Here is a 56,190-nt window from a genome sequence, read left to right on the forward strand (position 1 = left end):
GTCACGGGCACGCCGGCCGCGTCGGTCAGGCGCACCTTCACGACGACGGGCGTGCGCAGGTCGGCCTGCGCCGAGGCCGGCACGTCGATGTGGATGGCGCCGAGCTTGTCGGGCGCGGTGACGCTGATCTGCTGCGCGGCGCCGCGCACGTTGCCGAACGGATCGACGGCTTCGAGCACGAGGCGGTTGACGCCGGGCCGCAGCACGATGCCGATGTATTCCCAGGCGCCGATCCGGCGGCTGTCGGGGCGCCCGGCGTTGCGGTTGTCGAGCGCTTCGAGCCGCGCGCCGGCGGGCAGCGTGGTGGCGTCGAGCCTCAGCACGTGGGTCACGGGCTTGAGGCCGTACAGGCTCCACTTGCCTTCGACGTCGGTGATGACGTGCGTGCCGTCTTCCATGTACAGGCGCACGCCGGGCACGCCGATTTCGTCGACGCCCTGCTGGCGGCCGTCGCGCCGGCAGTCCATGTAGACCTTGCCGAAGAGGAAGGCGTCGTCGGAGAACACGCCGCCGGTCACGCGCACAGTCCATTGGGCGAGGTTCGACTGCATGGGGCCGGAGTTGGCACGCGCGCGGTTGATGGCGTCGCCGTTGGTGGGCGCGCCGACACCCACGCGCACGCGGTAGCGCACCGTGGCGGACTGGTCGATGCCGAGCGCGAGGCCGGGCTGGTTGAAGACCAGCCGGGGACCGGCCCCGCCCACGGGATCGGCCGTGGCCGCGCCATTGAGCCGCGCGCTGCCGGCCACGTAGGCGAAGCCGGGCGGCAACTGGTCGGAGAGGCTGAGGCCGGTGACGGGAAAGCCGGTCTTGTTGGTGACGACGAGCGCGTAGTCGAGGAAGTCGCCGAACTCGACCTGGCGCTTGCTGCCTTCCTTGCGCAGCACGAGGCCGAGCACGTTCCCCGGGTCGAGCGGGATGTGGTTGTGCACCACGTCGCAGGCCGCGCCCGAGGGCTCGAAACCGGCCTTGAGCGAGAAGTGGTGCGTGGTGGGCTCCGCGCCCTGCGGCGACGCAGCGTTCGGGACGATGGCGCCGCAGCGGTCGAGGGAACCGGGCGTTGCGGGGATGAGCCGCGAAGGCGCCGCGTAGGCACTGCCCGCGGGCGGCGCCACGCCCAGCGCATAGGTGCAGCTGCCGGTGACCGGCGGCGACAGGAAATAGAACTGGTAGCCGCCGTCGGCGCCGGTGGTCATGGACAGGCTGCCGTCGGCGTTGGCGCGGTAGACGCCGCTGTCGCCGCCGAACACTTCGGCCAGGGCCATCGGCCGGGCGGCGCCGTCGCTGCACGACTGGCGGGTGAAGGTGACGACGGCACCAGCCACTGGTTGCCGGGTGACGGCGTTGTAGACCACGCCCTGCGGGTCGGCCAGCATCGAGGACGCGCTGCTGGCGCTCGCGGTGACGAGCGCGGCCGACGACGCAGGGGCGGTGTTCTGCTCGAAGGCGGCCGCCCAGGCCTTGTTGGTGAACGGCACGCGGGCGCCGTTGCTCGAAGGCTTGCGGGTGACGCGCACGGTGAATTCGATGTCTTCGCTCTGGCCGGGTGCCAGCGCGCGGCTGCCGTCGGTGAGGCCGAGCGCGGCCTGCATCGGTAGCCGGAAGGGATCGGCGCTGGCGACAGCCTCGCGGTCGCAGGTGGCGCGGCCGGTGAAGCCGGATGCGATCTGCAGCACGCCGTGACGCACCTTGGGCGCGCCGACGAGCTCCCAGGCGGCGACGAGGCCTTCGGGCTTGTCCATGTCGAAGGTGCAATCGAGGTTGTCGATCACCCGCACGTTCGGGGCCGGGGCTGCGCCGGTGTTACCGACCTTGAAGCGGTAGTCGAGCTCGTAAACGCCCTCTCCCACGCGGCGCGGCTGCGAGACGCTCTTCACGAGCAAGAGCACGGGCTGCTGCAGCAGCACCGGCGTGGGCGAGGTGTCATTGCCGGGGTTGCCGTCGCCGTCGGCATCGGGGTTGCTGCCGTTGACGGAATCGTCGAAGACGGTGGGCGGGCCACCGACGGCGAGCGCGGCATGCGCGCGCACGGTGTTGAGCAGCGTGCCGGCACGGCCCGACACGTGAAAGCGCACATCGAAACGCACCGTGAACTGGCCGCCCACGGGCAGCACCGCACCGGGCGCGAGCAGGTCCTGCGCGGAGGCCGTGCCGTTGAAGGCGGCGTTGACCGCCGCCACCGTTCCCACCACGCCGTTGCCCGGACCGCCGACGATGGCCAGGGTTCCAGGCACCACGGCGTACTGGCGCGCGCCCGGCACCGTGGCGCCCGTGCGGGTGCCGAACTGCGCGGCGCCCTGCCCTTCGAGCACGTCGGTCAGTTGCACGCGGTGCAGCGCGGTCGTGCCGTAGTTGCGCACATGGACGTCGAAGGTGACGGTGGCCGTGCCGTCGGGTTGGCCGTCCGCGCCGCGGTGCATGCGCGGCGTGGAGGCCGCCTTGGCGACGCCGATGCGGCCCTGGCCTTGCGGCGGCGCCATGGCGATCACCACCGTGTTCGACGGCGACGCGGCGGGTGCGACGCCGTCGTTGTACTGGCTGTGCGCGGTGTTGCGGATGTCGTCGGTGTGATCGGCCTTGACCTGCACCGCGAACTGCATGGCGATGGAGGCGTTGCGCGCGAGCGCGGTGGGCACGCCGATGGCCACTTCGATCGCCGCGCCGTCTTCGGCGGTGCGGTAGCTGAAGTCGGCATCGCCGGGCATGCGGAACAGGCGCACCGCGCCGGCTGCCGTGCTCTGCAGGCTGCCAGCGAGGTAGCGGGTGCCCGTGGGCACGAGGTCGCGCAGCAGCAGCAGGCTGCGCGGACTGCCGTTGACCAGCACCTGCGTGCCGGTGGGCGCGGCCGCGCCGCCGGGCTGCGCGTCGCGCGCGCCGGTGTTGGTGCCCGAGATGCTGAAGTCGATGCGCGTGCTGCCGGGCACGACGGCCCCCGCATGGCTGGCCGACTTGACCAGCGCGAGCACAGCGACGCTGCCTACGTCGATCGTGTCGCGATTGGTCGCGCTCGCACCCTGCAGGGCGGTGGTCGCGCTCAGCACCACGCAGGCGCTGCCGCTGGCCGCGGCGGGAATGGCGCCCTGCACCAGCAGTTCGGCCGTCTGGCCCGGGTCCAGCGCGAGCGTGCTGGCGGCACCGGGCAGCAGCACCAGATCGGAGGCGTCGACGACGCCGTTGTGGTTGGCGTCGCGCGCCACGCGCAATGCCGACAGGTCGAGTCCGTTGGCCGGGCACCCCGCGCCGTCGTTGACGAGCCCCAGGGTGTAGCGCGAAGCCACGTTGCCGGTGTTGGTGAGCAGGTGGCTCAGCGTGACGACGGTCCCCGGCGGGCGGTTCACGCGCTGGTCCTGTGTGAGCGACAGCACCTCCACCGGCAGCACGCTGGCGGTCACGGCATTGGAGATGGCCGTCTCGCTGCGGTCGACGCCGGCAGGGACGTAGGTGCCCGTCGCGATGCTGCGGATCACGACGCCGCCGGGCGCGGGCGTCGCCTGCGCGACCGGTGCGAACAGCATGGCGAGTGCCACTGCGGTGGCAAGGGCAAGGGCAAGGCCGAGGCCGAAGGCCGCCATCGCGCTGCGCGCGAGCGCCACGCAGCCCCACCACCGAGGCATGCCGGCACGCGAAGAAGAAAGAAGAAATGGCACGCGGTGAACCTTCCCTCGCACCTCCCACTGCGGGAGACACGTCAAACAGTCGAAGAACTCTTTCCTCTGCCGCCTCGAAGGCCGGCAAGGCACGGCTTGCATGCAGCGATGTGCGCGAAAGCGGCAGGGGAAACAGGCGAGGCACCGGGCGAACCCGGGCCTCGCGGGAAACAGCCGACGGCCCTGGCGGGACCGTCGGCGGCGCCGATGTCAGATCAGGGGTTGATCTGCACGGCGAAGGTCAGCGTGACCTTTCCACCCGGGGCCACGGTGTTGGCCGCGCTGCCGCAGCTCACCGCGGTGGCGGTCGATGCGAAGACCGGCGTGGTACCGCCAATGCCCGGGGCTTCGCACTGCAATGCGGGCTGCTTCGCGCTCAGGACGGTGTACGCCGGCAGTGCGTCGTTGATGGCGATGTTGGTCACCGGCACGATGCCTTCGTTGGTGGCAACGACCTGGTAGACGATGCACTGGCCGGGCTTCAAGTTCAGCGACGTTGCCGCAAACGCGGTGTCCGCCACACCGTCGCAGGTCGCGTCGGCCGCCTGCGTCTTGAGGACGCGGATCTGGCCGGTGATCACGGCCGTGATGTCGGTGGCCGAGGGCGCACCGCAGTTGGGGGCCGGGTCGGTGAAGGTGGCCGTCACTGTCGTGGTGTTGCTGACACCCGCACTCACGCCGCCCGGCGCGAACACGCGCACCAGCAGCTTCTGCGCCGCACCGGCCGGCAGGCTTGCCAGCGGACCGTTCACCGGCGTGTCGCCAGCGTCGATCTGGCCGTCGCCGTTGACGTCGAGGTAGACCGTGGTGGTCCAGCCTTGCGCCTCATCGGCTGCAGGCACCTTGGCTGTCAGCGTGTACGCGCCGCAGCTCTGGGCTCCGATGTTGGCCAGCGTGTGGGCATACACCACGGTGCCGCCAGGCGCGACCTGCCCGTTGTTGTTCGGCGTGAGCGAGGCGCCCAGCTGAAGGGCCGTCGAGGTCACCGTCACGGCGTCGGTCTTGACGTCGGAAGCGATGCCGCCGGTCGAGGCCACCGCGGTGGATTGCACCTTGAAGTAGATCTTCACGGCACTGACGGCGGCTTGCGAAGACGGCGGCGTGACGCAGGCCGCGATCTCGCTTTGCCCACCGGCAATGACCGCGACGCTCGGGATGGCCGGCGATGCACAGGTGCCGCCCGCCGCCACGAACTTGACCGTCCAACCTGCCGGCAGCGTGCCGGGGAAACCGGTCGTCTGGCTGGCGGCCAGGCTGTAGGTCGCGTCGCTCAGGTCGTTGTTCTTCACGAACAGCGCGAAGACGGTGCCGGTGCCGGCGCTCGTGTCGTGGGTCTGGGTCGGCAACGGGCTGGGGCCCGCGCCGAGGTCGCCGTTGCCCACGCTGCCCGTGCCGGTGCCGGCCTTCGAGTTGGTCAGGTCGACCAGGGTCTCGATCACCCGGTTAAGCCGGTCTGCGGTCGCATCGATCTTCGTGTTGTCGCCCACGGAGCGGCCGAGCACGGTGGCCACGTACGCGCCGCCCACGGTGGCCGGCGGCAGTTGCACCTGCGTCACGATGTTGAGGCTCGTGCCGGCCGGGATCGGTCCGGTGTCGGGCACGCCGTCACCGTTCGTGTCCAGCAGCGGTGCGCCGGTGTCTGCAGCCAAGAACTGGAAGCTCGTGCCGGCCGGGAAGGTGTGGGCGGAGATCGACAGGTTCACCGCATCGGTCGCGCCGCCCGTGTTGAACACGGTTTGCGGGAACCGGACGCTGCTGCCTGCGACGGCCAGCAGCTTCGTGGTCAGGTCTTGCCCAGCCGGGTTCGGCGTGCCGGGTGTCGCGTCGAGTGCCGTTGCGACCGTGGACGGGTTGGAACCCACCACGACGCCGAAACGCGCCAGGACGGTGTAAGCCGACGGGTTGGAGGTCGAACCCACGGTGCCGATCAACGCTGCGGTCACGCCGGCCGGCGCGTTCGCGGGGTTGTAGCGGGCCACGTTGGTGGTGGTGGACGTACCGACCGCCGCGGTGCTGTTCACCAGCACCACGAAGCTCAGCGTTTGCGTCACGTTCGGGTTCAGCGAAGCCACCACGGCAGTCAGCGTGTTGCCGGTCGCCTGGAAGTCGATGCCCGACGGATCGCCGCCCGCACCGTCACCCAGCGCCGTACCCGACGCACCGCTCCACACGGCCGAACCGGTGACGTAGGTCAACCCTGCAGGCAACACGTCGGACAGCGCGAACTTGCCCGGTGCGCCGCCCGTGTTGTTGAACGTGAGGGTGTAGACCGAGTACTGGCAGTTCGCGTTCGACGCGAGACCGGCTGTCCAGCTCGTGGCCGTGCAGGCAGCGGAAGAGCGCGGCCCACTGGTCGGCGCGGTCGGCCAGACGCCGTTGCCCGGTGCCGCGACCGACGGAGCGCCGATGACCTTGGTGAGGTTGAACACCGCATCGGTGGCCAGCTTGACCTCGTCCTTGTCGGCCGCCGAGGTGTTCGGCGCGATGTACAGCGCCGGGGTGCCCGGGGTGGCGGTGATCGTTGCCGCATCGAAATTGCCGGTGCCGGTGGCCGAGCCCGGGATCGTGTAGGCCACGACGAAGCGGAACGCGCCGTTGTTGCCGGGCACGCTCTGCGCCGGGGTCACCGTGCAGACGTTCGCATCGGTCGCCGAGCACAGCGCCGTCGTGCTGTCGGGCAGCCCGTTGCCGTCGGCGTCGGCAAAGACCTCGACGCGCGAGAACTTGCCCACATCGGCCTTGACCGTGAGGGCGAAGGTATCGACGCCGTTGCCGGTGTTGGTCAGCACGTGAGGTGCATAGACCGTGGAGCCGGCGGCACCGGACTTGGTGTTGACGATGGTCGTCGTGACCTGGTTGACGCTGTCGAGCGTGAACGAGCCCACCTGGAGAACAGTGGTCTGCACCAGGTTGGAGGTGGCGACCTGGGCCGTCCCGGCAGCGTCCGAATAGCTGGCGGACGCCTGGTTGCCGATGACGGTGTTGGCGGGCGGCGCAGCGGCAAATGCAGCCGGGCTTCCGAAAAGGAAGCCCAGCGTCAACGCTGCGGCGCCTGCCCAGGGCGCGCACGGCTTGCAGCCGCTGGCGCGTTGGGTTGGCTGGGTGGGAATCACGTAGTTTTCTCCTCTGTTGTCAATGAACGGGAACACGAACGAACCTGGCCGGTACGTTTCGACGGGCGAACGCGTACCTGCCGACTGGCACTTGGAAGCAAGAGATCGATGGAAAAGGCGGGCGCCCTCGCCTCGCGCAGCGCGCGAGGGGCGGCGCGGCCTTTACTTGCCGCGCGGAGGCGGCGTGGCGGTCGTGGGAGGCGCTGCCGTTGGCGGCGCGACGGTTTCAACCTTGGCGCGTGCGCTCACGGCGAGGCTGCCGTTGGCGGGCAACTGGCCCAGGCTCCAGCGCAGCATGCGGTACTCGCTGTAGGGAACGGGTTCGGTCTTGCCGTTGGCCAGCTTGCGAACGAGTGGCTCGGGTTCGAAGACGGCGGTCTTGGTGGCGGCTTTCACGAGGCTGGCACCCGGCTTGGCGCTGCGCGGCAGGTATTCCAGGCCCTCAGGGATCGGCAGATTGGCCACCAGCCCCTTGACCGGCTTGCCCGTGTTGTTGGTATAGGTGGCCTTGTATTCGATGACGTCGCCCGGCTTGATGGTGGCCGCGTCCTGGAACTGTTCATTGCCATCCGGCCCCTTGACCACCTTCGACTGAGCGAGGACGACGGTCACGGCCTGGGCCGCGGCAGGCGTGTGCGGCGCCTCCAGCGAAGCGGCGGGTTGCGCCAATGCGACGGTCGCAGCGCCTGCGGCAAGCAGGGCCAGGGCTGCGCGGATCAGCGGGTGGGGCGCGCCTGCGCAGCCTCGCGACGACGACAAGAACAAGTCCCATGTGGATGCAATCATTCAACCCCCAATTAACATTATTTTGAAATTCACGTCGCAAAATTTGCAATCAACCACTCATTGCAAACAAATAGTCGTCACTGCTTGCAATTTAAGGAGATCAGCGGATCGAGTTTTGCGCACCGAATTCTTATATCTCAGAGATTTTATGGCAATCAAACAAAAGAACAGAGGCTGCACAAATGAGGAATATTGACCAAACAAAAATGTGCGACCCCTTCGTTCGACCCGAAGCTTCTCCATTGAAGCTTTCAAGATTTCGAGGGAGTCAGAACAATTTAAATCAACTGCAAACAACAGCAATCTCAGACTCATCCTTCATCCACGGAAGAATATTTTCAATAAACCTGAGCCCATTGCATAAATTTCCCGCCATTCATTTTGGCGCGACACGAGAAATTATTCACCGATGAATTTCACAAGCAATTTCTCCACTCAAGAGAATACAGAGCCCGCAAAGAATTCGGCAAAGGTGAGTTCTTGATTCCACCCTTTCCCTTCATTCCGTCACATAGTTTCAAATGGCAGGCGCACGATTTCGATTCAGACTTTCAACTGATCGAACCCAGAAATTCCACGGCAATTCCTTGCCGCCTTCGTAGGGCCATAATTGGCCAATCTGGCCAGAATCCCCTACACTCGCGCCCCATGGCCCTCCTCTCGCCCCGTCGACACCCTGCGCGCGCAGCCCTGCCCATGGCAGCGGCCGGTCGTCGTGTGGGCGCCGTCGTCGCGGCGGCCACGTCGGTCCTCCGACGCACGTCCGCACATTCCTGAGCCCGGCGGTCCGCTACCTTCTTCTTGATGCGCACACCTTGACCGCCGGGCACCACACCGCGCGGTAGCGACCCTGTCTGTTGGAAAGGCGGGTTGCGTTCATCTGGAGTGCTTCATGCTTTCAACCGTTCACGGGGAGCGCACGCTCACCGAACTCGATTACGTCCGCCTCAGCAAATTCGCGGCCGCCCCTCTTCCCGCGGCGCTGGTCGATCTGCTCGACACGGCCGACATCCTTCCCTCGCGGGAAATGCCTTCGGACATCGTCACGATGTACACGCAGGTGGAAATCGAAGACCTGCCCGGCGGGCAGCGACAAAAGATCGTGATCTGCTATCCCGCCGACGCGGAACCGACCACGGGGTTCATCTCGGTGCTGTCGCCGGTCGGCATCGGCCTGCTGGGCCAGAAAACCGGCGCGGTCGCGCGCTGGCGCACGCCCGACGGCGGAGAACACAGCGCGCGCGTGATCGCCGTGCTGTTCCAGCCGGAAGCCAGCGGCGACTACACGACCTGAAAGTGCGCCGGTTCAGGCCGGCGGCGCCGGCCGTTCACGCAGTCAGTGCTGCATGACGCCGACGACGCCGCGGCCCCGGTCTTTCGCACTGTCGATGGTCGCGCTGACGGCGCTCGTGTTGACCGCCAGCGCCACCAGCACCGCACCGATGAACGACGGGTCGGCACTGCCGCTGTAGCCCGACGCCCCGGCAATGGCCAGGGCCTGCGCGACCTGCTGCGTGGTCAGTTCCACGGCGGCTTCTCCCACGACATTCCTCTTCTTTGTGGCCATCTGAAAACTCCTGCGAATGGAGTTCGGACTGTAACCATGCCCCAACAAGCGTCACAAATGTTCCTGACTGTGTGACTTTCGACACTGGCCGCCGCATCGGGCGGCCCGTATCGTCGCGCGGGCGCGGCGCCCGCCCCTGCGCGGGCGCCACATCGTTTTCATTTGACGGACAGGGACATGCCTTTTTCCAAACTCTCTCTCGCCAGCGCACTCGCGGGCCTGCTCGCACTTTCCGGCTGCCAGACCATGGACATGCAGATGGGTGCCCCGGCGGCCAAGACCACAGCCACGGGCAGCGCCGCCGGCGGCGCCACCTCGGGCGAGAGCAGCCAGCTCGAGCGCTGCGACTCGCCGCTCGGCACCGTCTCGCTGATCGAGAACGTCAATGCCGGCTGGTACACCATCCTCACCGGTGAATACCGCCTGCCGCCCACGGCCAACCTGCTGCGCCTGCTGGTGCAGCAGTCGAACTGCTTCGTGGTGGTGGAGCGCGGCGCGGCCGGCATGAACGCCATGACGCGCGAACGCGCGCTGATGCAATCGGGCGAGATGCGCGGCGGCAGCAACTTCGGCCGCGGCCAGATGGTCGCCTCCGACTACGGCCTGTCGCCCGAGATCGTGTTCAGCAACAACGACGCCGGCGGCATCGGCGGCGCGCTCGGCGGCCTCGTGGGCGGCGGCCGTGGCCGCGCCATCGCGGCCGTGGGCGCCAGCCTGCAGACCAAGGAAGCCAGCGCGCTGCTGACGCTCATCGACAACCGCTCGGGCGTGCAGGTGGCTGCCGCCGAAGGCAGCGCCTCCAAGACCGACTTCGCGGGCTTCGGCGGCCTCGGTGGCCGCGGTGGTGCCGGCGGCATCGGCGGCTACACCAACACCGCGCAGGGCAAGGTGATCGCGGCGGCCTTCATGGACGCCTTCAACCAGATGGTCCGTTCGCTGCGCAACTACAAGGCGCAGACGGTGCGCGGCCAGGGCCTGGGCGGCGGTGGCCGGCTGGGCGTGGACGGCGGCGCCGCCCCGTCGCAGACCTCGGCGCCGGGCGCCGCCCGCCCGCGCCGCAAGTAAGCGCGGCCGTCCATCGTCTTCGAAGTGACCCGGGCCGAATGCCGGTCGGGTTCACAATTCATCCCTCTGGAGGTGAAACACGATGGATGGTTTGGAAGAGTCGGCGGAAGCAGCCAAGGGCAAGCTTGTTTATCCCTTTGCGGAACTTCCGCCACGCGGCAAGTCGATCGAGGTCGCCGACGGGGTCCACTGGATCCGCATGCCGCTGCCCTACTCGCTCGACCACATCAACCTGTGGGCGCTGGACGACGGCGACGGCTGGGCCGTGGTCGACACCGGAGTGCGCACCGAGGAAACGGTGGCGGTCTGGCGCGAGCTGTTCGCCAATTCACCGGACACGCGCGGCCTCACCCGCGTCTTCGTGACCCACATGCACCCCGACCACGTGGGCATGGCCGGCTGGCTCACGCGCAAGTTCGGCGTGCGGCTGTGGATGACCCGCTCCGAATACCTCATGTGCCGCGTGATGGTGTCCGACACCGGCCGTGAAGCGCCCGACGACGCCATCGCCTTCTACCGGCGCGCCGGCTGGGGCGAGGCGGCCATCGAGACCTACCGCACGCGCTTCGGCAATTTCGGCAAGCACATCCATCCGCTGCCCGACAGCTTCCGGCGCCTGCGCGACGGCGAGGTGCTGCGCATCGGCGCGCACGACTGGCGCGTCGTCACCGGCAACGGCCATTCGCCCGAGCATGCGTGCCTGTACTGCCCCGACCTGAAGGTGCTGATCTCGGGCGACCAGATCCTGCCGCGCATCTCGTCCAACGTGTCGGTATCGCCGGTCGAACCCGACGCCGACCCGATGGCCGACTGGCTGGCGTCGCTCGCCAAGCTCAAGCGCGAAGTCCCCGACGACGTGCTGGTGCTGCCGTCGCACAACGAGTGCTTCCGTGGCCTGCATGCGCGCATCGACCGGCTGCAGCACGGACAGGAGCGCTCGCTCGACCGCTTGCGCAATGCATTGAAGACGCCGAAGCGCGCGGTCGATGTGTTCACGAGTTTGTTCGCCCGCAGCATCGCCGAGTCCGATGTGCAACTGCTCGGCATGGCGACGGGAGAAAGCCTCGCCTGCCTCAACTACCTGCGGCACCGCGGCGAGATCGCGTGCGACGTCGCCGACGATGGCGTGGCCTGGTACCGGCTGACGTCCGCCGCCTGAGCGCCGGTCAGACCTCGAGCACGACCTTGCCGATGTGCCCGGCGCGCTCGAGGTAGCGATGGGCCTGCACCACGTCGTCGAGTGCGAAGGTTCGGTCGATGCGCACATGCAGCGAGCCGTTGGAAAGGCCCGCATCGATGAAGGCCAGCGCGCGACCCAATGCGGCCTCGTCGCGCGGCAACCCCATGGTGGCGGCCCCCGTGTGCTCCAGCACCTTGTAGACGTGGAAGCGCCAGCTCTTGCGGAACTGCGCAATCACTGGAAACCTGAATTCGGCGCCACCCGACAGGCCATACAGCACATACCAGCCGCCATGCGCGACCACGTCGCCGAGCCGCTCGACCTGCGCGCCGCCCACGCCGTCGTACACCAGGTCGACACCGCGGCCTTCGGTGAGCGCCAGCACGCGCTCGACCACGTCTTCGTCGTCCGTCACGACCACATGCGCAGCGCCCGCTTCCCGCAGCGCGTCGCGCTTGGCGGCCGTGCGCGTGACCGCGATGGCGACGATGCCCGCCGCGCGCGCCATCTGCAGCGCCGCGATGCCGGTGCCCGATGACGCCCCGGTGACGAGCATCACCTGGCCGCGCTGCAGCCGTGCCATCTCGAACATCGGGAAGTAGCCCGTGAGATACGCAATGTAGGCGCCCGCAGCCTGCGCGGCCGACAGGTTGGCGGGATACCGCACCACGTGCGCGGCCGGAAAGAGGATGCGGTCGCCGTAGGTCGGATACAGCCCCTGGCTCGCCCCCGGCAGCACCGCGACCCGGTCGCCCACGCGCAGCCCTTCGACGCCCTCGCCCACCGCCTCGATGACGCCGGCGGCTTCGTTGCCCAGCCCCGCCGGCAACGTCGCGTCTTCGATGTACAGGTTCTCGCGCCACAACGCGTCGGCCCGATTCAGGCCGATGGCCTGCACCGCGATGCGCACTTCGCCAACGCCCGGCGCCGGCACTGCGACCTCTTCGACCCTCAGCACCTCGGCACCGCCGAATGCGTGGAAGCGAACCATCCTGCTCATGAGAACTCTCCTTCTTTCTTGAATGACCGATGGCTTCAATCTAGAGGCCGCAGCGTCATCAAGGAAATCGATTCGCGGGATAGTCGCTATGCGCACCATCGATCACGCCAGGACCCCGATGAAACCCATCGAACTCAACCGCATCGACCTGAACCTGCTCACCGTGCTGGCCGCGCTCATGCGCGAGCGCCACGTCAGCCGCGCTGCCGAGCGGTTGAACCTCGGCCAGCCCGCGGTGAGCCACGCGCTCGCGCGGCTGCGCGAGCTCACGGGCGATCCGCTGCTGGTGCGCCAGGGCCGCGTGATGGAACCCACCGCGCGGGCGCTCGCCCTGATGCAGGGCCTGGGCCCCGCGCTCGCGCAGATCGAGGCCACGTTCCGTGCGCAGGCCGACTTCGAACCGGCGCGCGCCGCGCCGGTGTTCCGCATCGGACTGACCGACGACCTGCAGATCGCGATGCTGCCCCGCCTGCTGCGCGCTCTGAGCACTGAGGTGCCCGGCGCCAAGCTGGTGACGCTCACCGTCTGCTACCGCAACGCCATGCGCACCCTCGACCAGGGCCGTGTCAGCGCGGTGATGTCCTTCCTGAAAGACCTGCCCGCCGATGCGAAGGTGCGCAAGGTCCGCACCGCGCGCTTTGCCGTGCTCCGCGCCGACACGGCGCCCGGCAGGCTGTCGCTCGACGACTACTGCCGCCGGCGCCACCTGCTCGTGACCTATGCCGGCGACCTGTGCGGCACCGTCGACGAAACGCTGAACGAACTCGGTCGGCAACGCGAAGTGCTTTTCTCGGTGCCGCAGTTCGGCAGCCTGCCTGCCGTGCTCGCCGGCACTGACCTGCTGGCCACGGTGCCCGAGCACGTGGCGCTGGCGCTGTCGGCGCAAAGCGGCCTGCGCTGCGAGCCCCTGCCCTTCGACAGCCCGAGCTATCAGCTGCGGATGGCCTGGCGCGCGGTGACCGACAAGGACCCGGCGCAGGTGTGGCTGCGCAAAGCCATGCTGCGGGCCGCCAACGATTAGGATGCAGATCCACTTCCCTGGAGGACCCCGCATGCCGAGCACCGAGACCCACTTCGAACTGACCGCCAACGACGGCCATCCGGTGGAGGCCCACCGCTGGCAGGGCACCGCGCCGCGCGCCATCGTGCAACTGGCGCATGGCATGGGCGAGCATTCGCTGCGCTACCGCCCACTGGCCGACGCGCTCACACAGGCCGGCTACGCCGTCTACGCGAACGAGCACCGCGGTCATGGCCCCGGCGCCGCTGCGCGCGACGAGCTCGGCGAGTTCGGCCCGCGCGGATTCGCCGGTCTCGTGGACGACATGGCGCTGCTCAGCCGCCACGCACGCGCCGAGCACCCCGGACTGCCGCTTGTTCTCGTCGGCCACAGCATGGGCTCGTTCGCCACGCAGTACTACCTGGTCCGGCACAGCGAGCTGCTGTCGGGCGCGGTGCTGTCGGGCACCACGGCGCTCGACCTGCTGGGCGGTGCACTGCAAAGCGGCTTCCGCCTCGAAGACATGAACACCGCATTGCCCGACGTGCGCACGCCCTTCGACTGGCTCAGCCGCGATCCCGCCCAGGTCGATGCCTACATCGCCGACCCGCTGTGCGGCTTCACCGTGTCGGCCGAAGGCATGGGCTCCATGTTCGCCAGCCTCGACGAACTCACGCCCGCCGCGATGCAGACGCGCATCCGGCCCGAGCTGCCGCTGTACCTGTTCACCGGCGACCAGGACCCGGTCAGCAACAAGGCCGAGTGGTTCTATCCGCTGGTGCAGCGCTACCGCGAGGCCGGCCTGCGCGACGTGTCGTGCCATGTGTTCGGCGGCGCGCGCCACGAGACGCTCAACGAAACCAACCGCGACGAAGTCGTGGCCGTGCTGCTGGCCTGGCTCGCGCGCATCGTGCGATGAAGCTCCTCGCCTTCGACGAGAGCCTGAACCAGCGCCACATCCTGCCCTACGACCCGGCGTACGCCGAGGTGTTTGCGCAGGTGCAGCGCCACGTGCAGGCGCAGCTCGAAGGCGTGGAACTCGTGCACATCGGGAGCACGGCCATCGTCGGTTTGCGGGGCAAGCCGATGGTCGACATCGCGGCGATCACGCAGCGCGAGAACCTGCGCACGGCCCAGTCGGAATTCGAGGCCCTCGGGTTTCACCGCCGCCCCGTGTGGGTCGACACGGACGAGAAGCCTTACGTCTGCGCGTCCGTGCTGCACGGCGGGCGCAGGTTCAACCTCAACCTGCACATCTGCCATCGCGGCGACCCGGTGCATGCCGATTCGCTGGCGCTCATGGAAGTGCTCGACCGGCGCCCGGACCTGCGCCAGAAGTACGAAGAAGCCAAGGACCGCGCCCACGGCATCGACCCGGCCAACCCGCAGGTCTACAACCGGGAAAAGGAAGCAGTGATCCGCGAGATACAGGCCCAGGTCGGGCGGGCCTAGAGGCTCGCCAGTATCCCTGTCGACGTGGCCTCTGCGGCCAGCTTCCCATCGGGGTTGTAGAGCGCAGCTTCGAGAAACGCCACGCGCTTCCCGCGCCGGATCACGCGCCCCTCGACCCGGCCTTCGCCGGGGCCGACCTTCTCGTAGAAGCTCACCTTGATCTCCAGGCTGAAAACCGTCTGCGCCTGCTCGGTGTCGTGCATGACCGCATGGGCCATGGCGGCGTCGAGCCAGGCCGTGATGAAGCCGCCCTGGGCGATCGTGCCGTTCGTGTGGCAGTACTCGCGCCGCACCGTGAAGGCGGCCTTCAGCGTCTTGTGCTCGGCATCCCAGCCGGTCACGTGGAAGTTGCCCATCGATTCGGACAGCGCCTGGCCCGAGCGGATGCGGGCTTCGAGTTCGTCGTTCATTGATTTCGTTCGCAGCGGGTGAAGCAACGGGCATTCTCTGCCGAAAGCGTGGGGCCATCGGTCATCTCAGAGATAGCGCACCTCCGCCGGCACCTCGAACCAGTTGTTGTGGCGACCGTCCATGTAGCGCACCGGCGCGGTGGACAACTCTTCGAGCGTCGCGTCGTCCAGGCAGGAGACGTTCACGCTGACGTACGCGCCGCCGATCTCCGGCACGTTGCCGCGCCCGAAGGACTTGACGCCGCAATGGCGGCAGAACAGGTGCTCGGCGCTGAACGAGCCGAACTGGTAGCTCGACAGGTCTTCTTCGCCCGACAGCAACGTGAAGTCGGCCGGCTTGACGATGGCGCCCCAGCCGCGCGACTTCATGCAGATCGAGCAGTTGCACTTGCCGGTGCCCGCGGCGAGGTCGATGAGCGCTTGGAAGCGCACCTTGCCGCAGTGGCAGCTGCCGTGATAGGTCTTCTTCATGGTCGGTGTCCGTGGAAACGAGTGGAGGAAACCCAAGGCTACGACCCATTGCGGACAGATTCTGTCCTCGATCGCAGGCATGATGCGGCCCATGCTGTCCGCTTCCGCCCGCCTGCTTCGCCTGCTCGCGCTGTTCCAGGCCCAGCGCGCCTGGACCGGTGCCGCCCTGGCCGAGCGCCTGGAGATCACCGAGCGCACGCTGCGCCGCGACGTCGACCGGCTGCGCAGCCTCGGCTACACGGTCGACTCCACCTCCGGCGTGGCCGGCGGCTACCGGCTGGGCGCGGGCAGTGCGCTGCCGCCGCTGCTGCTGGAAGACGAAGAAGCCATTGCGGTAGCGCTGGCGCTCGGCCATGCGGGCACGGGCGAAGGCGACATCGGCAACGCCTCGATGCGCGCCCTCACCAAGCTCGACCAGCTGATGCCGCCGCGCCTGCAGCGCCGCCTGGGCAGCGTGCGCGCCTCGGTGGTGCCGGTGATGCGAAGCAAGTCGGGCGTGCGCGTCAAGGCAGTGTCGATGTTCGCCGAGGCCTGCACCGAGCGGCGCGAACTGCGCTTCGGCTACCAGGACCACCACCAGACCGCCACGGCGCGCACGGTGGAGCCGCATCGCGTGGTGCAGACTGGCCAGCGCTGGTACCTGCTGGCCTGGGACACGGCGCGCCAAGACTGGCGCACCTTCCGCCTCGACCGCATCGTCGATGCCGAACCGACGGGCGCGCGCTTCACCGCGCGCCGCCTGCCGCTGGGCGACGTCGAGGCCTACATGGAACACGCGCTCAAGGTGTCGCCCTACCTGCACCACGCGCGCATGATCGTGCATGCCCCGCTCGCGGCGCTGGAACCGCACCTGGGCTGGGTGGGCGGCGTGCCCGAGGCCCTCGACGCGGGCCGCACGCGCGTCGTGACCGGCGCCAGCTCGCTCGATGCGCTGGCCGTGTGGCTGGGCTGCCTGGGCCACGACATCGAGATCGAGTCGCCTCCCGAACTGGTGCAGCACGTGGCGCGCGTCGCGACACGGCTGGACACCATCGCGCGCCGGCAGGGTACCCCCCTCCCCCGTCTATAGGATGGGCTCGCCCGATACCGGTCGATAGGCTTGCGGCACCTGCAACCTCCGAACGGAAACGGATCTGCCCATGCGCCTCGGCCCCGGTCTCGCCTGCGGAAGCCCGCCATGCCCCTGACCGCCACCCAGGTCGCCGTGGTCGAGGACGACAGCGGCATGCGCGAGCGCATCGCCCGCGTGATCGGCGCGGACCCGGCGCTGGCGCTGGCCTTCAGCGCCTCGAACGCGGTCGACATCCTGAACTGGCTCACGGACAACCCGGTCGATGTGCTGCTGGTCGACCTCGGCCTGCCCGACCACCCCGGCCTGCAGGTGATCCGCCAGTGCCGCCGCATGCAGCCGGCCTGCGCAGTGATGGTGCTGACGATCTTCGGCGACGAGACCCACATGGTGCAGGCCTTCGAGGCCGGCGCGCGCGGCTACCTGCTCAAGGACGGCACCGAGGCCGACCTGGCGGCGCACCTGCGCCACCTGGGCACCGGTGGCTCCCCGCTGCCACCGGGCATCGCGCGGCAGCTGCTGCGGCGCTGGCAGGCCTCCGACGGCGCGCCCGGGCACCTCTCGTCGCGCGAGGCCGAAGTGCTCGACCGGGTCTCTCGTGGTTTCACCTATGCCGAAATCGGCGCGCAGATGGGAGTCTCCGCATCGACGGTTCAAACCCACATCAGAAACATCTACGGCAAGCTGGATGCGCCCCCACCCTCGGAAGCCGTGTTGGCGACCCGTCCTCCAGGCCGGCTTTCCTAGCCGCGTGAACCGCCCCGCCTTTTTCTTTTCCCCCCTGCGGGCCGTGCTGCTGCTACTGCTGCTGTGGCTGGCTCTCGCAGTGCCCTTCGCCCAAGCCGCCAACCCGCCGGGCACCACCGACGTGGACTGGGCCGAAGCCAGCCTCGAACCCGACGGCCTGCCGATGCAGGTGCGGCAGGTGGCGCTGCCCTTTCGCTGGGACCACGAGTTTCCGGGGCGCGGCGGCAAGGCCAGCTACCGCATCGTGCTTCCCCCGGACGCCGCCCGCGCGGGCGACGCCCAGGCGCTCCTGATGTCGGGCCTGGGCAACCAGGCCGCCGTGTGGTTCAACGGCGCGCTGGTCGCCAACTACGGCGTGCTCGGCGACCCGGCCTACGACGCCGGCAAGGGCAACCTGCTGATCCCGCTGGCCGCCGCCCTGCGGCGCGGCGACGGCCAGCCGCAGGAGCTGCTCATCCAGGCCACCATCCAGCGCCAGCGCGGCGGCGGGCTGGCCAGCGTGCTCTACGGCCCCGAAGCCTCGCTGGCCCCATTGCACCGCTCGCAACAGAACTGGCGCAACACCTCGGCCATCGTCTACGCCGTGAGCCTGCTGCTGATGGGCGGCCTGGCCGCCGGGCTGTGGCTGCGCCAGCGCGATGCGCTCTACGGCTGCTTCGCGCTGGCCGCGCTCTCGGGCGTGGCGCGCAACCTCGACCGCGTGCTGACCGAAGGGCCTGTGCCGTGGCCGCTGTGGGGCGCGGTGGTGGCGGTCTGCTACGCCTGCCACATCGGGCTGATCGCGCGCTTCGTGCTGCTGGTGCTCGACCGCAACCCGCCCTGGCTGGTGCGCTCCATCTACGGGGCGCTGGCGCTGTCGGTGGTGCTGGCCTGCGCCTCCTTCGCCTTCGCGCTGCCGGCGCTGTGGACCACGGGGCTGGCGATCCTGCAGGTCACGAGCACCATCTGCCTGCCCTACGTGGTGCACGGCGCGCTGGTGGCGCGGCGGCGCATCGCGGGCGTGCTGATGGCGGCCGGCACGCTGGCCATCCTGGCCGGCGCGCACGACCTGCTGCTGGTGCGCATGGGCCTGTTCGGCGGCGCCTACTACACGCTCACCTCGCACGCGATCTTCTTCTTCGTGATGATCCTGGCCGGTCTGGTGGTGGAGCGCTACAGCCGCACCGTGGCCGACTACCGCTCGCTCAACGCCAACCTCGCCGCGCGCGTGGCCGAGCGCGAAGAGCAGCTGCGCGGCGCCTTCGAGACCGTGCGCAAGCAGCAGGAAGAACAGGCCGTGCTGCTGGAGCGCCAGCGCATCATGCGGGAGATCCACGACGGCGTCGGCTCGCAGCTCGTGGGCCTGCTCAACGTGGTGAACCAGCCCGCGCCCGACCGCGACGTGGTCGAGGAGCACGTGAAGCTGGCGCTCGACGAGATGCGCATGGCCGTCGATTCGCTGCAGCCCATGCACGATGACCTGACGACCGTGCTGGCCACGCTGCGCTACCGCCTGCAACCCCGGCTGGATGCCGCCGGCATCGAGCTGGTGTGGGACGTGGCGCTCATCCCCACGCTCGCGCCCTTTGCCGCGCAGGCCGCGCTGCAGCTGCAGCGCATCCTGCTGGAGGCCTTCACCAACGTGCTGAAGCACGCGGGCGCCACGCGCATCGTGATGCATGTGGGCTGGCACGGCGAGCAGACGCCGCCGCTGGTGCGCATCGTGCTCACCGACAACGGCCGCGGGCTGCCGGCGAACGAACGCCCCGGCGGCCATGGCCTCGCGAACATGCGTTCGCGGGCGCAGGCCATCGGGGCGCGGCTGCAGATCGAGCGGGCCGACGCGCAGGCCGGCGGCACGCGCGTGTCGCTCGACTGGCCCTGCGCGCTGCCCTGAGCCCGGCCGGGCCGGTCAGCCCAGGCGCACCGGCACGAAGATCTTGTCCTCGCCGCGCTGGATCAACAGCGCCACCGACTTGTCGGCCTTGGCCACCGCCTGGCGCACCTGCTCCAGGCTCTTGGCCGGCGTGCCGTTGATGGCCAGCAGCACGTCGCCGGCCTGCACCCCGGCCATCGCCGACGGGCCTGCCACGTCCTCGATCAGCAGGCCGCCGTCGACCGAGGCCGCGCGCTGTTCCTGCGGCTGCAGCGGGCGCAGCGCCAGGCCGAGCTTGCCCTGCCCCGCCGTGTTGTCGGCCTTGGCGACCTGCGCCGGCTTGTCGCTGGCATCGCCGAGCTTGGCCTGCAGCTCCTGGCGCTCGCCCTGACGCCACACTTCGAGCGTGACCTTCTTGCCCGGCGCCTGCTGGCCAATCACGGCCGGCAGGTCGCCCGACGACACGATGGCCTGGCCGTCGACCTTGCGGATCACGTCGCCCGCCTTCAGGCCGGCATGGTCGCCGGGGCCGCCCTTCTCGATGTTCGAGACCAGCGCGCCTTCGGGCTTGTCGAGCTTGAACGAATCGGCGAAGGCCTGGTTCACCTCCTGCACCGCCACGCCCAGGCGCGCATGCGTGGCCTTGCCGGTGGCGACGATCTGGTCCTTCACCTGCACGGCCACGTCGATCGGGATGGCGAACGACACGCCCTGGTAGCCGCCGCTGCGGCTGTAGATTTGCGAGTTGATGCCGACCACCTCGCCGCGCACATTGAGCAGCGGCCCGCCCGAGTTGCCGGGGTTCACGGCCACGTCGGTCTGGATGAAGGGCACGTAGCTGTCGTCGGGCAGCGAGCGGCCCTTGGCACTCACCACGCCGGCCGTCACCGTGTTCTCGAAGCCGAAGGGCGAGCCGATGGCCAGCACCCATTCGCCGACCTTCAGGTCCTTGGTGTTGCCCAGCGCGAGCACCGGCAGGTTCTTGGCGTCGATCTTGAGCACCGCGATGTCGGTCTTGGCGTCGGCGCCGAGCACCTTGGCGCGGTACTCACGGCGGTCGGTCAGCTTGACGGTGACTTCCTTCGCGTCCTTCACCACGTGGGCGTTGGTCATGATGATGCCGCTCGGGTCCACGATGAAGCCCGAGCCCTGCGAGCGCACCGGCACGGCACGCTGCTGCTGTTGCTGGCCGCGCGGACCCATCTGCCCCTGGAAGTGGCGGAAGAACTGGAACATCGGATCGTCCGGGTCGATGCCCTGCAGCTGCGCCATGGTGTCGTCGTCCGGGGCCTTCTCGGTGCCGGTCACGCTGATGTTGACCACGGCCGGGCCGTCGCGCGAGGTGATGGTAGAGAAGTCGGGCAAGGTGACCATCGCGGCCGGCGCGGCCACGGCGGCGGCGGTGGCCGGTGCGCCCACGGCGCGGGCGCTGGTGTAGGCCCCGGCGCCGACGGCACCGATCACGCCGGCGCTGGCCAGCGCGATCACGAGGGCACGGGGAGAAGTCAAGGCGGTTTTCATTCTTCGATTCCTTTCAATCCTGCGCCGAAGCGCAAACACGGTGAAAGGAATGTCGCGGCCTTGACTTAGGCGTCGCTTAAGCGGAGTTCACTCTTTGGGGGGCGCGAACGTCACTCGCACACACAGCCCGCCGAGGCTCGCGGACTTGTCCAGCGCCACCGTGGCGCCGTGCAGATCGGCGATCGACTTCACGATGGCCAGCCCCAGCCCGCTGCCCGGCGCCTGCGGCTCGCCCGAGCGGTAGAACCGGTCGAGCACGCGCGCACGCTCTGCTTCTGGCAAGCCGGGGCCGCTGTCGTCCACGCGCAGCTCCACCGCGTCGGCGCGCTTCACGAGGCCGACGTCGACCCGCCCGCCTTCGGGCGTGTACTTCACGGCGTTGTCGATCAGGTTGCGCAGCAGCATGCGCAGCGCCTCGGGCTGGCCGCTCACGGTCGCGCCCGCGTCGGCCTGCGCCACGCCGATGTCGATGCGACGCGCCTGCGCGGCCGCCACCGCATCGGAGATCGCCAGGCGCGCCACCTCGGCCAGGTCGACCGTCTCGGGCTTCGCGCCCGCGGCCACGCTGGCCTCGTGCCGGGCCAGCGCCAGCATCTGTTCGACGAGGCGCGTCGCGCGGTCGATGCCGGCCGACAACCGGCTCACGGCCAGCGTGCGCGCCGCATCATCGGGCGCGCGCTGCAGGCCCTGCACCTGCAGCTTGAGTGCCGCCAGCGGCGAACGCAACTCGTGCGCGGCATCGGCCACGAAGTGCTTCTGCGCGTCGAAGGCATGGCGCACGCGGCCGAACAGCAGGTTGAGTTCCTGCACCAGCGGGCGCACTTCTTCGGGCAGGTTCTCTTCGCTCACGGGCGAGAGGTCGTCGGCCTGCCGCGATGCCACCTGCCGGCGCACGCGCGCCACGGGCGCCAGCGACAGGCTCACCACCCACCACACGACCAGCATCAACAGAGGCGCCATCAGCGCCACAGGCACGATGGTGCGCAGCGCGAGCGAACCGGCCATGTGGCGCCGCGCCGCCATGTCCTGCGCCACCTGGATCACCAGCCCGCGCGTCTGCATCGAGAACACGCGGTAGGTCGTGCCACGGGCACGCACGTCGGCAAAGCCCAGCACCGCGAGCTGCGGCAGCGCGGCCTCTTCGGCCGATTCGAAGATGCGCACGCCGTCGACGGTCCACACCTGCACCACGAAATCGAAGTTCTGCTCCGCACCACCGAGCCCGCCCACGGCCGCGCTCGGCGGCAGGCCCGCGCGCAGCGACAGCGCCATCTGCTGCATGTGATAGTCGAAGATGTCGTCGGCCTCTTTCAGCACCGTGCGGTAGGCCACCAGCGCCTGCGCGCCGGCCGCGAGCACGATGGCTGCGAGCAGGAACACCAGCAGCCGCGCACGCAGCGATCCGGTCCATCGCATCACGCGGCGCATCATGCCTTGGGCACCATGTAGCCGACGCCGCGGACATTGCGGATCAGCTCCGCGCCCAGCTTCTTGCGCAGGCCGTGCACATACACCTCGACCGCATTGCTGCTGATCTCGTCCTTCCAGCCGTAGAGCTTTTCTTCGAGCTGGGCGCGCGAGAGCACCATGCCCGGACGGGCCAGCAGCGGTTCGAGCACGGCCCACTCGCGTGCCGAGAGCACCACCGGCTCGCCGTTCACCGCGACCTCGCGCGTGGCGGGGTTGATGCTCACGCCCATGTGTTCGTAGACCGGCTCGGCGCGCCCCGATGCGCGCCGCAGCAAGGCGCGGATGCGCGCCAGCAGCTCGTCGAGGTCGTAGGGCTTGAGCACGTAGTCGTCGGCGCCGGCGTCGAGGCCTTCAATGCGCTGCTGCACCGAGTCGCGCGCGGTGGCAATCAGCACCGGCATGCGCTGCTTGCGCGCACGCAGGGCGCGCAGCACCTCCAGGCCGTCGCGGCGCGGCACGCCCAGGTCGAGCAGCACGAGGTCGTACTGCTGGGTGCGCAATGCGGATTCGGCAGCGTCGCCGTCCTTCACCCAATCGACGGCGTACTGCTCGGCCCGCAACAGGTCGAGCACGGCCTCGCCGATCATCACGTCGTCTTCGAGAAGCAGGAGTCGCATGGTGGTGTCCGTTTCGGGGGTTCGAGGCCGCGCCGGCGCCGAAAGTTCAGCGCGCCTGCGTTCACAGAAGGGAGCGCACCTCGCGCGCCGCCTCGAACAGCAGCGGCAGCATCTCGCGCTGCAAGGTCTCTTCCTGGTAGCGCGTGCCCGACAGCACCACGTTGAGCGCCGCCACCGTGTGCCCCTGCATGTCGCGCAGCGGCACCGCCAGCGCCTGCACGCCGAGCTCGTGCTCTTCGCTGGCGAAGCAGTAGTCGTCCTTGCGCACCTGCGCGATGCGCTGGCGCAGCGCGCGTGCCTGGGTGAGGGTGTGCGGCGTGAGCCGCGCCAGGTGCCGGCCCTTGAGCCACTGCGTGAGCTGCGTGGCGGGCATCGCGGCCAGCAGCACGCGCCCGGTCGAGGTGGCGTGGGCCGGCAGGCGCGCGCCCAGGTGCAGGCCGTAGGCCAGCACGCGCGTCGGCGTGCCGTAGCTGCCGCTGCGCGCGACGATGACCACCTCTTCGCCGTCGAGCACCACGGCCGAGAACGACTCGCCGGTCTGCGCGGCGAGCCGGTTCAGCGTGGGCTGCAGCGCGCGCGGCAGGCGCGACGAGGCCAGGTAGCTGCCCGAGAAGCGCAGCACCTTCGGCGCCATCCAGAAGTAGCTGCCGTCGGTTTCCAGGTAGCCCAGGTGGGCCAGCGTGAGCAGGTGGCGCCGGGCGGCGGCGCGCGTGAGGCCGGCGCGCTCGGCCGCCAGCGTGGCATTCAGGCGCTGGCGCTCGGTGTCGAAGCTTTCGAGCACCGCCATGCCCTTGGCGATGCCCTCGATGAAGTCGGCGCGGGCGATGGTCATTCGTCGTCGGAGTTCGTCGTGGATCGGTCGGCTGAAGAAGTGTTGCGCGATGATCGCGCACGCGTTCGCATGATCGCACAGAGCCTCGCCAGCCGCCGCCCCAACCGGCCGGCCGCGCCCTACGCTTGGCAAAACCCTTTCGGAGACACGAACATGCGCACCCAGGTCGCCATCATCGGCGCAGGCCCCGCCGGCCTTCTGCTCGGCCAGCTGCTGCACAAGGCAGGCATCGACAACGTCATCGTGGAGCGCCAGAGCGGCGACTACGTGCTGGGCCGCATCCGCGCCGGAGTGCTCGAACAGGTCACGATGGACCTGCTGGCGCGCGCGGGCGTCGACACCCGCGCCAAGGCCGAGGGCCTGCCGCACGACGGCATCGAGCTGCTGTTCAAGGGCGCACGCCACCGCATCAACATGCACGGCCTCACGGGCGGCAAGCAGGTCACGGTGTACGGCCAGACCGAGGTGACGCGCGACCTGATGGAAGCGCGCACGACCGAAGGCCTCACGACGATCTACAGCGCAGCCAACGTCAGCCTGCACGACTTCGATTCGGCCAAGCCGCGCGTTCGCTACGAGAAAGACGGCCAGACGCACGAGATCGAGTGCGACTTCATCGCCGGCTGCGACGGCTACCACGGTGTGAGCCGCGCCAGCGTGCCGGCCGACGCGATCCAGACCTACGAGAAGGTCTACCCCTTCGGCTGGCTCGGCGTGCTGGCCGACGTGCCGCCGGTGTCGCACGAACTCATCTACGCCAACACCGAACGCGGCTTTGCACTGTGCAGCATGCGCAGTGCCACGCGCTCGCGCTACTACGTGCAGGTGCCGACCGAAGAGAAGGTGGAGAACTGGAGCGACGAGGCCTTCTGGAACGAGCTGCGCGCGCGCCTCGACCCCGAAGCACGCGAGCGGCTGGTGACCGGCCCGTCGCTCGAAAAGAGCATTGCGCCGTTGCGCAGCTTCGTGGCGGAGCCGATGCGCTTCGGTTCGCTGTTCCTGGCGGGCGACGCCGCGCACATCGTGCCGCCGACCGGCGCCAAGGGGCTCAACCTTGCGACGGCCGATGTGGGGTACCTGTCGCGCGCCCTGGAAATCTTCTACAACGAGAAGTCGGCTTCGGCGCTGGACCGCTATTCCGACCTGTGCCTGCGCCGGGTCTGGAAGGCCGAGCGCTTCTCGTGGTGGTTCACCTCGCTGATGCATCGCTTTCCCGAGACGGGCGCCTTCGGCCAGAAGATCCAGGAAGCCGAGCTCGACTACCTCGTGCATTCGCGCGCAGCGTCCACCGCGCTGGCGGAAAACTACGTGGGGCTGCCGCTCGAAGACTTCTGAGCGGCGGGCGACGACAGCACCTCGTCGACCCAGCGCTGGTCTTCGTCGTAGATCCAGCATTCGCTGAGCTTGCCGTCTCTCACGGCGTAGCGCAGCTGGCGCTCGAGTTCGACCGGGCGCCCCTGGTGCTCGAACTGCTCGACGGCGACGATCAGTCCGAAATGCTCGCCGGCCAGCACGTCGCGGATCGCGACCAGCTGGCGGTTGGTGCGCTCCTTCACCTGCTTGAGCACCGCGATGCAGGCCGCCTTGCCCCGGTGCGTGCCCGCGAGCGGGCTGCGGCCGAAGTAGTGAAAGACGACCTCGTCGTGGTAGCAGTCGACGATGGCCTTCAGGTCATTGGCGGCCCAGGCCTGCGCGTAGCGCTGCACGACCGCCAGGATCTCGCTCGCGGCAGGGGTTATCGGCGTGCTCATCGTTCGTTGGCTTTCTCCAGCGTCTTCTTCATGGCCGCGCCGCCCTGCGCCATCATGGGTTCGACGTACGCCGCGAGCCCATCGGGCAGCACATCGGTGATCCAGACGAAGCGCGAGCGGCCGTCGCCATGCGCGAACACCTGGGCCGACGCGTGGTGGTGCGTGGCCTTGCCGTCGGTCACGGTGTAGGCCAGCCGCCGGTTCTCGTCGTCGAGCGCCACGAGAAGCTCGCGCGCCACGAGGCCGTTGGCAAAGTGGACGATGCGGGCGCCCTGCCCGTCGAGTTCGCAGCCGGTGAGAAAGCCCGGCGCGAGGCGCGTGTGGACGGCGCCGAAGTCGCGCAGCGCGTCCCACACCTGCGCCACATCACGCTCGACGATGAATTCCTTGTAGACGGTGGCCATGGGGTCGATGCCTTTCGTGTCAGGGACAGACGGCCTCGACGTTGTTGCCGTCGGGGTCGATGAGGAAGGCCGCGTAGTAGGTCGGGCCGTAGTCGGCGCGCGGCCCCGCGCCGCCGTTGTCGGTGCCACCGGCTTTCAGGCCGGCCTTGTGGAAGGCGGCGACGGCGGCGTGGTCGGGTGCGCGGAACGCGATGTGCGTGCCCGGGCCCTTGGCGCCTTTCGCGGCGTAGAGCCACAGCGCCGGTTCGCCGGCCGGGCCGATGCCGGCATAGCTTTCGTCGTCGTGGGAGCCCAGCACGTGGCCGAGCGGTGCGAGCGCGGCTTCGTAGAAGCGCCGGCTCGCGGCGAGGTCTTTGACTTTCAGTCCGATGTGGTCGTACATGGCGATGACTTCCTGCTTGAAGGGTGGATCAAGCGGTCATCGTGAAGCAGCGCGGCCAGGCGGTCTTGGAAAATCTTGCGGTCGCCCTTGGCGGCGAGCCGGAAACCGCGCGGCGACACGCCGGCCGCGCGGTGGAAGGTGCGCACGAAGTTGCTCAGGTCGGCAAAGCCGGCTTCGAGGGCGACGTCGGTCACGGCCAGGTCGCTGTCCGCCAGCAGGCGCGCCGCGCGGCGCAGCCGGGAGCGCACGAGGTACTGGTGCGGCGTGACGCCCAGCACCTGGGAGAACAGCCGCAGGAAATGGAAAGCGCTCAGGCCCGCCTGGGCGGCCGCGTCTTCCAGGCCGATCTCGCCGGCGGCGTGGGCCTCGATCCAGGTCGCGGCCTCGACCGCGCGGCGACGGTCTCGCGGCGTGGCCGATGGCGGCGGCGCCGCGGGCTTGACGCGCCCCTTCACCACGTCGAGGAAGCGGCTGGCGAAACCCATGCCCAGCTCGTCCAGGCCCACGTCGCTGCCGCCTTCGACCGCGACCTGCGCGAGTTCGCCCAGCACCATGAGTTCGGGCAGCGGCGGCAACGCCGAGGCATGCCAGCTGCGCCGGTCGGCACCGATCAGGTCGACGAAGCCCGGCGAGAAGTGGAACGACAGGCACTCGTCGCCACAGGCGAAGTGCTCGTGGGTGCAGACGTAGTCGTCGCCCGGTGCGCCGACCAGCACCGCGCCGGCCACCAGCTCGTAGTCGCGGCCGAGCGCGCGGCAGCCGAAGCTGCCCTTGCGCACGTACGAGACCGAGTGCGTCTCGTGCATCTCGGTGAACGGCGCCGCGCCGACGCCCGCATCGCAGCGGTAGGTCGAGACGCGGATCGCGTCGGTCTGCAGTTCGGTGGTGACGCGCATGATGACTTTCGTCGCCCCTCGATCACCGGCCGGCGGCGCTCAGTCGATCGTCTGCATGGCCTGCCAGACCCGGGACGGGCTCAGCGGCATGTGCAGGCGGGGCGCGCGGGCGCCGAGGCCGTTGCGCGCGAAGGCGTCGGCCACCGCATTGACGATGGCCGGCGTGGCGCCGATGGTGCCCAGCTCGCCGACGCCCTTCACGCCCAGCGGGTTGTTCTTGCAGGGCGTGGATTCGTCCATTTCCATCTGGAACATGGTGTCGACGATGTCGGCGCGCGGCGCGGCGTAGTCCATGAGGCTGCCGGTGACGGGCTGGCCGGTTTCGCTGTCGTACACCACCTGCTCATACAGCGCCTGGCCGATGCCCTGCACCGCGCCGCCTTCGAGCTGGCCGCGCACGATCATCGGGTTGACCACGCGGCCCACGTCGTTGACCGAGCTGTAGGCCACGACGCTGATTTCGCCGGTGGGCGGGTCGAGCTCGATCTCGCAGATGTGGCAACCGTTGGGCCAGCTCGGGCCGGCCACGGTGCTGGTGGAGTCGACAAAGATTTCGCGCCCCGGCTGCTTGGCGGCCAGGGTGAACAGGTCAAGCTCGAGGTCGGTGCCAGCCACGATGAAGGTGCCGCGGCTGTAGACGATGTCGTCGATGGAGGCCTCGAACTCCTGCGCCGCGAGTTCGCGCGCCTTGTCGATGGTGCGCTCGGCGCCGATGCGAACGGCCGAGCCGCCGGTGAAGAGCGAGCGCGAGCCGGCGCTGCCGAAACCGTCGCCGCGGTCGGTGTCGCCGAGCACCACGCGCACCTTCTCGATGGGCACACCGAAGGCATCGACGGCCAGCTGCGCGAGCGAGGTCGCGATGCCCTGCCCCATGGCGTTGACGGCCGAGAACACCTCGATCACGCCGTCGGCATGCACCGAGACGGTCACACGCTCTTCGAACACGTTGCCGCCGGTCCATTCGAGAAAGGTGGCGATGCCCAGGCCGCGTTGCTTGCCACGCGCCGCCGACTCGGCCGCGCGGGCCTCGAAGCCCTGCCAGTCGGCCAGCTGCAGCGCCTGGTCCATCACCGACTCGAACTGGCCGGTGTCGTAGGTCTGCGCCATCGGGTTCTTGTAGGGCATCTGCTCGGGGCGGATGAAGTTGCGCCGGCGCAGCGCGATGCGGTCGATGCCGGTCTGGCGCGCGGCCTCGTCCATCAGGCGCTCGATGGTGAAGATCGCCTCGGGCCGGCCCGCGCCGCGGTAGGCGCCGGTGGGCGCGGTGTTGGTCAGCACCGCCTTGAAATGGAAGTCGATGGTCTGGATGTCGTAGACGCTGGTCTGCACCCAGGGGCCGATCAGCAGCTGGATCGCGACGCCGGTGCCGGTGGCGTAGGCGCCGACGTTGGCGAGCGTCTTGATGCGCAGGGCCAGGATCTTGCCGTCGGCGTCCAGCGCCATCTCGGCGCGCGCCTCGATGTCGCGGCCGTGCGCGCTGGACAGGAACTCTTCGCTGCGGTCGGCCACCCACTTCACGGGCCGGCCCACCTGCAGCGCGGCGTAGGCGACTGCGATGTCCTCGGGGTAGGCGCCGGTCTTCATGCCGAAACCGCCGCCGACGTCGCCCACGACCACGCGCACTTTTTCTTTCGCCAGGCCAATGGCCGCGCAGACGGAATCGCGCACGCCAGACGGCATCTGGGTGCTCATGCGGATCGTGAGGCGGTCGGTCTTGCTGTCGTGCGTGGCGAGCACGGCACGCGGCTCGATGGTGAGCGCGACCACGCGCTGGTTGTTGACGTCGAGGGCGATCACGTGGGCGGCGCGCTCGAACGCGGCAGTGGCGGCTTCGCTGCTGCCGTGGCGCATCTCGGCGGCGATGTTGCCCGTGGCCTCCTCGCACAGGAGCGGCGCGCCTTCGGCGGTCGCGCCCGGCAGGTCGACCACCATCGGCAGCTCTTCGTAGTCGACCATGACGGCCTCGGCCGCATCGCGCGCCTGCTGCACGGTGTCGGCAATGACGGCCGCCACCGGTTCGCCGACGAAGCGTGCGCGCTCGTGCGCCAGGGCGCGGCGCGGCGGGCTGGCGCTGTCGCTGCCGTCCGCGCGCTTGAAGCCGGCGGCGCCGGGCATCGGCTTGACGCCGGCCTCGGCCAGGTCGGCCCCGGTGATCACGCGCAGCACGCCGGGCATGCCGATGGCCGCGGACGTGTCGATGGACACGATGCGCGCATGCGGATAGGGGGAGCGGAGAAAAACGAGATGCGCCTGCTCGGAGAGCGTGACGTCGTCGGTGTAACGGCCGGCGCCTGCGAGCAGGCTTTCGTCCTCGAGGCGGCGCACCGCCTGGCCGCTGCCGAAGCGCGTGGGGTTGGGTTCAGTGGTCAACGTGGTCCTCTTGTGCTGATCCCCGGCGCCCTGCACATGCCTGCCGGATCCGCTGTGGTACTGCGAAAGCAAGCTGTGCACTATAGGTTTTTCGACGGGTCTTGTGGGGTTGTCTCGCGTGCCATCGGCGGTGGCACTGGGGCCGCAGCCTTGTGGACTGTTCCCGTGTGAGCGGGATTTTCCCTCAAGTGGCGGGCGTTGCGAGAAGCCGTGTATACCTGCAACCATGCGACAACTGCCTTGGCTCGAACCCGGAGACACACTGCCCGACCCCGCATCGGCATGGGACGAAAGAGACCCCGTGCCCGGCCTGCTGGCGGCCGGCGGATCGCTCGATGTCGATACTTTGATGCAGGCCTACGGCCGATGCGTTTTCCCCTGGTTCAGCGACGACCAGCCCATCCTGTGGTGGAGCCCCGACCCGCGCATGGTGCTGCGGGTGAACGACTTCCGGCTGCATCGCTCGCTGCGCAAGACCCTGAGCCGCTTTGCCGCGACCCCTGGCTGCGAGCTGCGCATCGATCACGATTTTGGAACGGTGATCCAGGCGTGCTCGCAGTCGGCGCGCGCCGGCCAGTCGGGCACCTGGATCGTGCCGGACATGGTGAAGGCCTATACGCAATTGCACCGCGCCGGGCACGCCCACAGCGTCGAAACCTGGATCGACGGCGAGTTGGCGGGCGGGCTTTACTGCGTGGCGCTGGGCCGGGCCGTGTTCGGCGAATCGATGTTCACGCGCCGCCCGGACGCCTCGAAGATCGCGCTGGCCGGCCTGGTCGCGCTGTGCCGGCGCGCCGGCATCGCGATGATCGACTGCCAGCAGAACACCGCGCACCTGGCCAGCCTGGGCGCCCGCGAAATGCCGCGCGCGCGCTTCGTCGCGCACGTGGCCCAGGCCCGAAAACAGGAGGGCCCGCAGTGGCAATTCGACCCCGTATACTGGTCCGAACTCCTTTCCGAGCGACCTCCTCTTTCGACGTGACGTGACGTGACGCACCTCAAGGATCTTCCGCTTCACACGCTGCAGTTCTACGCGACGGCGCCCTATCCCTGCAGCTACCTGCCGGATCGCCAGGCCCGCTCGCAGGTGGCCACGCCCAGCCACCTGATCCACAACGACGCCTACTCCGACCTGGTGCTCAGCGGCTTCCGGCGCAGCGGCATGTTCACCTACCGGCCCTATTGCGACGGCTGCCGCGCCTGCATCCCGCTGCGCGTGCTGGCGCACAGCTTCAAGCCGAACCGCAGCCAACGCCGCACCGCCAAGCAGCACGCCGACCTGCAGGCGCGCGTGCTCAAGCTGTGCTTCGTGCCCGAGCACTACCAGCTCTACCTGCGCTACCAGACCGGCCGCCACTCGGGCGGCGGCATGGACCACGACAGCATCGACCAGTACACGCAGTTCCTGCTGCAAAGCCGCGTCAACTCGCGGCTGGTCGAATTCCGCGAAACCCTGCCCGACGGCAGCCCGGGCGCGCTGAAGATGGTGTCGATCCTCGACGTGCTCAGCGACGGCATCTCGGCCGTCTACACCTTCTACGAGCCCGAGGACGGCGCCGGCTACGGCACCTACAGCGTGCTGTGGCAGATCGAGCAGGCCCGCAAGCTGGGGCTGCCGCACGTGTATCTGGGCTACTGGATCGAGCGCAGCCCCAAGATGCACTACAAAGCGCGCTTTTCCCCGCACGAAGTGTTGGTGGACGGCCACTGGCAGGCACCGAGCGATTTCACAAGGTAAAATGGCGCACGGTCATCACCGCATTGCGCCATGAGAAAAAACCTATCCGACGTTCCCGCCACTCCCGTCATCCAGGTCATCGAGCGCATGTTCTCGCTGATCGATGTCCTGGCCTCGCGCGAAGAAGCGATCTCGCTGAAGGAAATCAGCGAAAAGACGGGGCTGCACCCGTCGACCACGCACCGCATCCTCAATGACCTCGCAGTCGGCCGCTTCGTCGACCGCCCCGAAGCCGGCAGCTACCGCCTCGGCATGCGCCTGCTGGAGCTGGGCAACCTGGTCAAGGGCCGGCTGAACGTGCGCGACGCGGCCCTGGGTCCGATGCGCGAGCTGCACAAGCTCACGCAGCAGCCGGTCAACCTCAGCATGCGCCAGGGCGACGAGATCGTGTACATCGAGCGCGCCTACAGCGAGCGTTCGGGCATGCAGGTGGTGCGTGCCATCGGTGGCCGTGCCGCCCTGCACCTGACCTCGACCGGCAAGCTGTTCCTGGCCGCCGACGACCCGCAGCGCGTGCGCAGCTACGCCACGCGCACCGGCCTGGCCGGCCACACCCGCAACAGCATCACCCAGCTGCCCGCACTCGAGCGCGAGCTGTCGAAGGCGCGCCAGTACGGCATCGCACGCGACAACGAAGAACTGGAACTGGGCGTGCGCTGCATGGCCGCCGGCATCTACGACGACCAGGGCAAGCTGGTGGCGGGCCTGTCGATCTCGGCACCGGCCGATCGCCTGGACGAAGGCTGGCTGCCCAAGCTGCAGGCGACTGCCAACGAAATCTCGGGCGCACTGGGCTTCAAGGACGGCATGGCCGCAACGCCTGCGTCGGGCGCAAACGTGACAACGGGCGCCTGAGCGCCCGTTTGCTTTCGACTCTTTTCCTCTCCATCCCAGCGAGTCACAGCCGGTTCGCCCTTCACGAGGGCTGCAAGCAGGCCGCTGAACGGCCGCCCTGCTCAGTTAGCCAGCGACCTGGAAGCCGCGCGGCCCTGACACGGCATGCGTGGCCTCGACCCAGCGGCGAACCCGCTCGGCGTCGGCGATGCGGCTGAACTTGCCGGCCGAATCCAGGAACACCATGATCAGCTTGCGCCCGGCCACCTTGGCCTGCATCACGAGGCACTGGCCGGCTTCGGAGATGTAGCCAGTCTTCTGCAGGCCGATGTCCCATTCCGGGCTCTTCACGAGGCGGTTGGTGGTGTTGAACTGCAGCACGCGGTTGCCGACCTCGACCTGGTATTCCGGCGAGGTGGACAGCGAACGCACCGTGGCGTCGGAATAGGCTGCATTGACCAGCAGCGCCAGGTCTTGCGCACTCGACTGGTTGCGGCTGGACAGGCCCGTGGGCTCCACGTAGCGCGTGTCCTTCATGCCGAGCATGCGGGCCTTGGCATTCATGATGCTCACGAAGGTCGTGAGGCCGCCCGGGTAGGTGCGGCCCAGTGCGTGCGCCGCGCGGTTTTCGCTGGACATCAGCGCCAGGTGCAGCAGCTCGCCGCGCGACAGCGTGGTGCCGACGGTCAGGCGCGAACGGCTGCCCTTTTCGGTGTCGACGTCGTCCTGCGTGATGGTGATGAGTTCGTCGTTCGGCAGATGGGCCTCGCTGATCAGCAGACCGGTCATGAGCTTGGTGAGCGAGGCGATCGGCAGCACGGCGTGGTCGTTCTTGCTGAACAGCACTTCGTGGGTGTCCTGGTCGATCACCAGAGCGACGCTCGACTTCAGGTCGAGAGCGTCGTCGGTGCTGTGCAGGCCGGCCATCTGGCCGAAGGACTGGCGGGCGGGCGTTTCGACGCGCACCACCGAACGGCGCTGCACGGCGACGACGGTCTTGCCGTTCTTCTTGTGGATGGTGGCCACGACGTTGCGGCCACCGCGCACGACCTTGTCGGCCTGCTCGGCGCGACCGCCGCGCGCCACCTTGGAAGCGGACGCATTGCGCTGCTTGGTTTCGGCGGGCGCCTTCGCCTTTTTGGCGACGGCGGACTTGGCAGCAGCTGGTTTTTCCTTCTTCGCGGCCTGGGCGCCAGGCAGCAAAAACGCCGAGGCGCACAGCGCCACGGCGAGGAACTTGAAGGCGGGTAGGAACCGCTGGATGGAAACTCGACGTAGACGGGTTTCAGGCATCAATAAATCTCCAGCGGCAACAAACGAGGACCGCAGTGTATCGAAATCAAAAAAGGCACGCAATATCAGTTACTTGCATCCCCTTCTTCATTCGAATACCAAGGAACGCCTCAAAACCTAACCTTGTGCCGCCACTCTCTCAGCTTGGCTCTGTAACTTGTTGAGCGCACTCAAATAAGCCTTTGCCGAAGCGACCACGATGTCTGGGTCTGCACCCACACCGTTGACCACCCGCCCTGCGTTTTGTAACCGGACTGTAACTTCTCCCTGGCTTTCCGTCGAGCCACTGATGGCATTGACAGAGTAAAGAACCATCTCAGCGCCGCTCTTGACGTGGGCCTCGATGGCCTTGAGGGACGCATCGACGGGCCCGTTGCCATCGGATTCGCTGGTGACTTCCTTGCCCTGGATCGTGAACACGATCCTGGCCTGGGGCCGCTCGCCGGTTTCGCTGTGCTGGGAAAGAGAGACGAAAGCAAACTGTTCACCAACGTTTGACAACTCTTCCGCGCTGACCAGCGCCAGGATGTCTTCGTCGAAAATTTCGGACTTGCGGTCGGCCAGTTCCTTGAAGCGCGAGAACGCGGCGTTGACCTCGGTTTCGCTCTCCATCGTCACGCCCAGGTCCTGCAGGCGCTGTTTGAAGGCGTTGCGACCGCTCAGCTTGCCCAGCACGATCTTGTTGGCGCTCCAGCCCACGTCTTCGGCCCGCATGATCTCGTAGGTATCGCGTGCCTTGAGGACGCCATCCTGGTGGATGCCCGAGGCGTGCGCGAACGCGTTGGCGCCCACCACGGCCTTGTTGGGCTGCACCACGAAGCCCGTGGTCTGGCTCACCATGCGGCTCGCGGCCACGATGTGCTGGGTGTCGATGTTCAGGTCGAGCCCGAAGTAGTCCCTGCGCGTCTTCACGGCCATGACCACTTCTTCGAGCGAGCAATTGCCCGCGCGCTCGCCCAGGCCGTTGATCGTGCACTCGACCTGGCGCGCACCGCCGATCTTCACGCCGGCCAGCGAGTTCGCCACGGCCATGCCGAGGTCGTTGTGGCAATGCACCGACCAGATCGCCTTGTCGCTGTTGGGAATGCGCTCGCGCAGCATCTTGATGAAGTTGCCGTACAGCTCGGGGATGGCGTAGCCGACGGTGTCGGGCACGTTGATGGTGGTGGCGCCCTCGTTGATCACGGTTTCGAGCACGCGGCACAGGAAGTCCGGGTCGCTGCGGTAGCCGTCTTCGGGGCTGAACTCGACGTCGGCGATCTGGTTGCGCGCGAAGCGCACGGCCAGCTTGGCCTGCTCATGCACCTCGTCGGGCGACATGCGCAGCTTCTTCTCCATGTGCAGGGGCGAGGTCGCGATGAAGGTGTGGATGCGTCCGCGCGCCGCGCCCTTCAGAGCTTCGGCCGCGCGTGCGATGTCGCGGTCATTGGCACGCGAGAGGCCGCACACCGTCGAGTCCTTGATCGCATTGGCAATGGCCTTCACGGCCTCGAAGTCGCCGTTCGAGCTGGCCGGAAAGCCCGCTTCGATGACGTCGACCTTGAGCCGCTCCAGCAGTTTGGCGATGCGCAGTTTTTCGTCGCGCGTCATCGAGGCGCCGGGCGACTGCTCGCCGTCGCGCAAGGTGGTGTCGAAAATAATGAGTTGGTCGGTCATCGTGGATCTCCTTGGTTCGTTCCCACCTTGCGCGTGCGGCTGGTGCCGGTGCGTCAGGCGACTTCAGCCACCGATTGTGCGCTGCGCGCGCCCCGGCCCCTGGCCCGCTGCACCCCCGACACGATCGCCTTCAGCGAGGCCGAGATCACGTTCGCGTCGATACCGACGCCGAACAGGGTCTGCGACTCGTCGACGCGCAGCTCGAGGTAAGCCACCGACTTGGCGTCGGCGCCCGCACCGATGGCGTGCTGGTGATAGTCCATGACGCGCACCGTGTGGCCGGTGGCCTGGCTCAGTGCCTGCGTGAAGGCGTCGATCGGGCCATTGCCGCGTCCTTCGATGGCGCGCGTTTCACCGTCCCACGGCAGATCGCCGCGCAGCACCACCGTGGCCTCGGCGCCCTCGCCTTCTTCCTGGATCACGCGGTGCTGCAAGGCCTTGGCGGTCTCGATGCCGTATTCGTTCACGAAGATCTGCCAGAGGTCGGCGGCAGTGAGCTCTTTTCCGCCCACGTCCATCACACGCTGCACGACCTGCATGAATTCCATCTGCAGGCGGCGCGGCATCTCGAGGCCGTACTCGCTCTCGAGCAGGTAGGCCATGCCGCCCTTGCCCGACTGGCTGTTCACGCGGATCACGGCTTCGTAGCTGCGGCCCACGTCCTTCGGGTCGATGGGGAGGTACGGGATGTCCCAGATGTCGCCGTCCTTGCGCGCGGCGAACGCCTTCTTGATCGCGTCCTGGTGCGAGCCCGAGAACGAGGTATAGACAAGGTCGCCTACATACGGATGGCGCGGATGCACGGGAATCTGGTTGCAGTGCTCGACCGTGGCGCGGATCTCGTCGATGTTCGAGAAATCGAGTTCGGGCGAGACGCCCTGCGTGTAGAGGTTGAGCGCGACGTTCACGAGGTCGAGGTTGCCGGTGCGTTCGCCGTTGCCGAAGAGGCAGCCTTCGATGCGCTCGGCGCCAGCCATCAAGGCCAGCTCACCGGCGGCCGTGCCGGTGCCGCGGTCGTTGTGCGGGTGCACGCACAGCACGATCGAGTCGCGACGCGCGAGGTTGCGGTGCATCCACTCGATCATGTCCGCGAAGATGTTCGGCGTGGAATGCTCCACCGTGGTGGGCAGGTTGACGATGCACTTGCGCTCGGGCGTCGGTGCCCACACTTCGGTGACCGCGTCGACCACGCGCTTGGAGAAGACCACGTCGGTGCCCGAGAACATTTCGGGCGAGTACTGGAAGGTCCACTGCGTGGCCGGCTGCTTGGCGGCAAAGTCGTTGAACATGCGCGCATGGCTGCTTGCGAGTTCGACGATCTGGTCTTCGTCCATGCCGAGCACCACGCGGCGCATCACGGGCGCGACGGCGTTGTAGAGGTGGACGATGGCGCGCGGCGCGCCCTGCAACGCTTCGAAGGTGCGTTCGATGAGGTGGTCGCGCGCCTGCGTGAGCACCTGGATCGTCACGTCGTCGGGAATGCGGTCTTCCTCGATGAGCTTGCGCACGAAGTCGAATTCGACCTGCGACGCCGAGGGAAAGCCGACTTCGATTTCCTTGAAGCCGATGGCCACGAGGGTTTCGAACATGCGCATCTTGCGCGCGATGTCCATGGGTTCGACCAAGGCCTGGTTGCCATCGCGCAGGTCCGTCGACAGCCAGATCGGGGCCTTGGTCAGCACGGCGTCGGGCCAGGTGCGGTCCTTGAGACCGATCGGGGCGAATGCGCGGTATTTGGCTTGAGGTTGCTTGAGCATGTCGATTTCTCTGTGATGGTTGGAACTCAACCAGCAACCCCAAAAGACAAACGGCCCGTTGCTGGTGCGAACGGGCCGTGATGAAGGATTAGCGCGTGCGCTACCGTCTCCGCCCGTGAGGGAGGGCTAGTAGGGCCAGCAGCGAAATCTTGGTCATGAGGGTTGCGAATGTAGCACAGCCTTCGCGGGCCTGTGAAGGCCCGGGGCTTCAGTTGTGCAGCCCCCGCTCGTCGGGCTCTTCGGTCGAGGTGCTGATCACGCTCACCGGCTGGCCCTTGGCCTTGCGCCACGCGTACACCACGTAGCCGCTCAGGCCATAGGCCACGAAGAGGCTGAACAACACTGTTGGCGGATGGATGTTGATGACCGCAATGCCCAGCGCGATCAGCACGATCACGACGAAGGGCACGCTCTTCTTCATCTGGACGTCCTTGAAGCTGTAGAACGGCGCATTGGTGACCATCGAGAGTCCGGCATAGAGCGTGAACGCAAAAGTGATCCACGTGATCTGCGTCCACGAGAGATACAGCACCTCGCCGCCGCGCTTGCCCCACTCGGTCATGAGCCAGATGAAGCCGGCCACGAGCGCCGCCGCCGCTGGCGACGGCAGCCCCTGGAACCAGCGCTTGTCGACCACGCCCGTGTTGACGTTGAAGCGCGCAAGCCGCAGGGCCGCGCAGGCGCAGTACACGAAGGCGGCAATCCAGCCCCAACGTCCCAGCCCCTTGAGCGACCACTCATACGCGATGAGCGCGGGCGCGGCACCGAACGACACCATGTCGGACAACGAGTCCATCTGCTCGCCGAATGCGCTCTGCGTGTTGGTCATGCGCGCGACGCGGCCGTCGAGACTGTCGAGGATCATCGCGGCGAACACGCCGAGCGCCGCGAGATCGAAGCGCGCGTTCATGGCCATCACGACCGAGTAGAAGCCGCCGAACAACGCCGCCAGCGTGAACAGGTTCGGCAGGATGTAGATGCCCTTGCGACGCTTGCGCGGCTGCACATCGTCGGGGAGCGTGTCGTCATGCATTGAAATGGCCTCCGTCCCTCGTGGGAACTGCCCGATCAGCTATCCATTCGATAGCATCTTGGTCTGTGAATCGCATGCTTCGCAGTGTAGTTCAGGGGACCTGTGCGCTCCCCTTCAAACAAAAGGGCCACCGCGACGGGTGGCCCTCCGAAACAGGGTGCCGAAGCACCCTGTTGGCTCTTGCCTCTGAAGATCAGTTTCGGGTCTGGTCGACCAGCTTGTTCTTCTTGATCCAGGGCATCATCGCGCGCAGCTTTTCGCCGACGACTTCGATCTGATGCTCAGCGTTCAGGCGACGGCGGCTGATCAGCACTGGCTGGCCGGCAGCAGCTTCGAGCACGAAGCTCTTGGCGTATTCGCCGGTCTGGATGTCCTGCAGGACCTTCTTCATGGCCTTCTTGGTCTCGTCGGTCACGATGCGCGGGCCCGTGACGTACTCGCCGTATTCGGCGTTGTTCGAGATCGAGTAGTTCATGTTGGCGATGCCGCCTTCATAGATCAGGTCGACGATCAGCTTCAGCTCGTGCAGGCATTCGAAGTACGCCATTTCAGGCGCGTAGCCGGCTTCCACCAGCGTTTCGAAACCGGCCTTGATCAGCTCGACCGTGCCGCCGCACAGAACCGCTTGTTCGCCGAACAGGTCGGTCTCGGTTTCTTCGCGGAAGTTGGTCTCGATGATGCCGGCCTTGCCGCCGCCGTTGGCGGTGGCGTAGCTCAGCGCGAGGTCGCGCGCCTTGCCGCTCTTGTCCTGGTGCACCGCGATCAGGTGCGGCACGCCGCCACCTTGCGTGTAGGTGCCGCGCACGGTGTGACCCGGAGCCTTCGGAGCGACCATCCACACGTCGAGGTCGGCGCGCGGCTGCACGAAGCCGTAGTGCACGTTGAAGCCGTGCGCGAAGACGAGCGAAGCGCCTTCCTTGATGTTCGGGGCCACGTCGTTCTTGTAGACGGCGGCGATCTGCTCGTCGGGCAGCAGGATCATGACGACGTCGGCCGACTTCACGGCGTCAGCGACTTCAGCGACCTGCAGGCCGGCCTTGCCGACCTTGTCCCACGAAGCGCCGCCCTTGCGCAGGCCGACCACGACCTTGACGCCGCTGTCGTTCAGGTTCTGCGCGTGCGCATGACCTTGCGAGCCGTAACCGATGATGGCAACCGTCTTGCCCTTGATGAGGCTCAGGTCCGCGTCCTTGTCGTAATAAACCTTCATGATGTTCTCCAGATAGATATGCGAGTTGCAGTGTGTTGTTGTGCCGTTCGTCCTGAGCCTGTCGAAGGGCTCAATGCAGTCCCCGCTTGCGCGGAGGCTTCGACAAGCTCAGCCCGAACGGGCAACGACTGAGCTCCGAATCATGGTGTCAGACCCGCAGGATGCGTTCGCCGCGTCCGATGCCGCTGGCGCCGGTGCGAACCGTCTCCAGAATGGCACTGCGGTCGATCGCTTCGAGAAAAGCGTCGTTCTTGCCGTGATCGCCGGTGAGCTCGATGGTGTAGCTCTTGTCGGTCACGTCGATGATGCGGCCACGGAAGATCTCCGCCATGCGCATCATTTCCTCGCGTTCCTTGCCCACCGCACGCACCTTCACCATCATGAGCTCGCGCTCGGTGTAGGCACCTTCGGTCAAGTCGACCACCTTCACGACCTCGATGAGGCGATTCAGGTGCTTGGTGATCTGCTCGATCACGTCGTCCGAGCCGGTGGTGACGATGGTCATGCGCGAGAGGCTTGCATCCTCGGTCGGCGCCACGGTCAGCGATTCGATGTTGTAGCCACGGGCCGAGAACAGGCCCACCACGCGGGAAAGAGCACCCGGCTCGTTTTCCAGCAGCACTGCAATGATGTGTTTCATGTTGGCGTGACTCCTCTTTTCGCCTACGCGGAAGCTTTCGCTTTCGCCGCCCTCCCCCGTGCACGGTAATGCGCGGGCTTGGCGGGCAATAGATTCGTCAGTAAAGGTTGAACGAACGAATGTTCCGGATCAGAGATCTTCGGAACCCAGCAGCATCTCGGTGATGCCCATGCCGGCCTTGACCATCGGGAACACGTTCTCGGTGGGGTCGGTACGGAAATCCATGAACACCGTGCGGTCCTTGAGCTTGCGCGCCTCGCGCAGCGCCGGCTCCACGTCTTGTGGACGCTCGATCAGCATGCCGACGTGGCCATAGGCCTCGGCGAGCTTCACGAAGTTGGGCAGCGCGTCCATGTAGCTGTGGCTGTAGCGGCCGGAGTATTCGATCTCCTGCCACTGGCGCACCATGCCCAGGTAGCGGTTGTTGAGCGAGCAGATCTTGATCGGCGTGTTGTACTGCAGGCAGGTGGAGAGTTCCTGGATGCACATCTGCACCGAACCTTCGCCGGTGATGGTGAACACTTCCGAGTCGGGCTTGGCGAGCTTGATGCCCATGGCGTAGGGAATGCCCACACCCATGGTGCCCAGGCCACCCGAATTGATCCAGCGGCGCGGCTCGTCGAAGCGGTAGTACTGGGCAGCCCACATCTGGTGCTGGCCGACGTCCGACGTGATGTACGTGTCGGCGTCCTTGGTCATGTTCCAGAGGGTTTCGACCACGAACTGCGGCTTGATCACGTCCTTGTTGTCGCGGTCGTACTTGAGGCAGTCGCGCGAGCGCCAGCTTTCGATGGTCTTCCACCAGTCGGCCAGCGCGCCAGCGTCGGGCTTGGCGGTGCTCTCGCGGATCATCGAGATCAGCTCGGTGAGCACGTCCTTCACGTCGCCGACGATCGGGATGTCGACCTTCACGCGCTTGGAGATGCTCGACGGGTCGATGTCGACGTGAATGATCTTGCGTTCGTTCTGCGCGAAGTGCTTCGGGTTGCCGATCACGCGGTCGTCGAAGCGCGCGCCCACGGCCAACAGCACGTCGCAGTTCTGCATCGCGTTGTTGGCTTCGATGGTGCCGTGCATGCCCAGCATGCCCAGGAACTTGCGGTCGCTCGCCGGATAGGCGCCCAGGCCCATCAGCGTGTTCGTGACCGGGTACCCCAGCATGTCGACCAGCGTGCGCAGCTCGTTCGTGGCATTGCCCAGGAGCACGCCGCCGCCGGTGTAGATGTAGGGGCGCTTGGCCGCCAGCAGCAGTTGCAGCGCCTTGCGGATCTGCCCGCCGTGGCCCTTGCGCACCGGGTTGTACGAGCGCATCTCGACCTTGTCGGGATAGCCGCTGTACGGAACCTTCTTGAAGGACACGTCCTTCGGCACGTCCACCACCACGGGGCCGGGACGACCGCTGCGTGCGATGTGGAAGGCCTTCTTCATCGTCATGGCCAGATCCTTCGGATCCTTGACGAGGAAGTTGTGCTTGACGATGGGGCGCGTGATGCCGACCGTGTCGCATTCCTGGAAGGCGTCGAGGCCGATGGCGGCCGTCGGCACCTGGCCGGAAATGATCACCATCGGGATCGAATCCATGTACGCCGTCGCGATGCCAGTGACCGCATTGGTCAGGCCGGGACCGGAGGTGACCAGGGCCACGCCGACTTCGCCGGTGGCGCGCGCATAGCCGTCGGCTGCGTGGACGGCGGCCTGTTCGTGGCGCACCAGCACATGCTGGATGGTGTCCTGCTTGTAGAACGCGTCGTAGATGTAGAGAACCGCGCCGCCCGGGTAGCCCCAGATGTACTGGACGCCTTCGGCCTGCAGTGCCTTGACCAGCACTTCAGCGCCCATGAGTTCTTGCGTGGTGTTGCCGGCGCCAGAGGACGCGGCTGCTGCGGAAGCGAGTTCCGCCTTCGAGATTTCCATGATCAACCTTTGTGTTTTTTCGGGAACGAAAAACCTTGGGTGCCCCTTGCCAGCCCTTGTGGGGCCGCGCCAGGACTTGAGGCCAAAGCCATGAGCGGACTGATGTTCCGCCGGACCGTGACCCGTTTGCCTTTTGACTTGCAAGGCGGATTATGACACTACCGGCGCGTTCAGACTCGCTTCAGGTGCCCTGTCTTGGCACAAAGGCATAATCCGCGGCATAAAAACATGAGCGTTCGCCAAACATCCTCCCCACGCGGCGCGTCCCGCCGCCCCCTCTCATTTGGCTACTGAACACGAACTCTCCGACTTCCTGAAAAGCGTCGAACGACGGGCCTTCAAGCGCTCGGTCTATCACGTGCGGGACGAAGAAGCGGCCCTGGACATCGTGCAGGACAGCATGATGAAGCTGGCGCAGCACTACGGCGACAAGCCTGTCGAGGAACTGCCAATGCTGTTCCAGCGCATCCTGTCGAACTGCACGCTCGACTGGTTCCGCCGCCAGAAAACCCGCCGGGCCCTTTTCTCCAACCTCAGCGACTTCGAACCGGCCGATAACGGCGAGGATTTCGACCTGCTGGAGAACTTTGTCTCGCCCACCGACTCCAGAGAATCGGAGAGCGCCGAAGACACCACCCGCCGCAGCCAGGTCTTTCACGAAATCGAAGAACAGATCGCGGCTTTGCCCGGCCGTCAACGCGAGGCTTTCCTGATGCGTTACTGGGAGGAAATGGACGTCGCAGAGACGGCCGCCGCGATGGGCTGCTCCGAGGGCAGCGTCAAAACCCATTGTTCGCGAGCCGTCCACGCTCTGAGCAAGGCGCTCAAAGCCAAGGGAATATCGCTATGAATACCAAGGTTCCAACCTCTCAATCCAACGCTGCAGAAGACCGCTTCGGCCAACGGCTGGCGGCCCGGCTGTCGGACGGCAATCAAGCGTTGCCGCACGACATCAGCGAACGCCTGCGCGTGGCTCGCTCGCAGGCCGTGGCTGCGCGCAAGCTGGCCCCGCAGCTGCGCACGGCGCCCGTCGCGGTCCAGTCGGGCCACACGGTCACGCTGGGCGGCAGTTGGTGGACCCGCATCGGTTCCGTGGTGCCCTTGATCGCCCTGGTGGCCGGCCTGATCACCATCAGCGTGATGCAGGACGACGACCGCGCCAGCGAACTCGCCGAGGTCGACTCGGCCCTGCTGACGGGCGACCTGCCGCCCGCCGCCTACACCGATCCCGGCTTCGCCCAATTCCTGAAGTCCGACAGCGCCTCCGACTGAACACCTTGCCCGACCGAATGCGACGCCGCTCCGTTTCCCGTGCGAAAGCCCTGCTTCCGTTGCGCCCGCTCCCGGCGGGCGCCGTCGTTTGGGCGGGTGCGCTGGCAGCCGCCGTCTTCGGCCTGACACTGGCCGATGCTCAGACGCTGCCCGAAGCCACCAAGCCCGCCACGCACGCCGCAGGCACCAATGGCGCAGCAAGCCCCAAGGGCGTCGCCACCACGACCAGGCCCCTCTGGAGCGACCTGAGCACCGAGCAGCAATACGCACTGAAGCCGCTGGCCCTGCACTGGAACACGCTGAACGTCGGCCAAAAGCGCAAATGGCTGGCCCTGTCGCGCAACTACGCGAACATGCCCGCCGACGACCAGGTCACGCTGCACAGCCGCATGATCGAGTGGGCGGCACTGAGCAACCAGCAGCGCACCCAGGCCCGCCTGAACTTCGCCGAGGTCAAGCGGGTTCCCGCCGACGAGCGCCGGCTCAAGTGGGAGCAGTACCAGGCACTGAGCGAAGAAGAAAAGCGCAAGCTCGCCGAGCGCGCACCGCCCAAGCCGCGCGGCGCCGCCGTGCCGGTGCGCCCGGTTTCCTCGCAAAAACTCGTGCCCGTGCCGGCCGTCACGCCGCCCGGACAGCACACGCCCCGCATCGTGCCGGCCACGCTCCCCACGCCCGTGCTGCCGCCGGCGGCCGTCGTGGTGAATTCGCCGGCAACGTCGCCCGCAGCAACGGAACGCGCGCCCGCACCGACCAGCACCGTCGTCGCCCCGGCGGCCTCGACCTCCACGCCGAACGGCGTCACGCCGCCCCCGGTGCCCGCCGAAGCGCAGGTGCCGGCGCCGTCCTCCGCTCCCTGACAAGATGTCGATGGTTTCCAGTTCTCCCGAGACCTCGGGTCCCGGCCACTCGGCCTCGCCCCTTCCCACCACGGCCGGCCACGGCATCTCGCCGACCGTGCCCGGCCTCTGGCGTCGCATGGCCTGCTGGCTTTATGAAGGCATGCTGCTGTTCGCGGTCGTGTTCGTGTCCGGCTGGCTGTTCAGCACGCTGGGCCAGATGCGCGACGCCATGGACGAACGGCGACACCTGCTGCAGGCCTTCCTGTTCGTGGTGTTCGGCGTCTACTTCGTCTGGTTCTGGGCCAAGGGCCAGACGCTGGCCATGAAGACCTGGAACATCCGCATCGTCGACCGCCACGGCCAGCCCGTCAGCCAGGGCCGCGCACTGGCGCGCTACCTGCTGAGCTGGGTCTGGTTCCTGCCGCCGCTGGCCGCCATTGCCCCGTTCAAGCTGTCGGGCGGCGAATCGACCGTGCTGATCTTCGGCTGGGTCGCCATCTGGGCGCTGCTGGCCCGTTTTCACCCCGACCGCCAGTTCTGGCACGACGCCTGGGCCGGTACGCGGCTCATCACCTCCAAGCCGATGAGCCGCCAATGAGTGCCCTGCCCGACCCCGCCGTGAACCCGCAGAAGGCCCGCAAGGGCCTCGAGCGCGTCTGGCACGCCACCCTGATCTCGCTGCACGGCCTGCGCGCCGGCTGGACCGAGCCGGCGTTCCGCCAAGAGGCCATCCTGTCGATGATCATGATCCCAGCCGCCTTCTGGCTCGGGCGCAGCTGGGTCGAGGTGGCGCTGCTCGCCGGCAGCGCCATCCTGGTGATGATCGTGGAGCTGCTCAATACGGCGGTGGAAGCCGCCATCGACCGCATCGGCCCCGAATGGCACGACCTCTCCAAGCGCGCGAAGGACATGGGCAGCGCCGCTGTCCTGCTGTCGCTCACGCTGTGCGGCGGCATCTGGGCCGCGGCCCTGTGGCAACGCTTCGTGTCATGAGCGGGTCTGCCGCCTGCGGCATGATCGCAGGATGACTCCTGAATTTTCGATTTGCGTGTATTGCGGCTCGCGCCCCGGCGAGCGCCCCGAGTTTTCCCAGGCCGCCCAGGCCGTAGGCCAGTGGATCGGCAGCCACAACGGCCAGCTCGTCTACGGCGGTGGCCGCACCGGCCTGATGGGCACAGTGGCCGAGGCCACCCGCCAGGCCGGCGGCCGCGTCGTCGGCATCATTCCCAAAGCCCTGGTCGATAAGGAACTGGCCAACCCCCTGTGCGACGAGCTGCACGTCGTCGACACCATGCACGAGCGCAAGGCCATGATGGGCGAGCGCGCCGACGCCTTCCTCGCGATGGCGGGCGGCATCGGCACCTTTGAAGAACTGTTCGAGATCTGGACCTGGCGCCAGCTCGGCTACCACGACAAGCCGACCGGCATCCTCAACACCGCCGGCTACTACGACGGCCTGCTGAGCTTCCTGGCGCACAGCGTGCGCGAGGGCTTCATGGGCGAATGGCAGATGGACCTGGTGCACACCGGCACCGACGTGCCCGAACTGCTGACCGCGCTGCGCGCCGAAGTCCCCCTGCACCCCCGCGACGACCGCCTGTCAGAGAACCTCTGACCGGGCCCCGTCCCCTTCCAGCGAACACCGAGGAACCGGCTTTGCCGGGCCTCTGGTGTTGCCCCCGGTAGGGGGTTGGCGAAGCGACACGAAGTGCGCGAAGCCTGGGGGCGAGCCTGGCTAGACTGCGTTTTCGTTTTCTTCGCCGGTGCGGATGCGCACGATGCGCTCCACCTCGGTCACGAAGATCTTGCCGTCGCCGATCTTGCCGGTGCGCGCCGAGCTCACGATGGCCTCGATGCAGCGCTCCACGTCGCTCTCGTTGACGACCACTTCGACCTTCATCTTGGGCAGGAAGTCGACCACGTACTCGGCGCCGCGGTACAGCTCGGTGTGGCCCTTCTGGCGGCCGAAACCCTTGACCTCGGTCACCGTGAGGCCGGTGACACCCACCTCGGCGAGGGCTTCGCGCACGTCCTCGAGCTTGAAGGGTTTGACGATGGCGGTGATCTGCTTCATGGTTTTTGTGCTCCGGCGGTTTCGTTGAACTTGCTGGTGATAGGGTAACGCCAATCCTTGCCGAAGCTTCGGTGGGTGACCCGGATGCCTACGGGCGCCTGGCGCCGCTTGTATTCGTTGATCCTGATGAGCCGCGCAACCCGCTCGACCACCGCACGGTCGTAGCCCGCGGCAATGATCTCGTCGATGCCTTCATCGTCCTGCATGTAGCGTGCCAGGATGCCGTCCAGCACGTCGTAGGGCGGCAGGCTGTCCTGGTCGGTCTGGTCGGGGCGCAGCTCGGCACTCGGGGGCCGCGTGATGATGCGCTCGGGAATCGGCGCCGCCCCGGTGCCGTACGGGTCGTGGGCATTGCGCCAGCGCGCCAGCGCGAACACCGTGGTCTTGAGCAGGTCCTTGATGACCGCGAAACCGCCCGCCATGTCGCCGTAGAGCGTGCAGTAGCCGGTGGCCATCTCGCTCTTGTTGCCGGTGGTCAGCACGATGGCGCCGAACTTGTTCGACAGCCCCATGAGCAGCGTGCCGCGGATGCGGGCCTGGATGTTCTCCTCGGCCGTGTCTTCCGGCCGGCCCGCGAACTCCCCGGCCAGCGCGGCCTTGAAGGATTCAAAGGTGTGCTTGATCGAAATTTCGTCATAGCGCACGCCCAGGCGGCCGGCCATGTCGCGCGCGTCGATCCAGCTGATGTCGGCCGTGTAGGGCGACGGCATCATCACCGCACGGACCTTGTCCTTGCCCAGCGCGTCGACCGCGATCGCGAGCACCAGCGCCGAATCGATGCCGCCCGACAGCCCCAGGATCGCGCCCGGAAAGCCGTTCTTGCCGATGTAGTCGCGCACGCCGAGCACCAGGGCGTCCCACAGCTGCGCCTCGGCGTCGCGCGGCGCAGCAATGGCCGACGGATCGGCCACGACGGCGACACCGCCCTGTGCCCCGCGGGCGAGTTCCATGAAGACCAGCCGCTCGCGAAAGCTCTCGGCCTGCGCGGCCAGTGCGCCGTCGGCCTGCAGCGCGAACGAGGCGCCGTCGAACACCACCTCGTCCTGCCCGCCCACCAGGTGCGCGTAGACCAGCGGCAGGCCCACGGCGCGTGCGCGGTCGGCCATGCGCGCCACGCGCTCGCCTTCCTTGCCCACGTGGTACGGCGAGGCGTTGATCACCGCCAGCACCTCGGCACCGCCGGCGCGCGCCAGCTCGGCCGGCGCGTCGAACCAGGCGTCTTCGCAGATCAGCAGGCCGACCGACACACCGCCCGCCTCGAACACGCAGGTGCCCTGCCCCGGCGTGAAGTAGCGGCGCTCGTCGAACACCTGGTAGTTCGGCAGTTCGCGCTTGGCGTAGGTCTCGAGGATGCGGCCTTCCTTGATCACGCTGGCCGCGTTGTGGCGCAGCGGCACCGTCACCGAGCGGCTGCGCAGGCTGCCGCCGCTGGGATGCCCCACCACCACGACCATGTCTTTGAGGTCGGCCAGCGCGGCGGCGATGCCTTTCACGGCATCATCACAGGCTTCGGTGAAGGCGGGACGGAGGAACAGGTCCTCCGCCGCGTAGCCGGCAATCGAGAGTTCGGGTGTCAGCAGAAGGCGCGCGCCTTGCGCGTAGGCCTCGCGTGCGGCGCCGACGATCTTCTGCGCATTGCCGACGAGGTCGCCCACCACAAAATTGAGTTGCGCGATGGCGAGCTTGAGCGTCATACAGAAGGAAGAAAAAGGCTTGAACGATTATGTCATTCGGGTTCTGGCGTCGCCGTCGGACATCGACCCGCAAGCCTGGAACGCCCTGCTCGCCGCGCAGCCCGAGCCCTCGCCCTTCATGCACCACGAATACCTCGCGGCGATGCACGACAGCGGCAGCGCCTCGCCCGAGCGCGGATGGACGCCGCAGTTCGTCACGCTGTGGCGCGGTGACATGCTCGAAGCCGCCTGCGCGCTCTACCTCAAGGACCATTCCTACGGCGAGTACGTGTTCGACTGGGCCTGGGCCAACGCCTACGAGCAGCACGGGCTCGCCTATTACCCGAAGGCCGTGGTGGCAGCGCCCTTCACGCCGGTGCCCGGCGCCCGGCTGCTGGCACGCGACGCGCCAAGCCGCACGCTGCTGGTGCAGGCGCTGGTGGCGGTCTGCAAGGAACAGGAACTTTCGTCTTTGCATCTGCTGTTCGGCGCCGACGCCGACATCGCCGCGTGCACCGAAGCCGGGCTCATGCGGCGCCATACGGTGCAGTTCCATTGGACGAACACGCAGCCGAGCTACACAGACTTCGACGCCTTCCTCGCCAGCCTCGCGCACGACAAGCGCAAGAAGATCCGCCAGGAACGTCGCAAGGTCGCCGAGGCCGGCGTCAGCTTCCGCTGGTCGCGCGGCACCGACATCTCCAAGGCCGACTGGGATTTCTTCTACCGCTGCTACGAGCGCACCTACCGCGAGCACGGCAACCCGCCCTACCTCACGCGCGATTTCTTCCTGCGCATGGCCGACACGCTGCCCGAGGCGTGGCTGCTGTTCGTGGCGGAGCGCGACGGGCGCCCCATCGCGACCAGCCTGATCGCGCTCTCCACCGACGAGGCCCAACCGCTGGTGGCCTATGGCCGCTACTGGGGCGCACTGGAGCGCGTCGATTGCCTGCATTTCGAGGCCTGCTACTACCAGCCGATCGCCTGGTGCATCGCGCACGGTGCGGCACGCTTCGAAGGCGGCGCGCAAGGCGAGCACAAGATGGCCCGCGCGCTGATGCCGGTGCGCACCACCAGCGCCCACTGGCTCGCGCACCCGTCGTTCGCGGACGCGGTCGAGCGCTTCCTCGAGCGCGAGGGCGCCGGCATCGAGAACTACCTGGACCACCTCGGCGAACGCAGCCCATTCAAGGCGACCTGAGCGGCGTGGGAGCGCCGGGGGCTGCTATAAAGCCGCCCGGCACTCAAACAACCACACACAACACACAGGGAGCACCGATGCCATTCGTCGGACTGGGACTGCACATCCTCATCGCGCTGTACTTCGCCGTGCATGCCATGCGCCACGGCAAGCAGATGTACTGGCTCATCATCCTCTTCAGCTTTCCGCTGCTCGGCAGCATCGTGTACTTCGTGGTCGAGTACCTGCCGGCCTCGCGCATGCAGCGCACCGCCGGCAAGGTGGCCAGTGCAGCCATCGGCTTCATCGACCCCGAGCGCGAATACCGCGCCGCCGCCGAGGCCTACGACCTCGCACCCACGGCGCAGAACAAGCTGCGCCTGGCCAAGGCGGCACTCGACCGCGGCCAGGCGGCCGACGCCGTCGGGCACTACCGCGACGCACTGAAAGGCCCCTTCGCTTCCGACCCCGAACTGCAGTTCGGCCTGGCCAGCGCCCTGGTCGCCGAAGGCAGCCCAGCCTCGGGCCGCGAGGCGCACTTGGCACTGCAGGCCCTGCGTGCCACGCGCGACGACTACCGCAAGGACGAGGTCGCCGTACTGAACGCCCGCGCGCTCGCCGCCGAGGGCCGCACGACGGAAGCGCGAAGCCTTCGAGGCGGCGCTGAACACCTACAACACGGTGGAAACGCGCGCCCGCTACATCGCATGGCTGGCGCAGCAAGGCGACACCGCCGGTGCGCGCCGTCAATGGGACGAACTGCAGCAGGCGGCGCGCCACTGGAACTCGCATGCGCGAGGCGTCAACCGCGAATGGATGCGGCTGGCCGGGGATGCGGTCCAGGGCTGACGGCCCGGAGCATCCAGGCCGTCTCTTTCAGGCGAAAGAAAAAATTACTTCTTGTACGCGGCGATGCCGTCCAGAACTTCCTTCTTGGCGGCGTCGATGCCTTCCCAGCCCAGCACCTTGACCCACTTGCCGGCTTCCAGGTCCTTGTAGTGCTCAAAGAAGTGGCTGATGGCCTTCAGGCGCATCGGGTTCACGTCGTCGACCGACTTCCAGTGGCTGTAGATCGGCAGCACCTTGTCGGTGGGCACGGCCAGCACCTTGCCGTCGACGCCGGCTTCGTCTTCCATCATCAGGATGCCCAGTGGGCGGCAGGGCACGACCACGCCCGGCAGCAGCGGGTACGGGGCAATCACCAGCACGTCGACCGGGTCGCCGTCGCCCGACAGGGTCTGCGGCACGTAGCCGTAGTTGGCGGGGTAGTACATGGCCGTCGTCATGAAGCGGTCCACGAAGATCGCGCCCGATTCCTTGTCGACTTCGTACTTGATCGGGTCGGCGTTCATCGGGATTTCGATCACGACATTGAAGGCGTCGGGGACGTTCTTGCCGGGGGAGACTTTGTCGAAGGACATGACGTTTTTCGAGTAGTTGAAAAGTATGAGACGGATGGGGACAAACCCGGAGTTTACTTTCCGTGTCACGGACCGGTCGCACGCGTGTGTGTTTTTGCCTGTAAATTGCAAGCGTTGGCCAATCGGCTCCGCACCTTCGGTGCAGCGAGCTTCGAGGAAGCAACGCGGCGGAGAACATGGTCCCGTACGCGTTGCGCGCAGGGCCCAGGCTGTCCGTCTCCACAAGTCACAACGAACGAATGGAGAAGCAAAGCATGAGCGGCAACACCCCCCTGATTCTTGCCATCGTCTGCGGCCTGGTGGCCGTGGGCTACGGTTTCTGGGCCCGAAGTTGGATTCTCGCCAAGGACCCGGGCAACGCCCGGATGCAGGAAATCGCCGCAGCCATCCAGGCCGGCGCCTCGGCCTACCTCGCCAAGCAGTACACCACCATCGCGGTGGTGGGCGTGGTGCTCGCGGTGCTCATCGCCCTCTTCCTCGACCTGACCACGGCCGCCGGCTTCGTGGTCGGCGCGGTGCTCTCGGGCGCCTGCGGCTTCATCGGCATGAACGTGTCGGTGCGCGCCAATGTGCGCACGGCGCAAGCCGCGACCCAGGGCATCGGCCCGGCGCTCGATGTGGCGTTTCGCGGCGGCGCCATCACCGGCATGCTGGTGGTGGGCCTGGGCCTCTTGGGCGTGACGGGCTTCTACTGGTTCCTCGCCGGCAGCGCGCCGAAGGCGGACCACAGCCTTGCCGCCATCCTCAATCCGCTGATCGGCTTTGCCTTCGGCTCCTCGCTGATCTCGATCTTCGCGCGCCTGGGCGGCGGCATCTTCACCAAGGGCGCTGACGTCGGTGCCGACCTGGTGGGCAAGGTCGAGGCCGGCATTCCGGAAGACGACCCGCGCAACCCGGCGGTGATCGCCGACAACGTGGGCGACAACGTCGGCGACTGCGCCGGCATGGCGGCCGACCTGTTCGAGACCTACGCCGTGACGCTGATCGCCACCATGGTGCTGGGCGCGCTGATGGTCACGGCGGCCCCGCTGGACGCGGTGCTGTACCCGCTGGCGCTGGGCGGCGTGTCGATCATCGCGTCGATCATCGGCTGCTTCTTCGTGAAGGCCTCGCCGGGCATGGTCAACGTGATGCCGGCGCTCTACAAGGGGCTGGCGGTGGCGGGCATCCTGTCGCTGATCGCGTTCTGGTTCGTCACGAGCTGGATCATTCCCGACAACGCCATCTCTGCCAGCGGCAGCCAGCTGAAGCTGTTCGGCGCCTGCTTCGTGGGCCTGGCGCTCACGGCCGCGCTGGTGTGGGTCACCGAGTACTACACCGGCACGCAGTACAAGCCCGTGCAGCACATCGCGCAAGCGTCGACCACCGGCCACGGCACCAACATCATCGCGGGCCTGGGCGTGTCGATGCGTTCGACGGCCTGGCCGGTGATCTTCGTGTGCATCGCGATCCTGGCCTCGTACTCGCTGGCCGGCTTGTACGGCATTGCGGTGGCCGCGACGTCAATGCTGAGCATGGCCGGCATCGTGGTGGCGCTGGACGCCTACGGCCCCATCACCGACAACGCCGGCGGCATTGCCGAGATGAGCGAGCTGCCCGCCAGCGTGCGCGACATCACCGACCCGCTGGACGCGGTGGGCAACACCACCAAGGCCGTGACCAAGGGCTACGCGATCGGCTCGGCCGGCCTGGCCTCGCTGGTGCTCTTTGCCGACTACACCCACAAGCTGGAAAGCTTCGGGCTGAACATCAGCTTCAACCTGAGCGACCCGATGGTGATCGTCGGCCTGTTCATCGGCGGCCTGATTCCCTACCTCTTCGGCGCAATGGCCATGGAGGCCGTGGGCCGCGCGGCCGGTGCGGTGGTGGAAGAAGTGCGCCGCCAGTTCCGCGAGATCCCCGGGATCATGGAAGGCACCGGCAAGCCCGAGTACGGCAAGGCCGTGGGCATGCTGACCGGCGCGGCCATCAAGGAAATGATGATCCCGTCGCTGCTGCCGGTGGTGGTGCCGATCCTGGTCGGCCTGCTGCTCGGGCCGAAGGCGCTGGGCGGCCTGCTGATGGGCACCATCGTCACCGGCCTGTTCGTCGCCATCTCGATGTGCACGGGTGGCGGTGCGTGGGACAACGCCAAGAAGTACATCGAGGACGGCCACCACGGCGGCAAGGGCTCCGAGGCGCACAAGGCCGCCGTCACCGGCGACACCGTGGGCGACCCCTACAAGGACACGGCCGGCCCGGCGGTGAATCCGCTGATCAAGATCATCAACATCGTGGCGCTGCTGATCGTGCCGCTGGTGGTCAAGTTCCACGCCGGCGATGCGGCAGCGGCCGTGCCGACCAAGATCGAGACCCCGCCTGCAGCCACCGCTCCCGCCGCGATGGCGCCGGCGGCCACGCCGGCCGCCACCCTCGCCTCGGCGGCCGTGGGGGCCACCGAAGCTGCGGCGGTGAAGGTCGAGAACGGCATCGTGAAGTTCTACTTCGCAAGTGCCAGCGCCGAGGTCGCGCCCAACGCCAAGGAGGCGCTGTCCGATGTCATCAAGGCCGTGCAGAGCGGCAGCACCGTGCTGGTGAGCGGCTACCACGACGCCAGCGGCGACGCCGCCAAGAACGCCGAGCTGGCCAAGCAGCGCGCCATGGCCGTGCGCGACGCCATCAAGGCGGCGGGCGCGCCCGAGGACAAGATCGAACTCGCCAAGCCCGAGCAGTCGCAGGCCGACGGGCCGGCCTCGGAAGCGCGCCGCGTCGAAGTGAAAGTGAAGTCCTGACATGCCCACGCCCGCCCGGCTCGAAGCCTTCATTGCCGCCGTCGAAGGCGGCGCACATGCCCAGGTCATCGAAGATTTCTACACCGAAGACGCCACGATGCGCGAGAACCAGGCCGAGCCGCGGCGCGGGCGCAGCACGCTGGTCGCGCAGGAAAGCGCCGTGCTCGCGCGCACCGAGTCGGTGGTGTCGACCTGCGTGCGGCCGGTGCTGGTGAACGGCGACCACGTCGGCATTCACTGGATCTTCGAGTTCACGTTCAAAGGCGGCGGGCGCATGCGCATGGAAGAGATCGCCTGGCAGCGCTGGGACGGCGAGCGCATCGCCGAAGAACAGTTCTTCTACGACCCGGCGCAGCGCAAGCCGGGCTGAGGATGCCCCGCCCGGACCGCGCGATCCGGGTTGGTTTTATGCAACATTTTCGATGTAACATTGAAACTGTCACATGAACGCATCCACCGCCACACCCGATTCCACCGCCTTGCAGGACCTCTCCATCGAGGCCCTGGCGGCGCGCACGGGCGTCACGGTGCGCAACATCCGCGCCTACACCACGGGCGGCCTGCTGCCGCCGCCGCGGCTGCAGGGCCGGCTCGGCCTGTATGGCCCCGACCACGTCCAACGCCTGGCGCTGATCCGCGAACTGCGTGAACAGGGCTTCGGCATCGAGGCGATCCGCCGCATCTTCACGCGCGCGCCGGCCTCCACCTGGCCCGACCTGCTGGCCGTGGCCCGCTCGGTGTCGGGCAGCCTGTTCGCCGAAGAAACGCCCGTGGTGGTGTCGGCCCAGGCGCTGGCCACCAAATGGCAAGGACAGATGACGCCCGCCCTGCTCGGCCGCGCCACCCGCGCCGGCCTCATGCGCGAACTGCCCGACGGCCAGGTGCAGGTGCTGAGCCCGGCGCTCGGCCAGGTCGCCGAACAGCTCGCTGCGCTGGGCCTGCCGCTCGAAGCGGTCATCGGCATGCAGGAAACCATGGTGCGCACGCTGCGCACCGTGGCGCGGCGCTGGCTGCGCACGCTGGCCGACAGCCTGCTCTCCGGCGACGCCCTCGATGCCGGCCGCGCCGCGCAGCTGCTCGAGAAAGCACGGCCGTTGGCCACCGGGGCGGTGCAGGCCGCCTTTCCCGTGATCCTGCAGCAGGAGCTCGACGCCCTGCTGCACAAGACCGCCTGATGCCGATGACACGACCTCGCCTCGCCCTTCTTCCGTCCCTGCTGCTGTTGCCGGCCTTCCTCGGCGGCGCGGCTTTCGCGCAGCAGCAGGCCCGCGGCGACACCACCTCCACGCTGGCGCTGAGCTTCGACGCCGCGCGCCAGCGCATGGTCGAGCGCTCCGACAAGCTGGCCGCCGCGCGCATCGCCGTCGAGGCCAAGGAACTGCAGAGCGAAGGCGTCAAGCGCCTGGGCGGGCCGGTGGTCAGCATCTCGGGGCTGGCCTATGCGTACAACGCGAACCTGAACCTCGACCTCGATCCGCTCAACCAGAAGCTCGGCCAGATCGGCTCGTCGCTGCCGCCGTCGATCCAGAGCTTCGTCTCGCGCGTGCCGATTCCGCAGCTGCCCAACAGCTACACGCTGAACCGCCACGACACCGGCGCCAACGCCTCGGTGTCGGCCGTGTGGCCGCTCTACCTGGGCGGCGCGACCGACGCGGTGCGCGGCTTTGTCTCGGCGCAGGCGCGCGAGGCCCAGGCCGACGCCGAACAGGCCGGCCACGAGGTCGATACGCTGCTGGTGCAGCGCTACTTCGGCGCCCAGCTCGCGCAGCGCGCCGCCACGCTGCGCCTGCAGGCCGAGCGCACCATCGCGCAGCACGACGCGGCTGCGCAGAAGATGCTCGCGGCCGGCGTGATCTCGCGCGTCGAGCGGCTGCAGGCCAGCGCCGCGTATGAAGAAGCGCGCCGCAACGCCCGCAAGGCCGAGAACGACGCCGCGCTCGCAGGCGTGGCCCTGGCGCGCACGGTGCGCGCCGAAGGCAGCGTCACGCCGCAGACGCCGCTGTTTCTCATCAGCGCGCCGATCGAACCGCTCGGCCACTTCATCGATGCGGCGCTCACGCGGCATCCGGGCCTGGGCAAGGTCGCGGCCAAGAAGGCGCAGGCCGAGCAGCTGCACGAAGGCGAAGAAGCCCTGCGCCGTCCGCAGGTCATCGCCTTCGGCACGCGCGAGATCAAGAGCGGCAACGCCGACTGGGTGGCCGGCCTGGGCGTGCGCTGGACGCTGTACGACTCGGTCGACCGCAACGCGCTGTCGGCCGCCTCGCACAAGCAGGTCGAACAGGCCGAGCGCACCGACCTGCAGGCGCGCAGCGACATCTCGCTGCTGGTCGAACGCAACTGGCGCGCGCTGGACAACGCACGCCGCCAGTACCTCGAGATGAAGGTCTCGGTCGAGCTCGCGCAGGAGGTGGTCAAGCTGCGCACCGCCGGGCTGCGCGAAGGCACCAGCACCACGCTCGACCTGATCGACGCCGAGACCAACCAGGCCAAGGTGCTGACCGAACGCGCGCAGGCCGCCAACGACTACGTGCAGGCGCTCGCGCAGCTGCTCGAGAGCGCGGGCCTGTCCGAGACTTTTTCCGACTACATCGCGCGCGCCGACGTGAAGGTGAACTGACCATGATGAGTGCCAAGACCCGCCGACTGATCACCATCGCCGCCGCACTGCTCGTGCTGGTGCTGCTCGTCTGGGGCTTCTGGCGCGCCGCGCAGCCGGCGCCCGAAGTGTTCCAGGGCCAGATGGAGGCGCGCGAAACCGACGTGGCCGGCAAGGTCACGGCCCGCATCGCCGAAGTGGCCGTGAAGGAAGGCGACCGCATCCAGGCCGGCGCCCTGCTGGTGCGCATGGACAGCCCCGAGGTGCGCGCCAAGCTGGCGCAGGCCACCGCCGCCGAGCAGGCCGCGCAGGCCGTGGCCGACAAGGCGCAGAACGGCGCCCGCCCGCAGGAGATCGAAATGGCGCGCATGCAGTGGCAGCGCGCCGAGACCGCCGCCCAGCTCGCGCAGACGTCGTTTCGCCGTGTCGACGGCCTGGCGCGCGACGGCCTCGTGGCCGACCAGAAGCGCGATGAGGCCGAGGCCAACTGGAAGGCCTCGCGCGACGCCGCCGTGGCGGCCAAGGCGCAGTACGACATGGCGCGCACCGGCGCCCGCCCCGAGGACAAGGCCGCTGCCAACGCACAGGCGCGGCAGGTGGCCGGCGTGGTCGCCGAGGTGGAAGCCGCGAAGGCCGAGACCGAGCTGCGCAGCCCGGTCGGCGGCGAAGTGGCCAAGGTGCTCG

Annotated in this window: 52 protein-coding genes (2 of these 52 only partly in view); 26 read left to right on the forward strand and 26 right to left on the reverse strand. The window is 67.9% G+C overall.

Annotated elements, in window-relative coordinates; translation table 11 throughout:
- From AC07OH_RS08675 to AC07OH_RS08685, 3 genes are all read right to left on the reverse strand, one after another.
- Positions 1-3,647, reverse strand: partial view of a hypothetical protein gene (locus AC07OH_RS08675; protein ID WP_495300306.1) — the 5' portion only. Its footprint begins 2,995 nt before the window's first position; the window shows 3,647 of its 6,642 coding nt (coding positions 1-3,647); the start codon lies at positions 3,645-3,647; its stop codon lies off the left edge, out of view.
- Positions 3,648-3,862: 215 nt separating this feature from the next.
- Complete coding sequence (locus AC07OH_RS08680; protein WP_495300307.1) at positions 3,863-6,760, reverse strand: beta strand repeat-containing protein; 2,898 nt, start codon at positions 6,758-6,760, stop codon at positions 3,863-3,865.
- Between the two features lie 162 nt (positions 6,761-6,922).
- Entirely contained in the window at positions 6,923-7,519 is a 597-nt protein-coding gene (locus tag AC07OH_RS08685) for a hypothetical protein (protein WP_495300308.1), read from the reverse strand.
- Between the two features lie 919 nt (positions 7,520-8,438).
- On the opposite strand from AC07OH_RS08685, the gene AC07OH_RS08690 reads away from it, so the two are divergent.
- Positions 8,439-8,840, forward strand: a complete 402-nt coding sequence (locus AC07OH_RS08690; RefSeq protein WP_495300309.1) for a GreA/GreB family elongation factor — start codon at positions 8,439-8,441, stop codon at positions 8,838-8,840.
- Between the two features lie 42 nt (positions 8,841-8,882).
- Here the strand turns inward: AC07OH_RS08690 and AC07OH_RS08695 are convergent, their stop codons facing one another.
- Positions 8,883-9,113 carry a hypothetical protein gene (locus tag AC07OH_RS08695; RefSeq protein WP_495300310.1) on the reverse strand — a complete coding sequence of 77 codons (231 nt, stop codon included), beginning with the start codon at positions 9,111-9,113 and terminating at the stop codon, positions 8,883-8,885.
- Between the two features lie 177 nt (positions 9,114-9,290).
- Here AC07OH_RS08695 and AC07OH_RS08700 point away from each other — a divergent pair, with 177 nt between their 5' ends.
- Both AC07OH_RS08700 and AC07OH_RS08705 read left to right on the forward strand, forming a co-directional pair.
- A complete protein-coding gene (locus AC07OH_RS08700) occupies positions 9,291-10,178 on the forward strand; it encodes a CsgG/HfaB family protein (RefSeq protein ID WP_095950180.1) in 888 nt (295 codons plus the stop codon).
- Between the two features lie 82 nt (positions 10,179-10,260).
- Positions 10,261-11,337, forward strand: coding sequence for an MBL fold metallo-hydrolase (locus AC07OH_RS08705; protein ID WP_495300311.1), 1,077 nt, complete (start codon positions 10,261-10,263; stop codon positions 11,335-11,337).
- A gap of 7 nt (positions 11,338-11,344) precedes the next feature.
- Here AC07OH_RS08705 and AC07OH_RS08710 read toward each other — a convergent pair whose 3' ends face one another.
- A complete protein-coding gene (locus AC07OH_RS08710) occupies positions 11,345-12,358 on the reverse strand; it encodes a zinc-dependent alcohol dehydrogenase family protein (RefSeq protein WP_495300312.1) in 1,014 nt (337 codons plus the stop codon).
- A gap of 118 nt (positions 12,359-12,476) precedes the next feature.
- Here AC07OH_RS08710 and AC07OH_RS08715 point away from each other — a divergent pair, with 118 nt between their 5' ends.
- Genes AC07OH_RS08715 through AC07OH_RS08725 form a run of 3 tightly spaced genes read left to right on the forward strand, consistent with a single transcriptional unit; the run spans position 12,477 to position 14,810 of the window.
- Positions 12,477-13,379 carry a LysR family transcriptional regulator gene (locus AC07OH_RS08715; protein WP_495300313.1) on the forward strand — a complete coding sequence of 301 codons (903 nt, stop codon included), beginning with the start codon at positions 12,477-12,479 and terminating at the stop codon, positions 13,377-13,379.
- 31 nt (positions 13,380-13,410) lie between these two features.
- Positions 13,411-14,277, forward strand: a complete 867-nt coding sequence (locus AC07OH_RS08720) for an alpha/beta fold hydrolase (RefSeq protein ID WP_495300314.1) — start codon at positions 13,411-13,413, stop codon at positions 14,275-14,277.
- Positions 14,274-14,810 carry a GrpB family protein gene (locus AC07OH_RS08725; RefSeq protein ID WP_495300315.1) on the forward strand — a complete coding sequence of 179 codons (537 nt, stop codon included), beginning with the start codon at positions 14,274-14,276 and terminating at the stop codon, positions 14,808-14,810. The genes AC07OH_RS08720 and AC07OH_RS08725 overlap by 4 nt, the downstream gene beginning before the upstream one ends.
- Here AC07OH_RS08725 and AC07OH_RS08730 read toward each other — a convergent pair.
- Both AC07OH_RS08730 and AC07OH_RS08735 read right to left on the reverse strand, forming a co-directional pair.
- Positions 14,807-15,220: a PaaI family thioesterase gene (locus tag AC07OH_RS08730; RefSeq protein WP_062478117.1), complete on the reverse strand. Its 414-nt coding sequence runs from the start codon at positions 15,218-15,220 to the stop codon at positions 14,807-14,809. The two genes, AC07OH_RS08725 and AC07OH_RS08730, sit on opposite strands and share 4 nt — an antisense overlap.
- A 66-nt stretch (positions 15,221-15,286) precedes the next feature.
- Entirely contained in the window at positions 15,287-15,691 is a 405-nt protein-coding gene (locus AC07OH_RS08735; protein ID WP_095745513.1) for a GFA family protein, read from the reverse strand.
- 91 nt (positions 15,692-15,782) lie between these two features.
- Here AC07OH_RS08735 and AC07OH_RS08740 point away from each other — a divergent pair, with 91 nt between their 5' ends.
- The 3 genes from AC07OH_RS08740 to AC07OH_RS08750 all read left to right on the forward strand — a co-directional run bounded on the left by AC07OH_RS08740 (position 15,783) and on the right by AC07OH_RS08750 (position 19,383).
- Positions 15,783-16,760 (forward strand): helix-turn-helix transcriptional regulator, encoded by a 978-nt coding sequence (locus AC07OH_RS08740; protein ID WP_495300316.1) that lies wholly within the window; start codon positions 15,783-15,785, stop codon positions 16,758-16,760.
- Positions 16,761-16,868: 108 nt separating this feature from the next.
- Positions 16,869-17,507, forward strand: a complete 639-nt coding sequence (locus AC07OH_RS08745; protein ID WP_082818203.1) for a response regulator — start codon at positions 16,869-16,871, stop codon at positions 17,505-17,507.
- Between the two features lie 43 nt (positions 17,508-17,550).
- Positions 17,551-19,383 carry a sensor histidine kinase gene (locus AC07OH_RS08750; RefSeq protein ID WP_495300317.1) on the forward strand — a complete coding sequence of 611 codons (1,833 nt, stop codon included), beginning with the start codon at positions 17,551-17,553 and terminating at the stop codon, positions 19,381-19,383.
- A gap of 15 nt (positions 19,384-19,398) precedes the next feature.
- On the opposite strand, the gene AC07OH_RS08755 is transcribed toward AC07OH_RS08750, so the two are convergent.
- The 4 genes from AC07OH_RS08755 to AC07OH_RS08770 all read right to left on the reverse strand — a co-directional run bounded on the left by AC07OH_RS08755 (position 19,399) and on the right by AC07OH_RS08770 (position 23,802).
- Entirely contained in the window at positions 19,399-20,883 is a 1,485-nt protein-coding gene (locus AC07OH_RS08755) for a Do family serine endopeptidase (RefSeq protein ID WP_495300318.1), read from the reverse strand.
- An 87-nt stretch (positions 20,884-20,970) separates the two neighbouring features.
- Positions 20,971-22,299, reverse strand: a complete 1,329-nt coding sequence (locus AC07OH_RS08760) for an ATP-binding protein (RefSeq protein ID WP_495300319.1) — start codon at positions 22,297-22,299, stop codon at positions 20,971-20,973.
- Between the two features lie 11 nt (positions 22,300-22,310).
- Positions 22,311-22,970, reverse strand: coding sequence for a response regulator (locus AC07OH_RS08765; protein ID WP_062478105.1), 660 nt, complete (start codon positions 22,968-22,970; stop codon positions 22,311-22,313).
- Positions 22,971-23,031: 61 nt separating this feature from the next.
- On the reverse strand, positions 23,032-23,802 hold the full coding sequence (locus AC07OH_RS08770; protein WP_495300320.1) for an IclR family transcriptional regulator domain-containing protein: 771 nt from the start codon (positions 23,800-23,802) through the stop codon (positions 23,032-23,034).
- 153 nt (positions 23,803-23,955) lie between these two features.
- Between AC07OH_RS08770 and pobA the strand changes: the two genes are divergently transcribed.
- On the forward strand, positions 23,956-25,137 hold the full coding sequence (gene pobA, locus AC07OH_RS08775) for a 4-hydroxybenzoate 3-monooxygenase (protein WP_495300321.1): 1,182 nt from the start codon (positions 23,956-23,958) through the stop codon (positions 25,135-25,137).
- Here the strand turns inward: pobA and AC07OH_RS08780 are convergent.
- Genes AC07OH_RS08780 through AC07OH_RS08800 form a run of 5 tightly spaced genes read right to left on the reverse strand, consistent with a single transcriptional unit; the run spans position 25,107 to position 29,605 of the window.
- Entirely contained in the window at positions 25,107-25,553 is a 447-nt protein-coding gene (locus AC07OH_RS08780; protein ID WP_495300322.1) for a nuclear transport factor 2 family protein, read from the reverse strand. The two genes, pobA and AC07OH_RS08780, sit on opposite strands and share 31 nt — an antisense overlap.
- Positions 25,550-25,957: an SRPBCC family protein gene (locus tag AC07OH_RS08785; RefSeq protein WP_495300323.1), complete on the reverse strand. Its 408-nt coding sequence runs from the start codon at positions 25,955-25,957 to the stop codon at positions 25,550-25,552. Before AC07OH_RS08785 ends, AC07OH_RS08780 begins: the two co-directional genes overlap by 4 nt.
- A gap of 19 nt (positions 25,958-25,976) precedes the next feature.
- Positions 25,977-26,339 carry a VOC family protein gene (locus AC07OH_RS08790; RefSeq protein ID WP_495300324.1) on the reverse strand — a complete coding sequence of 121 codons (363 nt, stop codon included), beginning with the start codon at positions 26,337-26,339 and terminating at the stop codon, positions 25,977-25,979.
- On the reverse strand, positions 26,318-27,235 hold the full coding sequence (locus AC07OH_RS08795; protein WP_495300325.1) for a helix-turn-helix transcriptional regulator: 918 nt from the start codon (positions 27,233-27,235) through the stop codon (positions 26,318-26,320). The genes AC07OH_RS08790 and AC07OH_RS08795 overlap by 22 nt, the downstream gene beginning before the upstream one ends.
- A 39-nt stretch (positions 27,236-27,274) precedes the next feature.
- The gene (locus AC07OH_RS08800; RefSeq protein ID WP_495300326.1) at positions 27,275-29,605 is read right to left on the reverse strand and encodes a xanthine dehydrogenase family protein molybdopterin-binding subunit; all 2,331 of its coding nucleotides are present in this window, start codon (positions 29,603-29,605) and stop codon (positions 27,275-27,277) included.
- Positions 29,606-29,831: 226 nt separating this feature from the next.
- Between AC07OH_RS08800 and aat the strand changes: the two genes are divergently transcribed.
- The 3 genes from aat to AC07OH_RS08815 are packed head-to-tail and all read left to right on the forward strand — an operon-like array spanning position 29,832 to position 32,198.
- The gene (aat, locus tag AC07OH_RS08805) at positions 29,832-30,587 is read left to right on the forward strand and encodes a leucyl/phenylalanyl-tRNA--protein transferase (RefSeq protein ID WP_495300327.1); all 756 of its coding nucleotides are present in this window, start codon (positions 29,832-29,834) and stop codon (positions 30,585-30,587) included.
- 6 nt (positions 30,588-30,593) lie between these two features.
- On the forward strand, positions 30,594-31,343 hold the full coding sequence (locus tag AC07OH_RS08810; RefSeq protein WP_062478083.1) for an arginyltransferase: 750 nt from the start codon (positions 30,594-30,596) through the stop codon (positions 31,341-31,343).
- Positions 31,344-31,373: 30 nt separating this feature from the next.
- Positions 31,374-32,198, forward strand: a complete 825-nt coding sequence (locus AC07OH_RS08815; RefSeq protein ID WP_070060913.1) for an IclR family transcriptional regulator — start codon at positions 31,374-31,376, stop codon at positions 32,196-32,198.
- A 105-nt stretch (positions 32,199-32,303) separates the two neighbouring features.
- Here AC07OH_RS08815 and AC07OH_RS08820 read toward each other — a convergent pair whose 3' ends face one another.
- The 7 genes from AC07OH_RS08820 to AC07OH_RS08850 form a co-directional block, all read right to left on the reverse strand.
- Positions 32,304-33,470, reverse strand: a complete 1,167-nt coding sequence (locus AC07OH_RS08820; RefSeq protein ID WP_062478078.1) for a serine hydrolase — start codon at positions 33,468-33,470, stop codon at positions 32,304-32,306.
- 117 nt (positions 33,471-33,587) lie between these two features.
- A complete protein-coding gene (locus AC07OH_RS08825) occupies positions 33,588-35,126 on the reverse strand; it encodes a 2-isopropylmalate synthase (protein WP_495300328.1) in 1,539 nt (512 codons plus the stop codon).
- Between the two features lie 53 nt (positions 35,127-35,179).
- Positions 35,180-36,883 (reverse strand): 2-isopropylmalate synthase, encoded by a 1,704-nt coding sequence (gene leuA / locus AC07OH_RS08830; protein ID WP_495300329.1) that lies wholly within the window; start codon positions 36,881-36,883, stop codon positions 35,180-35,182.
- 208 nt (positions 36,884-37,091) lie between these two features.
- Entirely contained in the window at positions 37,092-37,916 is an 825-nt protein-coding gene (gene pssA, locus AC07OH_RS08835; RefSeq protein ID WP_056580207.1) for a CDP-diacylglycerol--serine O-phosphatidyltransferase, read from the reverse strand.
- Positions 37,917-38,109: 193 nt separating this feature from the next.
- Positions 38,110-39,126 (reverse strand): ketol-acid reductoisomerase, encoded by a 1,017-nt coding sequence (gene ilvC / locus AC07OH_RS08840; protein WP_062478069.1) that lies wholly within the window; start codon positions 39,124-39,126, stop codon positions 38,110-38,112.
- A 148-nt stretch (positions 39,127-39,274) separates the two neighbouring features.
- Complete coding sequence (gene ilvN / locus AC07OH_RS08845) at positions 39,275-39,766, reverse strand: acetolactate synthase small subunit (protein ID WP_013540983.1); 492 nt, start codon at positions 39,764-39,766, stop codon at positions 39,275-39,277.
- 129 nt (positions 39,767-39,895) lie between these two features.
- Positions 39,896-41,680 (reverse strand): acetolactate synthase 3 catalytic subunit, encoded by a 1,785-nt coding sequence (locus AC07OH_RS08850; RefSeq protein WP_495300330.1) that lies wholly within the window; start codon positions 41,678-41,680, stop codon positions 39,896-39,898.
- 283 nt (positions 41,681-41,963) lie between these two features.
- Between AC07OH_RS08850 and AC07OH_RS08855 the strand changes: the two genes are divergently transcribed.
- From AC07OH_RS08855 to AC07OH_RS08880, 6 genes are read left to right on the forward strand one after another with little or no spacing between them, the layout of a single operon-like run.
- On the forward strand, positions 41,964-42,530 hold the full coding sequence (locus AC07OH_RS08855; protein ID WP_489061480.1) for an RNA polymerase sigma factor: 567 nt from the start codon (positions 41,964-41,966) through the stop codon (positions 42,528-42,530).
- Entirely contained in the window at positions 42,527-42,952 is a 426-nt protein-coding gene (locus AC07OH_RS08860; RefSeq protein ID WP_489061481.1) for a DUF3619 family protein, read from the forward strand. The genes AC07OH_RS08855 and AC07OH_RS08860 overlap by 4 nt, the downstream gene beginning before the upstream one ends.
- A gap of 17 nt (positions 42,953-42,969) precedes the next feature.
- Positions 42,970-43,809, forward strand: a complete 840-nt coding sequence (locus AC07OH_RS08865; protein WP_495300331.1) for a DUF3106 domain-containing protein — start codon at positions 42,970-42,972, stop codon at positions 43,807-43,809.
- A gap of 10 nt (positions 43,810-43,819) precedes the next feature.
- Entirely contained in the window at positions 43,820-44,389 is a 570-nt protein-coding gene (locus AC07OH_RS08870; protein WP_495300332.1) for an RDD family protein, read from the forward strand.
- Positions 44,386-44,784 (forward strand): diacylglycerol kinase, encoded by a 399-nt coding sequence (locus tag AC07OH_RS08875; RefSeq protein WP_495300333.1) that lies wholly within the window; start codon positions 44,386-44,388, stop codon positions 44,782-44,784. Before AC07OH_RS08870 ends, AC07OH_RS08875 begins: the two co-directional genes overlap by 4 nt.
- Positions 44,785-44,815: 31 nt before the next feature.
- Positions 44,816-45,406 carry an LOG family protein gene (locus AC07OH_RS08880; RefSeq protein ID WP_495300334.1) on the forward strand — a complete coding sequence of 197 codons (591 nt, stop codon included), beginning with the start codon at positions 44,816-44,818 and terminating at the stop codon, positions 45,404-45,406.
- A gap of 120 nt (positions 45,407-45,526) precedes the next feature.
- Here the strand turns inward: AC07OH_RS08880 and AC07OH_RS08885 are convergent, their stop codons facing one another.
- Together AC07OH_RS08885 and AC07OH_RS08890 are read right to left on the reverse strand one after the other, a co-directional pair.
- On the reverse strand, positions 45,527-45,865 hold the full coding sequence (locus AC07OH_RS08885; RefSeq protein ID WP_056580191.1) for a P-II family nitrogen regulator: 339 nt from the start codon (positions 45,863-45,865) through the stop codon (positions 45,527-45,529).
- Positions 45,862-47,559 carry an NAD+ synthase gene (locus tag AC07OH_RS08890; RefSeq protein WP_495300335.1) on the reverse strand — a complete coding sequence of 566 codons (1,698 nt, stop codon included), beginning with the start codon at positions 47,557-47,559 and terminating at the stop codon, positions 45,862-45,864. The genes AC07OH_RS08885 and AC07OH_RS08890 overlap by 4 nt, the downstream gene beginning before the upstream one ends.
- Before the next feature lie 19 nt (positions 47,560-47,578).
- On the opposite strand from AC07OH_RS08890, the gene AC07OH_RS08895 reads away from it, so the two are divergent.
- Positions 47,579-48,739, forward strand: a complete 1,161-nt coding sequence (locus AC07OH_RS08895) for a GNAT family N-acetyltransferase (RefSeq protein WP_495300336.1) — start codon at positions 47,579-47,581, stop codon at positions 48,737-48,739.
- Between the two features lie 660 nt (positions 48,740-49,399).
- Positions 49,400-49,567, forward strand: coding sequence for a hypothetical protein (locus AC07OH_RS08900; protein ID WP_495300337.1), 168 nt, complete (start codon positions 49,400-49,402; stop codon positions 49,565-49,567).
- 44 nt (positions 49,568-49,611) lie between these two features.
- Here AC07OH_RS08900 and ppa read toward each other — a convergent pair whose 3' ends face one another.
- Positions 49,612-50,139, reverse strand: a complete 528-nt coding sequence (ppa, locus tag AC07OH_RS08905) for an inorganic diphosphatase (RefSeq protein ID WP_007834256.1) — start codon at positions 50,137-50,139, stop codon at positions 49,612-49,614.
- Positions 50,140-50,393: 254 nt separating this feature from the next.
- Here ppa and AC07OH_RS08910 point away from each other — a divergent pair, with 254 nt between their 5' ends.
- From AC07OH_RS08910 to AC07OH_RS08930, 5 genes are all read left to right on the forward strand, one after another.
- Positions 50,394-52,910, forward strand: coding sequence for a sodium-translocating pyrophosphatase (locus AC07OH_RS08910; protein WP_495300338.1), 2,517 nt, complete (start codon positions 50,394-50,396; stop codon positions 52,908-52,910).
- A gap of 1 nt (position 52,911) precedes the next feature.
- Positions 52,912-53,280, forward strand: a complete 369-nt coding sequence (locus AC07OH_RS08915) for a nuclear transport factor 2 family protein (protein ID WP_495300339.1) — start codon at positions 52,912-52,914, stop codon at positions 53,278-53,280.
- Between the two features lie 73 nt (positions 53,281-53,353).
- The gene (locus AC07OH_RS08920) at positions 53,354-54,085 is read left to right on the forward strand and encodes a MerR family transcriptional regulator (protein ID WP_495300340.1); all 732 of its coding nucleotides are present in this window, start codon (positions 53,354-53,356) and stop codon (positions 54,083-54,085) included.
- Positions 54,086-54,090: 5 nt separating this feature from the next.
- The gene (locus AC07OH_RS08925; protein ID WP_223301332.1) at positions 54,091-55,527 is read left to right on the forward strand and encodes a TolC family protein; all 1,437 of its coding nucleotides are present in this window, start codon (positions 54,091-54,093) and stop codon (positions 55,525-55,527) included.
- Positions 55,528-55,529: 2 nt separating this feature from the next.
- Positions 55,530-56,190, forward strand: partial view of an HlyD family secretion protein gene (locus AC07OH_RS08930; protein WP_495300341.1) — the 5' portion only. 326 nt of this gene lie beyond the right edge of the window; only the first 661 of its 987 coding nucleotides appear in the window; its start codon is at positions 55,530-55,532; its stop codon lies off the right edge, out of view.

Source organism: Variovorax sp. GW821-FHT10C12, from assembly GCF_059415405.1.

Bases quoted from the DNA above. Each gene is read 5' to 3' on its own strand.
- AC07OH_RS08795 (WP_495300325.1), bottom strand. From the start codon at position 27,235: ATGCGCGTCACCACCGAACTGCAGACCGACGCGATCCGCGTCTCGACC.
- AC07OH_RS08735 (WP_095745513.1), bottom strand. From the start codon at position 15,691: ATGAAGAAGACCTATCACGGCAGCTGCCACTGCGGCAAGGTGCGCTTC.
- AC07OH_RS08720 (WP_495300314.1), top strand. From the start codon at position 13,411: ATGCCGAGCACCGAGACCCACTTCGAACTGACCGCCAACGACGGCCAT.
- pobA (WP_495300321.1), top strand. From the start codon at position 23,956: ATGCGCACCCAGGTCGCCATCATCGGCGCAGGCCCCGCCGGCCTTCTG.
- AC07OH_RS08710 (WP_495300312.1), bottom strand. From the start codon at position 12,358: ATGAGCAGGATGGTTCGCTTCCACGCATTCGGCGGTGCCGAGGTGCTG.
- AC07OH_RS08790 (WP_495300324.1), bottom strand. From the start codon at position 26,339: ATGTACGACCACATCGGACTGAAAGTCAAAGACCTCGCCGCGAGCCGG.
- AC07OH_RS08770 (WP_495300320.1), bottom strand. From the start codon at position 23,802: ATGACCATCGCCCGCGCCGACTTCATCGAGGGCATCGCCAAGGGCATG.
- leuA (WP_495300329.1), bottom strand. From the start codon at position 36,883: ATGCTCAAGCAACCTCAAGCCAAATACCGCGCATTCGCCCCGATCGGT.
- AC07OH_RS08860 (WP_489061481.1), top strand. From the start codon at position 42,527: ATGAATACCAAGGTTCCAACCTCTCAATCCAACGCTGCAGAAGACCGC.
- AC07OH_RS08730 (WP_062478117.1), bottom strand. From the start codon at position 15,220: ATGAACGACGAACTCGAAGCCCGCATCCGCTCGGGCCAGGCGCTGTCC.
- ilvN (WP_013540983.1), bottom strand. From the start codon at position 39,766: ATGAAACACATCATTGCAGTGCTGCTGGAAAACGAGCCGGGTGCTCTT.
- AC07OH_RS08715 (WP_495300313.1), top strand. From the start codon at position 12,477: ATGAAACCCATCGAACTCAACCGCATCGACCTGAACCTGCTCACCGTG.
- AC07OH_RS08705 (WP_495300311.1), top strand. From the start codon at position 10,261: ATGGATGGTTTGGAAGAGTCGGCGGAAGCAGCCAAGGGCAAGCTTGTT.
- AC07OH_RS08690 (WP_495300309.1), top strand. From the start codon at position 8,439: ATGCTTTCAACCGTTCACGGGGAGCGCACGCTCACCGAACTCGATTAC.
- AC07OH_RS08865 (WP_495300331.1), top strand. From the start codon at position 42,970: ATGCGACGCCGCTCCGTTTCCCGTGCGAAAGCCCTGCTTCCGTTGCGC.
- AC07OH_RS08755 (WP_495300318.1), bottom strand. From the start codon at position 20,883: ATGAAAACCGCCTTGACTTCTCCCCGTGCCCTCGTGATCGCGCTGGCC.
- AC07OH_RS08880 (WP_495300334.1), top strand. From the start codon at position 44,816: ATGACTCCTGAATTTTCGATTTGCGTGTATTGCGGCTCGCGCCCCGGC.
- AC07OH_RS08695 (WP_495300310.1), bottom strand. From the start codon at position 9,113: ATGGCCACAAAGAAGAGGAATGTCGTGGGAGAAGCCGCCGTGGAACTG.
- AC07OH_RS08910 (WP_495300338.1), top strand. From the start codon at position 50,394: ATGAGCGGCAACACCCCCCTGATTCTTGCCATCGTCTGCGGCCTGGTG.
- pssA (WP_056580207.1), bottom strand. From the start codon at position 37,916: ATGCATGACGACACGCTCCCCGACGATGTGCAGCCGCGCAAGCGTCGC.
- AC07OH_RS08760 (WP_495300319.1), bottom strand. From the start codon at position 22,299: ATGCGATGGACCGGATCGCTGCGTGCGCGGCTGCTGGTGTTCCTGCTC.
- AC07OH_RS08870 (WP_495300332.1), top strand. From the start codon at position 43,820: ATGGTTTCCAGTTCTCCCGAGACCTCGGGTCCCGGCCACTCGGCCTCG.
- AC07OH_RS08875 (WP_495300333.1), top strand. From the start codon at position 44,386: ATGAGTGCCCTGCCCGACCCCGCCGTGAACCCGCAGAAGGCCCGCAAG.
- AC07OH_RS08885 (WP_056580191.1), bottom strand. From the start codon at position 45,865: ATGAAGCAGATCACCGCCATCGTCAAACCCTTCAAGCTCGAGGACGTG.
- aat (WP_495300327.1), top strand. From the start codon at position 29,832: ATGCGACAACTGCCTTGGCTCGAACCCGGAGACACACTGCCCGACCCC.
- AC07OH_RS08740 (WP_495300316.1), top strand. From the start codon at position 15,783: ATGCTGTCCGCTTCCGCCCGCCTGCTTCGCCTGCTCGCGCTGTTCCAG.
- AC07OH_RS08920 (WP_495300340.1), top strand. From the start codon at position 53,354: ATGAACGCATCCACCGCCACACCCGATTCCACCGCCTTGCAGGACCTC.
- AC07OH_RS08700 (WP_095950180.1), top strand. From the start codon at position 9,291: ATGCCTTTTTCCAAACTCTCTCTCGCCAGCGCACTCGCGGGCCTGCTC.
- AC07OH_RS08925 (WP_223301332.1), top strand. From the start codon at position 54,091: ATGACACGACCTCGCCTCGCCCTTCTTCCGTCCCTGCTGCTGTTGCCG.
- ppa (WP_007834256.1), bottom strand. From the start codon at position 50,139: ATGTCCTTCGACAAAGTCTCCCCCGGCAAGAACGTCCCCGACGCCTTC.
- AC07OH_RS08820 (WP_062478078.1), bottom strand. From the start codon at position 33,470: ATGCCTGAAACCCGTCTACGTCGAGTTTCCATCCAGCGGTTCCTACCC.
- ilvC (WP_062478069.1), bottom strand. From the start codon at position 39,126: ATGAAGGTTTATTACGACAAGGACGCGGACCTGAGCCTCATCAAGGGC.
- AC07OH_RS08765 (WP_062478105.1), bottom strand. From the start codon at position 22,970: ATGCGACTCCTGCTTCTCGAAGACGACGTGATGATCGGCGAGGCCGTG.
- AC07OH_RS08780 (WP_495300322.1), bottom strand. From the start codon at position 25,553: ATGAGCACGCCGATAACCCCTGCCGCGAGCGAGATCCTGGCGGTCGTG.
- AC07OH_RS08815 (WP_070060913.1), top strand. From the start codon at position 31,374: ATGAGAAAAAACCTATCCGACGTTCCCGCCACTCCCGTCATCCAGGTC.
- AC07OH_RS08785 (WP_495300323.1), bottom strand. From the start codon at position 25,957: ATGGCCACCGTCTACAAGGAATTCATCGTCGAGCGTGATGTGGCGCAG.
- AC07OH_RS08745 (WP_082818203.1), top strand. From the start codon at position 16,869: ATGCCCCTGACCGCCACCCAGGTCGCCGTGGTCGAGGACGACAGCGGC.
- AC07OH_RS08825 (WP_495300328.1), bottom strand. From the start codon at position 35,126: ATGACCGACCAACTCATTATTTTCGACACCACCTTGCGCGACGGCGAG.
- AC07OH_RS08890 (WP_495300335.1), bottom strand. From the start codon at position 47,559: ATGACGCTCAAGCTCGCCATCGCGCAACTCAATTTTGTGGTGGGCGAC.
- AC07OH_RS08725 (WP_495300315.1), top strand. From the start codon at position 14,274: ATGAAGCTCCTCGCCTTCGACGAGAGCCTGAACCAGCGCCACATCCTG.
- AC07OH_RS08850 (WP_495300330.1), bottom strand. From the start codon at position 41,680: ATGGAAATCTCGAAGGCGGAACTCGCTTCCGCAGCAGCCGCGTCCTCT.
- AC07OH_RS08915 (WP_495300339.1), top strand. From the start codon at position 52,912: ATGCCCACGCCCGCCCGGCTCGAAGCCTTCATTGCCGCCGTCGAAGGC.